Here is a 41,218-nt window from a genome sequence, read left to right as displayed (position 1 = left end):
GAGGCCCGGCGTGGCATCGTTGACGAACAGGGTTTCGCCCGGGGCGCAGGGGAACGCCGCGCGCGGATCCTGAGCGCTGGTGTTGATGGTGTCGTAACCGGCCAACTGGATCGGCCAGCGATAGTCGTAGTACTGCCCCGGAAAGAAAAACGCATTGGAAAAGCCGTCGCTTTCGGCCGGGGAGTGGCCGTTGTGTTCGTGGGTGCTGAGGGTGTGCAGGCCGAAACCCATGTTGGCCGACGGATCGATCGGCAGGGCGTTGTAGTGCCGCATCAGCACGGGTTGGCCGTACCGCACCATCAGCAGTTTTGGCGGAAAGGTGCCGTCGAAGGTCCAGAGCGCCTTGTGGTTCTGAATCGGCATGTTGGGGTGAAAACGGGTGTCGATGCCTTTGGTGGTGCCCGTTATGACCGGGGTGTCCGAAGTCTGGTTGTAGAGCCCGCCAGGCCCGAACTCGCCGACGGCATAGTTGTGCAACTGGCGGCGGTCGCGCATGCCGCCATTGAGCTTGGCGCCCGCTTGAGCGGTCTTGAAGGCGACCTGCGGGTAGAACTCGTTCCAGCGCTGGTGCGACCAGCCTTTTCCTGGCGGACGACCTTCGGCCGGCGAGCCGACCGGATGGCGGTTGAGGAAGGCTTCGATCTGCGCTTTCCATGGGTTGCGGTCCAGTACATTGGAATACTGCGACGGAAACGGGTACAGCCCCGGTTGACGCATGAAAGCTTCCAGCGCCGTGGCCGAAGGGCCGCTGCGGGCGATGTTGTTCGGGTCCTGGGTGGGTGCCGGGCCGACGATCGGAACCGGGAAGGTCAGGGTGGGCGGCGGCAGTGTCGGGTCGAGTTTTTCCGTGCCGAATTCTTCGAACAGCAGCAACTGCTGAGTGTACGGTTGGGCCCCGAACAATGGGCTGGGCTTGCCATTGGTGGGGATCTTGAAGGATGTCTGCAGGGCTGGCGGCAGCACGTTGTCGGTCGTTGGCGTGGTGCGGGTGCCAAACACGCCATTGGGCAAGGCGATGGCGCCCTGATTGGCGGGCGGCATGGCCTTTATGACATCCAGCGCGGCCTTGAAGTCGGTCGGCGGGTTGCTATACGCCGAAGGATCTGTTGGCGGCGGCGGGCTGACATCGTCAAGCGGCGCAGCGTTGACGGTACCGAGGCTGAAGTTGATCAGCATCACAGCGGCGATGCCCGGTTTCCGGAAAAAGCCGAGCGACTTGAGGTCAGGCATTTTATTCATGTTGTTCCCCTCGGGGCGCGCCGGTGTTGGCTGACGTTGGCCATTGGCCTGCTGCAAGAGGTGCGCCAATCGCGGGGGGATCCGGGGAGAGAAAAAAACCTGATTGATATCAAAAGGCTGGCGGTTTGGGTTTTAGTTCTGGTGGCGCAGTGGGTGGGAATCCTCAAAGTTGGGGCCTTGACCCACCCATTCTTCCCCACTCACACCCCTATCCGGTGTGGTGGACGCTTTCGCGAGCAGACGAGCTCCCACAGAAGATCGAGGAGTGGGCAAAACCGCAGTCCCCTGCGGGGGCGGGCCTGATCGCGAAGTGGCCAGTTTATCCAGCACAATGTGTGCCGGACTCACTGGCGTCAGGCTCGAAAGCGCAGCCAGGCGTTCGCCGGCGATGCGCATGGCCCATCAATGGGGGATGTCTGTCCATCACCCTTCGGACCACCAGTGTCAGGCGCGCTATGATAGGCGGCCCTCGACCCCGGAGCCTGTCACCGCAATGCCCCTTATCAGCCACTTCAAGAGCCCGTGCCCCGAGCACATCAATAGCCAGATCCTGCAGATGGTGGTCGACAACCTGACTGACATCAGCATGGTCGCGATCCCGCCCAGCAACCTGCTGTACAACCTCTATCAATACGCGATCGGCTATGAGGTGCACCTGTACCTGGAGGCGCTGAACGGTGAAAAAGGCATTGCCGTGGAGTTGATCGTCGCCACGGACGAAGACGACCCGCAAAAGGTGACTGGCTTTGTGCTGTACCTGCCGGTACAGGACGACCCCGAGGCCTGCGGCGTGGCGTACATGGCGGTGCAGGCCGAGTATCGGCGCCAGGGCGTGGCCCGGCGGATGCTGCGGGAAATGGTCGGCCGCTATCCCCATGCCGAGTTGACCTGCGCGGTGGCCAAGGTGCCGTATTTCGAGGCGATGGGCTTTGAGGTGGTGGGCGTACGTGCGACCCAGGTGTTGATGAATACCCGCGACCACGCCACCGATGGCTTGATGGCGCTGCTGGATGTGGCGTCGATCTACAGCTCGCTCGAAGTGCGGCAGATTCATACCTACCTGCTGCAAAAGCATGGCAAGCGAGCCATGACCGACGCGGAAAAACAGCGCGACCGGCATCTGGACCAGTTGACGCACAAGGCCCAGGCGTTTGTGCGGGGGCGGTTGGGTGACGATGCGGTGCCGGCTGCCGGCCCTCGATTGCGCCTGGTCTGACCACAAATCACCCTGTGGGAGCGAGCCTGCTCGCGAAGGCGTAGTGTCAGTCGCCATAAATGTTGGCTGAAACACCGCTATCGCGAGCAGGCTCGCTCCCACCTTTAACTGCGGTCAGTCTTCAAGCCAGCTTCACATTCATGGTGATCCGCGCCGTGAACACCTTCTTGCCCTCGACATCGTGAATGTCCACCGGCACGATCTTGTCGCCTTCGGTGGTCCAGTCCACCGCATCCCCCTCGGCCACCGCCGTCACATCGCTCTTGGCCTTGGCCAGGTATTCCACGGTCATGCCTTTGGGGATCCAGCGTGCGCCGGCAGGAATGGAAACGTCGGTCATCATCCCGGCGGCCAACTCGGCGGCGTTGCACATCGCAATCGCATGCACCGTACCCAAATGATTGGTGATCTCCCGGGCAAATGGCACGTGCACGGTGGCGCTGCCTTTGCGCAAATCCTTGACCAACGGGTTGATGGTGGAGAAGTAGGGCGCCACCTGGCAGGCCATTTTGCTGAACGCTTGCGGGCCTGCGCTGCTGAACATGCTGAGGAACTGACTCATTTTGATGCCTCTTGTGGATGACATTTCACGGAATATTATTCCGATACAGAATATTGTTCTGTAACGGAACAGTATTCTGTCGAAGGGAAATCTGTCAACCTAGCGCCACTTGTTCGCTGGCAACGCCAGCCTCCACCGATGACTTTTCTGGACTGTCTTTGCGCATGGAAACCGCCGATCTGCTCGAACGCTGCTACCCAGGACGACGCGCCGAACTCAAGCGCGACATCTTCAGAAAGGCCCTCGCCCTGTTCAACGAACAGGGGATCGAGGCCACCACCATCGAAATGATCCGCGCCGAATGCGATACCAGTGTCGGTGCGATCTATCACCATTTCGGCAACAAGGAAGGCCTGGTGGCGGCGCTGTTTTTTACCGCCCTCGATGATCAGGCCCGCTTGCGTGACAGTTACCTGGCCGGCGCCAAAACCACTCAGGCAGGGGTGCATGCGCTGGTGCACAGCTATGTGGACTGGGTCGATAGCCAGCCGGAATGGGCGCGGTTCCAGTACCACGCGCGGTTTGCCGTCACCAAGGGGCCGTTCAAGGACGAACTCGCTACCCGCAACAAGACGCGCAACAGGCAGTTGCTGGAATGGCTGGGGGCGCAGGGTAATGAACTGGGGAGTCTTCCGGCGGAGTTGATCCCGTCGCTGATCGTCGGCCAGGCAGACAGTTACTGCCGCGCCTGGTTGTCGGGCCGGGTCAAGGGCAGCCCGAAGGCCTATCGGGACGTGCTGGCGGAGGCGGCATGGCGGTCGTTGTGCACCACCGAAACACAATGACTTTCCCCTGTGGGAGTGAGCGTGCTCGCGAAGACGGTGTCACATCCAACATCAATGCTGCCTGACACACCGCTTTCGCGAGCAGGCTCGCTCCTGCAATGAGATGTGTTGGTTTTCGGAGGTTAAAAAAGAGCCTCAAAGCTCTTGATGGGGAGGAAGTGGAGCCGAGAGGCTCAAGATGCGCGTGAAGCAGGCGGTGAGCTTGGTAGGGGTTCAGTGCACTCACCACCTACGCAGCGGCTTGCGCTAGCAAGCGACTGCGTAAGTTCATCCTAAAAAGACCGAGTGTTTCACTCAAGTACCGCTAGTCGCGTCCCCCGGCCAGCCGGCGCGGCGCAACGCCTTGAGCAGGGTCTCGGCATCCAGCCCCTGCACCCCGTGCCCGTTGCCTTCGGCCGTTTCGGCGGCGAGCAGGGCATTGATGATGGCTTCTTCCACGGCTTCGGTGGCGGCCAGGAACAGCTCGCTGATGTGGTCGTTGTTGACCATGCTCAGGTTGTGGGTGGTCGGTGCTTTCTTGCTCTCGTAGGCGGCCGGCGGCACGTGATCGTTACCGGTGGCGAAGGCGATGAAGATGTCGCCGCTGTGGTCTTCATTGCCACCGCCGGTGCGGGCCAGGCCGAGGCTGGCGCGCTGGGCCAGGCGGGTGCACTGGTGTGGCAGCAGCGGCGCATCGGTGGCCAGGCAGACCACGATCGAACCCATGCCCGGATGGGGCAGCGAGGCCTTGAGGAACGGCGAATCGACCTGTTCCATGTAGCGTCCGACCGGGTAGCCATCGACGCGCAATTCATTGCGAATGCCGTGGTTGGCCTGGACGATCGCCCCCACCGTCCAGCCGCCCTGGGCGCTGTTCAAACGGCGCGACGCAGTGCCGATGCCGCCCTTGAACTCGTGGCAGATCATGCCGCTGCCACCGCCGACATTGCCTTCGGCCACCGGGCCGCCCGCCGCCGAATGCAGGGCTTGAGCCACGTGTTCAGGTTTCACGTGAAAGCCGTTGATGTCGTTGAGCAGGCCGTCGAAGGTTTCCAGCACCACCGGCATGTTCCAGTACAGGCGCCCGTCATCCGGCTGCTGCTCACGGTCGAGCACGATCAGCGCATCGCGTACCACGCCCAGGCTGTGGGTGTTGGTGAAGGCAATGGGGCTGGTCAGCAAGCCTGCTTCGCGAATCCACTCCAGCCCCGTGGCATCGCCGTTGCCGTTGAGCACATGCACACCGGCAAAGCACGGTTGCTGGCTGGTGGAACCGGCACGGGGTTCGATGACGGTGACGCCGGTGAGGATGTCGCGGCCATTGGCAGTGCGGCCTCGTACATTGCTGTGGCCGACCCGTACGCCGGGGACGTCAGTGATGGCATTGAGCGGGCCGGGTTGCAGTTGGCCGATTGGAATGTTCAGGTCACGGGCGCGTGGTTTCATGGTTTTCTCATCTTCGAATCGTGGCAGAAAAAAGAATATTTGTTGGGCACCACAGGGGCATGTGGTGTTCTTATTGACCGTTTTTGACCTTGCTCCAGATCCGCGTGCGCACGCGCTCGGTAGCCGGCGGCAAAGGCTGAAGGGTGAACAAGGTGGCCATGGCTTCGGCGGGCGGATAAACGGCCGGGTTACTGCGGGTCGCTTCGGCCACCAGCGTGGTGGCGCTGCGGTTGCCGTTGGGGTAGTTGAGGTGGTCACTGACCGGGGCGATGACCTCGGGGCGCATCAGGTAGTCGATGAAGGCCATGCCTTGTTCCGGGTGCGGGGCGTCCTTGAGCAGCACCAGGGTGTCGAACCACACCGGCGCGCCTTCCTTGGGCAAGCTGTAGGCGATCTTCACGCCGTTGCCGGCCTGCTCGGCGGTGTTCCTGGCTTCGAGCATCGCGCCGGACCAGCCGACCGCCACGCAGATGTTGCCGTTGGACAGATCGCTGATGAACTTCGACGAGTTGAAGTAGGCAATGTGCGGACGCAACTTGAGCAGCAGTGCTTCGGCCTTCTTGTAGTCCTCGGGGTTGGTGCTGTTGGGCGGCAGACCGAGGTAGTGCAGGGCGACCGGCAGCATCTCCGACGGCGAGTCGAGCATGGCCACGCCGCATTCGCCGAGTTTGGCCAGGTTCTCTTCCTTGAACACCAGGTCCCAGGAATCCACCGGCGCCTTGTCACCCAGCGCAGCGCGCACTTTGTCGACGTTGTAGCCGATGCCGTTGGTGCCCCACAGGTAGGGCACGGCGTACTGGTTGCCCGGATCGTTGTTGGCCAGTTTCGCCAACAGTTCGGTGTCCATGTTCTTGAAGTCCGGCATCTGCGCGCGGGGCAGGGGGGCGAGGGCGCCGGCCTTGATCAGCGTGGGCAGACTGAAGTTGCTGGCCACCACCACGTCGTAGCCGCTGCGGCTGGTGAGCAACTTGCCTTCCAGCACTTCGGCGCTGTCGAAGGTGTCGTAGACCGGCACAATCCCGGTGTCACGCTTGAAGTCCTGCAAGGTGGTGGGGCCGATGTAGTCGTACCAGTTGTACACGTGCACCGTCGGGGCTTCGACTGCAAAAGCCGACAGCGAAACCGCCAGACAGGCGCCAAACCCCAGATTGAAATACAAGCGGTGACGACTCATGATGCGGCACTCCTGGCCTGTGGCGGCCGGTGGTAATCAGGAGTTTGCAGCGTATCGACCGGGGTGGCCTTCACCCATTCCCATCATGGGTTACTCAAAAGGGGTAGTGCGTGGACGCGTTGTTGAAAGAGTTACCGGTGCACCAGGGGCTGGCTCGGGTCTTCACGGCGGTGGGGCAGGACGGTTTCTGGCGTGCGCTGGTCGATACCCTGCGCTTGCTGGTGCCGCTGGATAACGCGCTGGTGGCGCTGATGCGCCCGGGCCATGTGCCGCGCCTGCTGATTGATTTCGATGCCATGGACAGCACCGAAGACCATGAAGAACTGGCCGATTACAGTGCCGGCATGTACCTGCTCGATCCGTTCTATCAAGCGGCCTGCGCGGGCATCGTCGACGGCTTGCATAGCCTTGATTCGGTGGCCCCCGACCAGTTCCAGCACAGCGAGTACTACCTGAGTTACTTCAGAAGGGTGGTCGGTGGCGACGAATTACAGTTCATGGTCAACGTCGACGGCGCCGTGCTCGGCTTGTCCCTGGGGCGTGCGACACGCTTCAGCCTCGAGGAACAGGGCCGCTTGCTGTGCGTGCGTGACTGGGTGCTGGCGGCGATGCGTCGACACCTGGATTTACTGCCGCCGGAAGGGTCGGTCGCCGAACCACCGGCCGGGGACCTGGCGACCTTGCTCGATCGCTTCGACGCACGCCTGACCCTGCGGGAAATCGAAACCGCACGCCTGATTCTCCAGGGCTTCTCAAGCAAGGCCATCGCCCAGCAAATGGGCATTTCCCCGGAGACGGTGAAAGTGCACCGGCGCAATCTCTATTACAAGCTCAATGTGAACGGGCATGGCGAGTTGTTTGCGTTGGTGTTGCGGCCGCGATAAGTCCGTTGACTCTGGTGACCATACCGACGTCTTCGCGAGCAGGCTCGCTCCCACAGGTGTTGTGAATGCCGCCAATCCAATGTGGGAGCAGGCTTGCTCGCGAAGGGCGCGACTCGGTGTTACTGCCGAAACACCAAGGCCTTCAACCCACACTCGGCATCCGCATCCGGAAACTCCGGCGGGTTCTCCAGCCGCTGTTCGAACCGCAGGCTCGGGGCTTCGCGGGTCACGCCATCGATCAGGAAATCGGCGCCAAAGGCCGGGTCGTTCATGCACGCCAGTACGGTACCTTGAGGGCTGAGCAATTCCGGTAGACGGCGCAGTACGCGCTGGTAGTCCTTGGTCAGCAGGAAGCTGCCTTTCTGGAACGACGGCGGGTCGATGATCACCAGGTCGTACGGCCCCTTGCCGATCACCTTGCCCCAGGATTTGAACAGGTCGTGGCCGAGGAAACTGACCTTGCTCATGTCGTGGCCGTTGAGCCGGTGGTTGTCACGGCCACGGTTCAAGGCCGGGCTCGACATGTCGAGGTTGACCACGTGGTTCGCGCCGCCTTCGATGGCCGCCACCGAGAAACCGCAGGTGTAGGCGAACAGATTCAGCACCCGCTTGCCCTCGGCATTGGCGCGGACCCAATCGCGGCCGTAGCGCATGTCGAGGAACAGCCCGGTGTTCTGTTTGCGGCCCAGATCGACCCGATACTTCAGGCCACCCTCGGTGATGGTCATTTCCTCGATGACGTCCCCCAGCAGCCACTCGGTGGTGCTTTGCAGCAGGTAGCGATGTTGCAGCAACAGGGTATGGGCAGCGGATTTTGCCCACTGCTCAGACTGGGTGATCGCCATCAGCAACTGCTTCAAGTCTTCCAGTTGCGCCGCTTCTGGCTCCTTGAACAGCGCCACCAGCACCACGCCCTGTAACCAGTCCACGGTCACTTGCTCCAGCCCCGGCCAGCAGCGCCCGCGCCCGTGGAACAGGCGGCGGGTTTCGGCGGGGGCGGTTGCCAGGGCGGTCAGCAGGTGCTGGTTGAGGATGGCGAGGGCTTCAGGGTTCATTGGATCGGGTCGATGGCGTGGAAAGGGGCGGCATTTAACCATAAATGCCCATCTTGCGGTCTACACAAAACCTTGTAGGAGCGAGCCTGCTCGCGATGGTGTAACAGGCACCGTTGTGTCGTCTGACACACCATCGCGAGCAGGCTCGCTCCTACAGGTTTTGCGGTGGCCTTGAGGGCCAGTTATCACGTTTAATTTAACTTTACGTGAGGATTTGGCGATCTTCCGGCTCCCATACTCGGCTCCAACGAACAACAACGAACGGGAGCCGGACATGTCGCAGAGCACTGCTTCACCCAAGTCCAGTCATCCACGCTGGCTACGCTTGACCCATTGGCTCAACGCCCTGGCGGTGCTGGTGATGGTCACCAGTGGCTGGCGCATCTACAACGCCTCGCCGATCTACGAATTCAGTTTTCCCAAGTCGATCACCCTCGGCGGCTGGCTGGGTGGCGCGCTGCAATGGCATTTCGCAGCGATGTGGTTCCTGGCGATCAACGGCCTGATCTACCTGGCCTTCAACCTGTTCAGCGGGCGCCTGAAGCGACGTTTCTTCCCGGTTTCGCCCAAAGGCGTGCTGCACGATCTGTGGGCCGCCTTGCGCGGAAAACTCGGGCACACCGATCTCAGTCATTACAACCAGGTGCAGCGATTTGCATACCTGTTCGTGATGGTCGACATCCTCCTGCTGGTGCTCTCCGGGCTGGTGCTGTGGAAGTCGGTGCAGTTCCCGCTGTTGCGTGAATTGCTGTTCGGCTACGAGGGCGCACGCCGCGTGCACTTCTTCACCATGGCGCTGTTGGTGGCCTTTGTGGCGGTGCATCTGGTGATGGTTGCGCTGGTTCCGAAAACGCTGTTGGCCATGATTGTCGGCCGCAAGGAGCAGGTATGAAAAAGCGCATCCGGATCCCCGGGCTGGACGAGACTTCGATCCTCACCGATGCCCGCAAGATCCTCGCCCCGCAGATCGAAGACCGCTCGCGCCGCACGTTCCTGCTGCGTGGTCTGACCCTCGGCGGCGTGGCGATGTTGTCCGGCTGCAACATCACCGACAACGAAAGCGTCGAGACCGCGCTGTCGTCCATGTCGCGCTTCAACGATCGGGTGCAGGGCTGGTTGTTCAACCCCAACGCGATGGCGCCGACCTATCCCGAATCGATGATCACCCGGCCGTTTCCCTTCAATGCCTTTTACGGCATCGACGAAGCGCCGACGGTGGAGGAGGAGGGCTATCGCCTGGAAGTCACCGGCCTGGTCGCCGACAAACGCAGCTGGCGCCTCGAAGAACTGCGGGCCATGGCCCAGACCGAGCAGATCACCCGGCACATTTGCGTCGAAGGCTGGAGCGCGATCGGGCGTTGGGGCGGTGTGCGCTTCAGCGACTTCCTCAAGCGCATCGGCGCCGACACCGATGCCAAATACGTCGGCTTCAAATGCGCCGACGACTACTACACCAGCATTGACATGGCCACCGCACTGCATGCGCAAACCCTGTTGACGCTGACTTATGACGGCGCGGTGCTGCCGCGCGAATACGGCTTCCCGATGAAGCTGCGCATGCCCACCAAGCTTGGCTACAAGAACCCCAAACACATTCAGGCGATTTTCGTCAGCAACACCTACAGCGGCGGCTACTGGGAAGACCAGGGCTACAACTGGTTCGGTGGCAGCTGATGAACGTCCCAAACATTCACCGTCCGTAAACCCACGCTCCAAGGAGTTTCATCATGAAAAAACTGACCACTGTTGTTCTGTCCATGTGCCTGGCCGTTGGTGCTGCCTCTGTGTTCGCTGCTGACACGATGAGTAATGACAGCATGAGCAAGGATTCAATGTCCAAGGACGCCATGTCCAAGGATGCGATGAAGAAGACCGATTCGATGTCAAAGGACGCGATGTCCAAAGACAGCATGTCCAAGGATGCAATGTCCAAGGACGCGATGAAAAAAGACGCCATGTCCAAGGATGCGATGAAAAAAAGCGAAATGTCGCAGTAAGCCCGGCCACCGCGGTCCATGTGGGAGCGAGCCTGCTCGCGAAGACGTAGTGTCAGTCGCTATCGATGTTGGCTGAACTACCGCATTCGCGAGCAGGCTCGCTCCCACAGGTTTTTTCCGCAGGGCTCAGGGATAGCGTGCCGCCTGATGGGCAAAATTGATCAGTACGCTTGTTACCGGTCACCTGGCTGCAACAAAAATGAATTTCCGCCGAGTCCGCTGCTCATACCTTTTAAGTGGCGGGTCAGAATCCGCGAAATCATTGTGGCAATCAGAGAGCGGCACGGTCATGAGTCGAGTACCGACGGCGGGCGGGGATCTTCCCGGCGGGTTGATTCTGGTGGTTGAGGACGACCCGCTGATCCTGGAGTTTCTCTGTGAGATTCTTCAGGAGGAAGGCTTTGTCGTCGAGCCGAAAATCAGTGCGGACGCGGCAGCGATCTATCTGGAACAGCATGCTCCGGATGTCGGTATGCTGCTGACAGATATCACCATGCCCGGCACGCTCAACGGCGCGGACCTGGCCAACCAGTTCGGCGATCGCTGGCCGGACAAGCCGATCATGATCATGTCCGGTTTCGAAACCCCTGAAAGCGCAGGCGTGCGGCACGCGGTCTCGTTCATCAAGAAACCCTGGATGATTGGCGGGCTGCTCGATTGCGTGGGCCAGACCTTCAAGTCCAAACGACTCAACTGACCTGCGTGCAGATGCTACATTGCCGGGCAAATCCGTCCGGCACCCGCGAGGTTCTTTTCCTTGTCCGATCACTCTGTTTTCAACTCGACCTACCGTGCTTTCCTGTTCGACATGGACGGCACCGTCCTGACCTCCATTGCCGCCGCCGAGCGGGTCTGGACCACCTGGGCGGTGCGCCATGGTGTCGATGTCGACAGCTTCCTGCCGACCATTCACGGCGCCCGCGCCATCGACACCATCAGGCGCCTGGGCTTGCCCGGGGTGGATGCCGAGGCCGAAGCCGCGTGGATTACCGAAGCGGAAATCGTCGACGTCGACGGGGTATTGGAAGTGGCTGGCGCGGGGAAATTCCTGCGGTCCTTGCCAGCCAGCCAGTGGGCCATCGTCACTTCCGCCCCGCGGGAACTGGCGTTGCGGCGGTTGGCGGCGGCGGGGATTCCCGAGCCTGCTGTCATGATCACCGCCGAGGATGTGACTGCTGGCAAACCGGATCCCGCCGGTTACCGCCTCGCGGCCCGTCGCCTGGGTGTCGAGGCCGGGCAGTGCCTGGTTTTTGAAGATGCCACGGTGGGGATTCTGGCGGCCGAGGCGGCGGGGGCGAACTTGATGATTGTCACGGCGACCCATGAGCAGCCGATCGAGACGTTGCATGGGACGTTGGCCAGTTATGATTCGGTTCGGGTTCTGGTGGATGCCGCAGGTCTGCGTCTGCAAGCGGTCTAATGTGTGCGAGCCTGCTCGCTCCCACAGGGGATCATTGTTCCAGTCAGTAAACCCCGGGGATCAGCCGCCAGCTGCGTGCGCAATAGGCCTCGTATTCACTGCCGAACTGCGCCCTGAGCAAGGCCTCTTCCGAGTGAATGCGCGCGATCAGCGGGACCAGCGTCAGCGCCACCAATATCAGCCCGACACCAGAGCGAAAGGCCAGTGCCCAACCGGTGCCGATGACCATCATCCCCAGGTAACTGGGGTTGCGCAGGTTGCGGTAAATCCCCTCGGTGACCAGTCGATGCCCCGGTTGAATGGCCACCAGCCCGCTGAAGCGCTTGCCCAGCACAAACACCGGCCACAACCGCAGCGCGCCACCCAGGATAAACAACAGCGCGCCGAGCCAGCGCACGCCTTCACCGCCAAAAGTCCAGAAATCGATGCGGTCGGTATAGGCCGGCAGAAAGCCGCTCAGCAAACCGATCACGCCGAAGGCCGGAATGACCCAGCGGTTGGCCCGGTCTTCGCGTTCCCCCGAACTCAGGTTGACCTCGGTGAACAAAGAAGCGACAGCCATGATCAGGGTGGCCAGGGCAACGACGACCAGTGAACCGTGGCTGAAGTAAGTCGCGAAACCACCCAGCCCCCAGATCGCCAGGGTGAGGTAGGCGAGGGTGCTGACGACGGCGAAAAACGCCAATTTGGCGGAGATTTTCATGGTGCCTCCACGAACAGGCTTAATTTTAAGTGTAGATACCGTCTTGTCCCCTCGCATTGCGCAGCCCGGCGCCGGACCGCTGAGACGGTCGCCCCGAGGCCGGGTGAACTAAACTTGCATCAGAGGACCGTTCACCGCTGGCTCGTTGACCTGTTCGGCGAGCCGGTGGCGTGTAACAGGAACCGACATGCTGCACATCCGCACGCCTTTGATCCTGCACCCTGGCCTGTCGACCCCGACCCGCCGTATCTGGCTGAAACTGGAAAACCTGCAACCTGGCGGCTCGTTCAAAATACGCGGCATTGGCTTGCTGTGCAGCCGGGCGGCGCAGCAGGGCAAGCGCAAGGTGGTCTGTCCCTCCGGCGGTAACGCGGGACTCGCCACGGCCATGGCCGCTGCATGCCTGGGGCTCAAGGCATGCATCGTGGTGCCGCACACCACCCCGCAAAGCACCCGGGCGCGGATCAGCAATACCGGCGCCGAGGTGATCGTGCACGGCAAGGTCTGGGACGACGCCAATCAACGGGCACGGGAACTCGCCCAGGATCCACGCTGTGAATTTGTGCCGGCCTTTGACCATCCGGTGTTGTGGGAAGGGCACAGCACCATGGTCGATGAAATCCTTGAAGACTGCCCGCCAGTGGATGTGCTGGTGACATCGGTGGGCGGCGGAGGTTTACTGGCGGGGCTGCTCACCGGACTGATTCGTCATCGGCACACCGATTGCCGCATCGTAGCCTGCGAAACCGAAGGCGCGGCGTCGTTCGCCGCGGCGGTGGCGGCCGGGTACCCGGTCAAATTGCCGAAAATCGACACGGTCGCCACCTCCCTGGGCGCCGCGCAAGTGGCCGCCTGGCCGGTCAAGCACATCGGCGATTTCTCCCATGAGTGCGTGGTGCTCAGTGATGATGAGGCGATCATGGGCGTGGTGCGTTACGCCAATGATTTGCGTCAGCTGGTCGAACCGGCGTGCGGGGTTTCATTGGCGATTGCCTACCTGGATCACCCGGCGATTGCCGACGCCAATGACGTGGTAATCGTGGTGTGCGGCGGGGTGAGTATCAACGCGCAGCTCGTGGCCGGGTGGGCACGCTTGTCCACTGGCACGCACGCCAGGTAGGGCCGGAAACGCTATCCCGGTGTCACAAGCCCCACCGCTGGCGATGACGATCTTCAGTGATCGGTGGCAACGCCTTCCTGGACGAGAATGGCGCGGGCCAGGTCCTCGTCGCTTGCGTTGTTGAGGGCGGGATTGTCCTGGCGGACCTTTTTCAACAGCGCCTCCAGGTAAGCACCACGAATTGCACCGCCGCTGGCGACGAAGCTGGAAGCGTCATCCCGGGCGGGAATCATGAGTTTGTCGTCTTTGAACGTCGAGTACAGCGACGCGGAAACCCCGGCGGAAGTGGCGACGTCACCCGCATCCACTTTGGCCAGAGCCGAACCGAAGGGTAAACAAAGTACCAGGGAAGAAAGGATAAACATGCGGCGCATGACGGTGTCCTCCGACAGCATAAGGGAAGTACCACATAGTTTAGGATGCGTGGCGGTCGCCGAGAGTTCCCTGGCATTGGCGAGGAACGGGGTGAGAGGGAGGCTGGGTCGTTGAACATCGATATTCAAAGCGTGGTGATCGGGGCCGGCGTGGTCGGGCTGGCGGTGGCCAGGGCCCTGGCCATGAGCGGGCGCGACGTGCTGGTGGTCGAGGCGGGTGAGGGCATCGGCACGGGCATCAGCTCGCGTAACTCTGAAGTGATTCATGCCGGCATCTATTACCCTGGCGGCAGTCTCAAGGCGCGGTTGTGCGTGGAGGGCAAGCAGCGTCTCTACGCCTATTGCGACGAACACGGTGTCGATTACCGGCGCGTGGGCAAGTTGATCGTGGCCACCGATGAGCAGCAGCGCGCAGCTTTGCAGCGTCTGTTGCAGCAGGGGGGTGCCAATGGTGTCGATGACCTGCAATGGCTGGATGGCCCGCAGGCCCGGGTGCTTGAACCGGCGTTGTCCTGCGTCGCGGCGTTGTGGTCGCCGTCAACCGGCATTGTCGACTCCCACGGGCTGATGTTGGCGCTTCAGGGCGATGCCCAGAGGTTTGGCGCGACGCTGGCCTTGCACACGCCGTTGCTGTCAGCCCATTGCATCGATCAGGGTTTTGAGTTGCACATGGGCGGCAGTCAACCCATGACGCTGTGCAGCCGCGAATTGATCAACTGCGCGGGGCTGTCCGCGCCCGAGGTGGCGAGCAGCATCGTCGGTCTGCCTGGACCATTCATTCCCCGGGCGCATCTGTGCAAGGGCAGTTATTTCAGTCTCAATGGCCGGGTGCCGTTTCGCCACTTGGTGTATCCGGCCCCGGAGAGCGCGGGACTGGGTGTGCACATGACGCTGGACCTGGGCGGGCAGGCGCGCTTCGGGCCGGATGTCGAATGGGTCGAGCACATTGATTACCGCGTCGAGTCCCGCCGGGCCGAGGGGTTCTATCAGGCGATCCGGCGCTATTGGCCGGGTTTGCCGGACAACAGCCTGCAACCGGCCTACAGCGGCATTCGCCCGAAAATCAGCGGGCCGACCGAGCCGGCCGCCGACTTTCTCATCAGTGGTCGGGCCGAACATGGGGTGGCGGGGCTGGTCAATCTGTTTGGCATCGAATCACCGGGGTTGACCAGTTGCCTGGCACTCGCCGAACTCGTGGTGAAACGCCTGGACGACCGATGATCAGGGCTGGCACTGCTCGGCGCCCATCGGGTCTATGCTGGAAGGTGCGCTTACCGCCATCGGAGAACTCTGATGATCACCGTACGCACGGCCTGCCTGCTGGCCGATTACAAACGCTGGGCCAATCAGCGCCTTTTTGACAGCCTCGCGGCGCTCCCTCCGGGCGAAGTCAAGAAAGAACGGGTGTCGGTGTTCAAAAACATGATCGGCACCCTCAATCACGTGTACGTGGTCGATTGCATCTGGCAGGCGCACCTCGAAGGCCGGGGGCATGGCTTCAAGACCTCGCACGACCTGTTGCATGCCGATCTGTCCGAACTGCGCATGGCGCAAAAAACCATCGATCGCTGGTACTGCGACTGGAGCGCCCGGCAAACCGATGCCTCCCTGGACAAACTCCTGGAATTCACCTTTGTCTCGGGCGAAAGCGGCACCATGAGCGCCGGCGCGATGCTGATGCACGTGGTCAACCACGCCAGCTATCACCGTGGCTGGGTGGTGCAGATGTACTTCGAGATTCCGGCCATGCCACCAGTGACCGACATGCCGGTGTACCTGCGCGAGTCTGAACCGATGTTTCTGCAGTCGATCAATGCCCCGATAGTGGCGCTGCCATGTGCTGTGCAATTTTCGAGCGCAACCAGCGTTCTGCCGGATCGTTATCGTTGACCCCGTTCCAGACCATCGACAGTTCGGACAGGTTGATATCAAAGGGCGCATCGTCCGCCCGTAACTGGCTGCTGCCTTCGATCAACGCACTGGCCGCGTAATCCGGCACGGTGGCGAGCAGGTCAGTACCCGCCAGCAAGGCCCGCAACCCCGCGAACTGAGGCACCGCCAGCACCACCCGGCGCGAACGGCCGATCCGGGCCAGATCGTTGTCGATGGCACCGCTCAGGTCCCCGGAAAACGACACCAGTGCGTGAGGGCGTTCGCAGAACTCGTCCAGGGTCAACGGGCCGGGGCGGTCATCGCCGCGCAGGATTTTCACGCTCAAGTCGCGCAATTTCTTGCGCTTGGCGTTGGCCGGCAATTCTGTGGTGTAGCTGATGCCGACGGAAATCTCGCCACTGGCCAGCATCGATGGCATCAGCAGGAAATTCACCCGGCGCACCACCACCACAACGTTCTGCGCCTCTTCACGAATCTGCTTGAGTAGCGGCGGAAACAGCCCGAACTCGGCGTCGTCCGACAGACCGATACGAAACACGTCGCGGCTGGTGGAGGGATCGAAATCCTTGGCCCGGCTGACCGCACCGGAAATGGTGTCCATCGCCGGCTGCAATTCCTTGAGTATCTGCAACGCCCGCAGGGTCGGCTCCAGGGTGCGTCCGTTGCGCACCAGCAACGGGTCGTCGAACAGATCGCGCAATTTGGCCAGCGACGCGCTGACGGCAGGCTGGCCGAGGAACAGCTTTTCCCCGGCCCGGGTCAGGTTCTTCTCGAACATCAGAGTTTCGAAAATCACCAGCAGGTTCATGTCCACGCGGCGCAGATCGTTGCGGTTCATGCCGGGGTTCTCGGTGGGTTTATGAGGGTTTTTTCAGTAAAGCACCAAACCCTGCGGAATCTAGCGTTCGCTGAATACCTGTGGGAGCGAGTCTTGCTCGCGATAGCGGTCTATCGGGCAAAAAGGATGTCGCCTGACCCAACGTCATCGCGAGCAGGCTCGCTCCCACACTGGATTTTCAGCGAGCACAAATGCTGCCGCTACACTCTTCTCGACCATGATCGTGCCTTGCAGCGTCTGATGGACGCTGCCCTGGCGCAGAACGTCGAAATCGTGGTCGGTGGCCCATACAGCTCGGGCATCCTCGCCGGTGGTGCGCACTTCGAATACCAGAAGGCCAGCCCGGCGATCATCAACAAGGTCGAGCAGATCAAACGCATTGCGGCGGCCTATGGTGTCGACATCAAAGCGGCGGCGTTGCGGTTCTCGTTGGCCAACCCGGCAGTGGCCGCTGCATTCTGGCAGGCAATGCGTGAGGCGAAGCTGGTTTCCGAGCGCGCACCCTTGCCCTTCATTGGAGATTTGGCATGAAAATCGATTTGAGCGGAAAGCTCGCAATTGTCAGCGGCAGCACCGCCGGCATTGGCCTGGGCATCAGCCAGGCACTGGCCGAGGCGGGCGCCATGGTGGTGGTGATCGGCCGCGACGCGGCCAAGGTCGAGCAGGCAATGGCGAACATTCGCCAGCGTGTTCCTGCTGCGCAATTGCGCGGCGTGACCGCCGACCTCGGCACCGCCGAAGGCGCCGCAACATTGTTCGCCGCCGAACCTCGGGCGGACATCCTGGTGAACAACCTCGGGATCTTCAACACCGTGGATTTCTTCGACGCCCCGGACAGTGAGTGGACACGCTTCTACGAGGTCAACGTGATCTCCGGCGTGCGCCTGTCCCGGCATTACACGCCGGACATGGTCAAGCAGGGCTGGGGGCGGGTGATCTTCCTGTCTTCGGAGTCCGGCGTGGCGACCCCGGCGGACATGATCAACTATGGCGTGACCAAAAGCGCCAACCTGGCCGTGTCCCATGGCCTGGCCAAACGCCTGGCCGGCACCGGCGTGACGGTCAATGCGATCCTGCCCGGCCCGACCTTTACCGATGGCCTGGAAGACATGCTCAAGGACGCCACGGCCGAATCCGGACGCAGCGCCCGGGACGAAGCCGATGCGTTCGTGCGCAAGGCCCGGCCGACGTCGATCATCCAGCGCGTGGCGGACGTCGAGGAGGTCGCCAATCTGGTGGCCTACGTCGCTTCGCCGCTATCTTCGGCCACTACCGGGGCTGCCTTGCGGGTCGACGGCGGTGTCGTCGACAGCCTGGCCATTTGAACCTTTTAGATTAGAGAGAACATTTCATGGCAACTGCATCGGCCTTCATCGATATCCCGGCTTCGGCCGAACAGGTCTGGCAATTGATTGGCGGTTTCAACTCGCTGCCGGACTGGCTGCCGTTCATTCCCAAGAGCGAGCTGAGCGAAGGCGGGCGCGTGCGTAGCCTGCAAACGGCTGACGGCGCCGTGGTGATCGAACGCCTGCAAGCGTTCGACAACGCGAGCCAAACCTACAGCTACTCGATTTTGCAGGCACCTTTTCCGGCGACTGATTATCTGGCGACGATCAAGGTTCAAGCGCAAGGCGAGGGCGCGCGGGTGACCTGGTCCGGGCGGTTCGAGCCGGTGGGTGTGAGCAACGAGGAGGTGGAGGCGTTGTTTACAGACATCTATCAGGGCGGGCTTGAAGCGCTGCGGGCCAATTACCCGGCTTGATAAACACCAGCAATCCCTTGTAGGAGCGAGCCTGCTCGCGATGGACGCAAGGTCGACGCGTCGAATCAGACTGCACGCGTTATCGTTGACGTCCATCGCGAGCAGGCTCGCTCCTACAGGGGATCAATTTCAGGCCGGCGGTATCAAACTCTCCCGACAATCAAGCACCAGTCGCGCGCCACCCAGTTCGCTGTTACCCACTTCCAGGGTAAATCCGTGCAGGCTGACAATCGCCGCGACGATGGACAGCCCCAGCCCGAAGCCGCTTTTATGATTGCCCGCCTCGGCGCGATAGAAGCGCTGGAACACCGCTTCACGCTCCGCCTCGGGAATGCCCGGACCGGAGTCGAGCACTTCGATTCGCGTGTGCCCGCCATCATTGACCCCGCGCAGGATCACCGCGCCGCCGGGCGGAGTGAATTTGATCGAGTTGCTGAGCAGGTTCGCCACCGCTTCGAACATCAGCGCCCGGTCGCCATTGAGAGGCGGCAATGACGCGGGCAGGTGCAACTGGAACACCAGGCCGTCGTCTTCCGCCAGGGGCAGGTAGAACTCATGCAGTTCTTGCAACAACGCCACCGGGTCCAGTTGCACGAAACCGGAGCGACGCTGGCGGTCTTCCAGTTCGGAGATCCGCAGCAAGCCACGGAAACGCGCCATCAGCGTATCGGCCTCGGCCAGCACCAGGTCCAGTTGCATGGCCTGCGGCGAGCCTTCGCCGGCTTGCTGTTGCATGCGGTAAAGCTGCGCACGCAGACGGGTCAGGGGCGTGCGCAGGTCATGGGCGATGTTGTCGCACACGCCCTTGACCTCGTTCATCAAGCGCTCGATGCGTTCGAGCATGGCGTTGACGATGGCGGCGAGCATGTCCAGTTCGTCACGCCGATTGGACAGTGGCAAGCGCCGGCTCAGGTCGCCGGCAACGATCGCTTCGGCACTGGCCTGAATCCCGCGAATGCGCCGCAATGGGCGTCGGCGCAGCAAATACCAGCCGACAATGCCCGGCACGATGGTCAGGGTCATACCCCAGAACAAGGCGTGAAGGATGATCCGGGTCACGGCGAACAGCGAGCCATTGTCGCGCACCAGCACCAGCCAGCGGCCGTCCAGGGTGCGGGTCGCCACGGCGTCGCAGCTGTCGGCGGGCAGCATCTGCTCGTCGCTGTCGTCGGAGGCATCGCAATCGCGCAGCATGTGGATCTTGCCATCGAGCGGCAAGCCGTTCGGGATGTAGCGCAGGGCGCCGCTGAGGTAACGGTGTTGGGCATCGAACAGGCCGTAGGCGTCGATGCCGCGGATGTCGAAGGTCATGCTGACGGCGAGGGCGTCCACCAGTTGCTCGTCGGAGAAACGCGAAAACAGATGCTGGCGTTGCATCAGCGAATGCTTGGCCAGGTTGTCCAGGTAAGCGGAAACCTCGTAGTACATGACCCCCATGAGGATCCCGCTCCAGATCACGAACAGCGAACTGTAGAGCGCCAGCAGACGGCTGCTGGAAGAGCGCCAGCCTTTAGACGGGTTCGGCAATGACATAACCCGAGCCTCGCACGGTCCGAATCAGTGGGGCATTGCCAGGCGGGTCGATCTTCTTGCGCAGTCGGCCGATGTGTACGTCGATCAGGTTGGTGCCGGGGTCGAAGTGGTAACCCCAGACTTCCTCGAAAATCATCATCCGAGAGAGTATTTGTCCGGTATTGCGCATCAGGAATTCCAGCAGTTTGTATTCGGTGGGCAATAGCGTCAGCAGTTGACCGTCGCGGCTGGCTTCGTGGCTGATCAGGTTCAGCTCCAGATCCGCCACCCGTAGCGTCGTGGCCTCGGCGGTCACGGTATTCTGCCGACGCAGCAGGACTTCGACCCGGGCGGCCATTTCATCGGTGGCGAAGGGTTTGGTCAGGTAGTCGTCGCCACCGGCGCGCAGGCCGCGCACGCGCTCATCGACGTCGGACAGGGCGCTGATCATCAGGATCGGCGTGGCCACGCCCATGGTCCGCAGAGTGGTGACGATCGCCAGGCCATCGAGTTCGGGCAGCATGCGGTCGAGGGTGATCAGGTCGTAGTTGCCGCTGACTGCACGCTCCAGCCCTTCGCGGCCATTGTCGACCCAGTCGACCTCGAGGCCGTGGCTACTCAGTTCGGCGACAATCTCCCGGGCGGTCACGGCGTCGTCTTCGATGGTCAAGATGCGGGTCATAGGGCTGGCCTGATAAGCAGTTCATTACGAAGTTACGAGCATTTTGCCAAGAATTGCCCGCGACTTAATAAATTAACTTTCATCTAGCTCCCACAATGGATTGATGGCGAACACAAACTCCGCGTACGACGCAGATTACTGTGGGAGCGAGCCTGCTCGCGATGACGGCTGTTCAGGCGAAATGAATCTGTCAGTCAATCGGCGTACTGACAAACACTTCAAGCCCTTCGGCATACTTCGTGAACGCTGCGATCCGCGGAAACTGCGCCGCACTCACCTGGTCCGGCACCACCAGGTTGGTGAAGCTCCAGGCCACGGCCAGCGTGATGCCATCCTGCGCAATCGAACCGTCAGTCTCAAGCGGCTGCTTTTCCAGCTCTCGCTCCAGCGCCGAATAGGCTGCCTTCAATTGTCCTTCGACCCGCTGCACCCAGGGCTCGAATTGAATCTCCTCGGGCCGCAGGTTGCGCTCGTAGTAAAGCTGCACGGATTTTTCGCTGGCGGCCAGGGCCAGGCCGATCAGGCGCAACGCGCGCAGGCGCTGACCCGGCTCGACGGGCATCAGGCTGTTGCCGGCCAGGATTTCCAGATAGTCGATGATCAGTGTCGAGTCCATCAGCACCTCACCGTCATCCAGCACCAGGGTGGGCGCCTTGACCACCGGGTTGATCTGCTGGAATTGTTCGAAGTGGCGGAATACCGAGACCGATCGATGTTCCAGGGCGATTCCCAGGCGTTTGGCAGAAATGGCGGCGCGCCTGACATAGGGCGAATCCAGCATACCGATCAGCTTCATGGTCCTTTCCTTTATATGGCCATTTCGGGAGGGACAACCTTAGCTGAGGTTCACGGCCCTGCAAATGACCGTGAATAATGTCCGGTGCCAGCCGTTTGTCTTCTATATACAGCCGCTCGATTGAATTTCTTGCTATAAACGCACTCCGATTACCGCCTCAAAGCCTGCCTTAGAGCATTTTCAGGGCTTTGTCGGACAAATTCGCAGTCTTTTCAGTTGCTGAGGCCTCAAGTCGGCCGTAGACTGCCGCCCCTCGTAAATTGAGTGCCGGGTGGCGCTTGGAACAAACGGCGCAGTTCCGATAACCTGCCCAGGTCTGCCGGAACGCTCCCTTATTCGCCTTAATGCACGTTTTTTTATAGAGATATCAATGACAAAGGACAAGTTGCTGGCCATGCCGGCGGATGACTACATGAATGCCGAGCAACATGCTTTTTTCTCCGAGCTGTTGCAGAACATGAAAGTCGAAACCCATGAGCGCATCGAACAGAACCGCATCGCCATCGAAAGCCTGGACACCCCGGCCGATCCGGCAGACGCGGCTTCGGTCGAAGAAGAGCGCACCTGGCTGGTGAACGCGATCGATCGCGACCAGCGCATGCTGCCTCAGTTGGAACAAGCCCTTGAGCGCATCAAGGAAGACAGCTTCGGCTGGTGCGACGACAGCGGCGAGGCGATTGGCCTCAAGCGCCTGCTGATCAGCCCGACCACCAAGTACTGCATCGAAGCTCAGGAACGTCACGAGCAAATCGACAAGCACCAGCGTCAGGCATGATTCCGTGAGGCAGTCCATCAAAATGGACTGCCTTTGAAAAGATCGCAGCCTGCGGTAGCGCCTACGCAACTGAAGTAGGGTGCTGCCGCAGGCTGCGATCTTTGTTTTCTGCCGTCTTCGATTTCCCGGTTCTTCTATTGATCTGCTGCAACGTTCGCGACTAAAGGCTCATGGATAATGGCTTTATGGTGGCGTTTAATGCGAAGACAACAATTAGAAGCTTTACGGGGTGACGATGATGACGAGAGACGGATCTCGGGTTGCGGCAGTGCCCGCACCCGTGCTGTTGCCGAAAAACCGCGGGCTGACGCCAACGCTGCAAAGCATCGCCCTGATGCTGTTGTTAAGCGGGATGACGCTGGGCGGATGGTCGCTTTACCTTGGCCTGCCCCTGGCCATATTGATTGTCTGGCTGCCTCGCCTGCGTTCGCGCGCGACCCCGCAGGCGGCTTGCCCCGCCAGCCCCGATGCCATCGGCGAGTTGACTCGCGATCTTTCCCACACCACCAGCCATAACGCACTGTCGGCCGCCGGTGTGGCGTTTTCGGTTCGGCAACTGGCGGACAAGCTGCAATCGCAGCTTACGGCGGCGGCACAGATCGTCAGCAATGCCGAGGTCATGATCACCACCGAACAGGCCACCTCGACGCTCAGTCGCCAGGCGCTCAGTGCCGCCAGCGAAGCTCATCAAAGCGGAGTGGTCGGGCGTACGGAATTGATCGAGTCCATTACACGCATGCATCAGCTCAGCCAGCGCGCGAGCAACAGCCGTGAACTGATCGAAGCCTTGAGCCTGCGCAGCGATGATATCCAGCGGGTGACCCTGGTGATTCAGTCCATCGCCAGCCAGACCAACCTGCTGGCGTTGAACGCCGCGATAGAAGCGGCGCGGGCGGGGGAGCACGGTCGCGGGTTTGCAGTGGTGGCCGACGAAGTTCGCGGGCTTGCCGCACGTACGGCGACCGCCACGGGGGAAGTGGGCGAAATGGTGGCCGACATCCAGCAACGCACGGCACAAGTGGTGGAGCAGATCCGGCAATTGTCCAGCGACCTTGACTCCGGCGTCGAGCAGGTAGAGCGGACAGGGCAGCACCTGGAAAGCATTGCCCGTCTGGCGGCCAGTGTCGAGTCCCAGGTCGGGGAGATCGCCCAAGGGGCAGACACCAACCGCGTACAACTCGACAGCCTGTTTCACGCCATCGAACAGATGCGCAGCGATCTGGTGGTCAGCGACCAGCAGACTCAGCGTTTGGCCCAGGCGGCGGTGCAAATGGAAGGGCAGGCCGAAACCATCAGCGAGCGTCTTGCCGAAGTGGGGCTGGATGACTATCACCAGCGAATCTATGACCTGGCACGGGACGCCGCGAGCCAGATTGCCGCGCGTTTCGAAGCGGATATCGATGCCGGTCGAATCAGTCTCGACGATCTGTTCGACCGCAATTACCAGGTCATCCCCGATACCAGCCCGGCCAAGTACCAGACGCGTTTCGACCGTTACACCGATCAGGTTTTGCCAGCGATTCAAGAACCGTTGTTACCGCGTCACGAAGGATTGGTGTTCGCCATCGCCTGCACCCAACAGGGTTATGTGCCGACCCATAACAAGGTGTTCAGCCAGCCGTTGACGGGAGATGCGCAGGTCGATGCCTTGCAGAACCGGACCAAACGCAAGTTCGCTGACCGTACCGGGATCCGCTGCGGCAGCCATCAGAAGGCCGTGCTGCTGCAAACCTATACCCGTGATACCGGCGAGCTGATGCACGATCTTTCGGTGCCGATCATGCTCAAGGGTCGGCATTGGGGTGGCTTACGCCTGGGTTACAAACCGGAAAAACCGCGCTAGAAACTCCGTGCTTTCGGATGGGCGTTCTCCAGCCGCGACGAAGCGCAGGAGTGCAAGGCTGCCTGGCTGGCGCAATTGAGCGCTTAAAGTCCTGGCAGCCTGCATTGAGGTAGTCAGTGGGTCTGGTGCATGCGCAGATTCAGGTCGTCGACCACCCGCGCCCAGTCAGCGTCTTCGCGCAGTTGTTCCTTGAGGAAGCCGGCCTGTTGCGGTGACCAGAACTCGGCGTCGATAAGCTTCTTGTCGTCAGGCAGGAAGTGGCCGGCAATGAAGTCGTCGATCGCTTTCTGGCTGGAGTCCAGGCCGAGCTGGTCGAACAGGCCTTTCAAGTCGTGGGTCGGTGATTCCATCTTCATCTCCTTGCAGGTCATCGGTCGGGTCGGGAAGCAAAGCGCGGTGTCCTGATTTCGAGGGCGCCGCACGGGCAGGGTTCGATCACGATGTTCAAACGCAACAATGAGCATAGACCGCCAACCCGGTAATCAGGCGTTCAATGCACCCGCATCGACCGCGGCCTTCAGTTCCCTGGCCGATTCCTGTGCCGCGATGGCGGCGACATCCGGGGTTTTGAACCAGCGATCCTTTTCGACCTGATGATAGGTCACGGTCTTGAGCGGTGGTTTGGCGCGCATGACAATCACGGCCTGGAATTCACCCTCGACTTCTCTGGCTTCACCCCGGATAAAAAACTCGCCGATATCAAATTCCGTCACGTTGCAGACTTCCCTTGGAAATACATTGTTGTTGTCAACGCAACCCGATTTTTGCGGATCCGTTTTATTGGGCGGGCAGTATGGCAGTAGTTGCCCGTCGACGGATGAGATAAGTCGGCGGGCAGACGAAACGTCGATAGAAGCGAGCGCGGTGGGATGTCAACCGTGTGATTCAAGAAACCGGGCGAGGGCACAGGCTTCGTTATGATTGGCTCGGAAACCTCTTACACTGCCTGTAGAAATATCCTTGATGTGAAAGAAGGCAATGCCTGCCATTACCACCCGAAATCGCGGGCGGGTCGGGGCATCGGGAGCTGGTTCATGGAGGCCGGGCCGTGTCGGGTGCGGGGTCGGCGCTGTTTCCGAGTCAGGTACGAGGGGATAGGCAAAGTGTGTCAGCGTGCACATATGAAGTCCTTTTCATTGTTTTACCGACGTATGTACGTCGTTTTGGCTAGTCGCCAAGAGCATCGCTGCTCTAGAATCACCCTCACTGGTGGGTGAATGATGTTTATCTAAAGCAATTTTTTGCGGACGATATGTAGGAAAAGTTTTTTTCTTGATGAGATTTTTCCCCGAAGTTGATAGTCCATAATTTTCTGGCAGCACGAAGGGTGTTTTCCTTCAACCTGTGACGAACACCAGTCAGGACGACGCGAGTGACGTTCCAGTAGTCTTCTCAAGCTTCGTGATGAATGAGTGCACTGCTCATTCAGGACTTCAACCCGGGTTCTTTGGCTACACCTTCGGCATTGCCGCTTTTTTGGCTGTGCGTTCATTTTTCGCGCACGGCACCATTATTCAGATGTGGGGATGTTTCCTTGGCAGTAAGTAATCTCGATATGCATGCTTTGTTCGTGCTGGGTGATTTGCGCGCAAAGCTGGTCAAGCAGTTTCAGTCACGTTTCGTTTACATCACCGAACAGAACGCTGAAGGCATTTACATTGCCGAAATCGACACCGAATCAGCCCTGGTGGTGGACGACAAGCCCGGACTCAAGCTCAAGGTCGGCGACCATTTCAGCGCGTCAGTGCTGCCCAGTCGCGAAGGCGGCAAGCTGGACATCAGGTTCCGCGACATCAAGCTGACGGTTTACGGAATTGGCGACTACGCCTTCGTGACCACGGCCGACGGTCAGGGGATCGTGTTCAAGGAAGGACACAGCGTGGTGATGGTGTTCGCCGCCCATCAACAGTTGCAGGAGGGCCTGACCAAGACCCTCAAGGCCGTGACCGCCAAGGCGGCCAAGTGGCGCAAGGGCGAGCTGGTGACCTTCAAGGCCAGCGAGTGATGAACCAGACCCGCGCCGACTTCCACGAACAGAACCTGGCCAGCGCTCAAGACGAAGCGCGGCGGTTGTTCGGGCAGAAGACCATTCTGCAAGGAGCCTGGCTGAACTGGGTGGCGTCACAGCTTTACCAACTGCAACCGGCGGAGTACGCCAGCATGGTCAGGCGAGCACTGATGCGTTTGCAGGAAACTGGCGAAAACTGACCCACGCACCTCGAAAGCAGGAACCTCTACTACAGTCATTGGACTGAGTATTCAGAGGCTTCGCGGTCTACCGCCAGGCCACCCTGCTATTGCTGTGAACAGCACGAGGTGCAAAAGCATGAACGGATTTCGACGGTTGCTGGCTGCGGTCGTGGCCACTTTCGGTTTGTTGGCGACACCCGTCCCGGTGTCTGCCGCCCAGGCGCCGATCCACTTCGCCGACCTGAACTGGGAAAGCGGCAGCCTGATTACCGATGTCCTGCGCATCATTGTCGAGAAGGGCTACGGCCTGCCGACCGACACCTTGCCGGGCACCACCATCACCCTGGAAACCGCGCTGGCCAATAATGACATCCAGGTCATCGGCGAAGAGTGGGCCGGTCGCAGCCCGGTGTGGGTCAAGGCGGAGGCCGAAGGCAAGGTCGTCAGCCTCGGCGACACGGTCAAGGGCGCTACCGAAGGCTGGTGGGTGCCGGAATATGTGATCAAGGGCGACCCGGCCAAGGGCATCAAGCCGCTGGCGCCGGACCTGCGCAGTGTCAGCGACCTGCCGCGTTACAAAGACGTGTTCAGGGACCCGGAGGCCCCGACCAAGGGACGTTTTCTCAACAGCCCCATCGGCTGGACCTCGGAAGTGGTCAACAAACAGAAGCTCAAGGCGTATGGGCTGGATGACAGCTACGTGAACTTCCGCAGCGGTTCGGGCGCGGCCCTGGATGCCGAGATCAGTTCGTCAATTCATCGTGGCAAGCCGGTGCTGTTTTACTACTGGTCGCCCACGCCGTTACTTGGCCGTTTCAAGCTGATTCAACTCGAAGAGCCACCGTTCGACGCGCAAGCCTGGAAGACCCTGACCGACGCCGACAACCCCAATCCACAGCCGACCCGTTCCCTGGCCTCCAAGCTGTCGATCGGTGTGTCCACCCCCTTCCAGAAGCAATATCCGCACATTGCCGAGTTCTTTACCAAAGTCGACTTTCCGATCGAACCGCTGAACAAAGCGCTGGCCGAGATGAGCGAGAAACATACTCCGCCGCGCCAGGCGGCAGAGGCATTCATGAAGGCCCATCCGGACGTCTGGCGGGCCTGGCTGCCCAAGGACGTGGCGGATAAAGTCTCCGCCGCCCTATAGGCGCTGCCGCAGGTCGGGATCTTTTGATCTTTGTCATAAAAAAGCAAAATCAAAACATCGCAGCCTGCGGTAGCTCCTACAATGTTCGGTTCATATCCCTTTCAAGGATTTCTGAACCATGACCCTGTTGTTGGCTCAGTCGCTGGTGACGATCTTCGCCACGATCAGTCTGGTGCATGTGTATTGGGCGTTGGGTGGCGAGTGGGCGGCGGTGGCGGTGGTCCCGCAAGTACCGCAGGAGGGCAGTGCGCAGCTGAGGCCGGCGTTCAAGCCGCGAGGCTGGATCACGCTGGTAGTGGCCGGGCTGTTGCTGTCGATTGCCGTGCTGGTGTGCTTGCGGGTGGGTTGGTGCCTGCCACCCTTGCATCACCGGTCGTTGCAGTGGGTGATCAGCACGATCGCGATTTTGCTGTTTGCCCGGGCCATTGGCGATTCAGAACTGGTGGGCTTTTTCAAAGAGGTCAAAGGCTCGAAATTTGCCCGGCTCGACACCTGGGTTTACTCGCCGTTGTGTGTGGTGCTGGGAGCAGGGTTGTTGGCGGTGGCCTGGATTTGATTTGCCTGCCCAATGGCTTTCGCGAGCAGGCTCGCTCCCACAGGGGATTTTCGGCGAGTAAAGGATTTGTGTACGACAGCGATCAAATGTGGGAGCGAGCCTGCTCGCGAAGAGGCCGGTCCAGGCACTAAAAATCTTTGATCTAACTACCACTCTCCGTCCGCCGGCTGCTCACCTCGGCCGGCACATCATCCCCGGCCATGCGTTTGCGAAACAGCGCCGCCCGGGCCAGCAGCAGGGTCGTCACCGGCACGGTAATCGCCAGCAGGATCGGGATCAGCCAGGCGTGCAATACCGGCGCGGACTTGAGCGCCGAAAAATAGATGATCGACGCCAATGCCACGCACCAGGTCCCGAGCGTCGAGGCCAGGGCGGGTGGGTGCATGCGCTGGAAGTAGTCCTTCATGCGCAGCAGGCCGGTGGCACCGATCAAGGCAAACAGACTGCCGAGCACCAGCAGGATCGCCACCGGGATCTCCACCCACAACGACAATGGCGTGTTCATTCGATCACCTCGCCACGCAGCAGGAACTTCGCCAGGGCGAACGAGCCGACGAAACCGAACAGTGCGATCAGCAGCGCCGCCTCGAAGTAGGTGTCACTGGCATAGCGAATGCCCAGCGCCAGCATCATCAGCATCGCGACGATGTACAGATAGTCCAGCGCCAGAACCCGGTCCTGGGCCGACGGCCCCTTGAACAGACGGATCAGGGTCAGGATCATCGCCAGGGAAAAGAAGAACAGGCTCAGCAGGATCGCGTTCGACAGCAAGGGACTCATTCGAAGATCTCCATCAACGGACGCTCGTAGGTCGCCTTGAAGTGCTGGATGAACAGCGCCTCGTCGTCCAGGTCGAAGACGTGCAACAGCAAAATGCTGCGGTCCAGTGCCAGCTCCGACCAGACCGTACCGGGCACCACCGTGGTGATCATCGACAGCGCGGCCAGGCCGTTGGCGTCACGCAGGTCCAGCGGCACCTTGATGAATTGCGAGCGGGGCGGGCGGCGACCGGCATTGAGCACGCTCCAGGCCACGGCGAGGTTGGACACCAACACATCGCGCCCGACCAGCAGGACCAGGCGCAGGATCACCCAGGGGCGACGGATGCGCACCGGCAGCGGACGCAGCCTGCGCATCATCAATGGCGCACAGAACCCCAGCGCGGCACCCAGCAGCAGGTTGCCGGGGCTGATCGACAGGTTCAGCAGCAACCACAGCAGCCACAGGGCCAGCGACAGCAAAGGTGCCGGAAACAGGCGCTTCATGGCTGCACCTCCTGCGGGGCCGCTGCGGCCGACGGGTTCGGTACGACGCGCGTGTCGAGCACTGCCATCACATATTGCTGCGGGTTGTATAAGGCATCGGCGGCGGCCTGGGTGTAGCGCAGCAGCGGATCGGCCTTGAAGGTCAGCGCAATGCTCAAGCCCAGCAGGGCGAAGATCGGTATGCATTCAAGGCGTCGCAACAGGGGCGATGGCCGTTCCGCTGGCGTCCAGAAACGCTGGATGCCCAGGCGCGAGAACGCGATCAGAGACGCCAGCCCGGACACAATCAACAACACCAGCAAGCCCCACGCGGCGTTGGAAACCGGTGTGTCGCCGCTGTTGCCCAGGCCGAGCGGATTGAGCAGGGCGCCGATCAACCCGAGTTTGCCGATAAACCCGGAGAGCGGCGGCATGCCGATGATCAGCAAGGCGCAGGCGATGAAACTCAAGCCGAGAAAGGCCATGGTCCAGGGAATCACCTGGCCGACCACGGCTTTCTGGTCGTCGTCGAGGTTGGTGCCTTTGGGCGGATGCAGGGACTCCAGAGGACGGGGCAGCAGTTCGGTTTCATCTTCGAGCAGGATTTCGTTGGCCGAGCGCGAGCGCTCGATCAGTTCGGCCAGCAGGAACAGTGCGCTCAACGCCAGGGTCGAGCTGAACAGATAGAACAGCGCCGCGCCGATCAGGTTCGGCTGGGCGAAACCGATGGTCGACAACAGGATGCCCGCCGACACCAGGATGCTCAGGCTGGCCATGCGCTCCAGGCGTTGTGCGGCGAGGATCGCCATGGCGGCGCAGACGATGGTCGCCATGCCGCCATAGACCAGCCAGTCACCGCCAAAGAACGCCGAAGCCCCGGCCTGGGCGGAGAACAGCAGCGTCCACAGGCGCAGCAAGGTGTAGACGCCGACCTTGGTCATGATCGCGAACATCGCCGCCACCGGCGCACTGGCCGAGGAATAGGCCGGCACCAGCCAGAAGTTCAGCGGCCACATGCCGGCCTTGGCCAGAAACGCGACGGCCAGAATCCCCGCGCCAGCGTGTAGCAAGCCGCGATCGGCTTCGGACACCAGTGGGATTTTTACCGCCAGGTCGGCCATGTTCAGCGTGCCGGTGACCCCATAGATCAGCGCTGCGCCAATCAGGAACAGCGACGAGGCCAGCAGATTGATCGAGATGTAATGCAGCCCCGACGACACCCGCGCCCGGCCCGAGCCGTGGAGCATCAACCCGTAGGACGCCGCCAGCAACACTTCGAAGAACACGAACAGATTGAACAGGTCGGCGGTGAGGAACGCGCCGTAAAGGCCCATCAACTGGATCTGGAACAGCGCGTGAAAACTCGAACCTGCGCTGTCCCAGCGTGCCATGGCGAACAGCAGGGCACTGACGCCGATGATGCCGGTCAGCACCAGCATCAGCGCCGACAGGCGATCGACCACCAGCACCAGGCCGAACGGCACTTGCCAGTTGCTCGGCAGATAGACACCGATGGAACCGGGCACGCCGGTGGTTTGTGTCCATTGCAGCAATGCCACGGCAATGCCCAGCCCGAGCAGGCTGGAGAACAGATTGATCTTCGCCTTGAGCGGGCGGTGCTTCTCGCCGAGCATCAGCATGATCGCGGCAGTCAGCAGCGGCAGCAGAATGGGCGCGACGATCAGGTGAGACATTGCCATCATTCCCTGGGCTCCCGGCCATCCACATGGTCAGTGCCGGTCAGGCCCCGGGAGGCCAGCAGCACCACCAGGAACAACGCGGTCATGGCAAAGCTGATGACTATCGCTGTCAGCACCAGTGCTTGCGGCAGCGGGTCGGTGTAGTGCAACAGGTCCTGCGGCACACCGTCCTTGATGATCGGTTCCTTGCCGATGAACAGGCTGCCCATGCTGAAGATGAACAGATTGACGCCGTAGGACAGCAGGCACAGGCCCATGACCACCTGGAACGTCCGCGGGCGCAGGATCAGCCAGACGCCGGACGCGGCCAGTACGCCGATGGCGATTGCGATGACTTCTTCCATCAGACGGCTCCTTTGGCGGCAACGGATCTGGGCTGGGCGGCGGTTTTGTGGCCGCGCACCGATTGGTGGGCGAGGGCTGTAAGAATCAACAGGGTCGAGCCGACCACCACGCCGTACACCCCGATGTCGAAGAACAGCGCGCTGGCCAGGTGAATGTCACCCAGCAGCGGCAACGAGAAATGCCAGGTATGGGTGGTCAGGAACGGATAGCCGACCAGTATCGCACCCAGCCCCGTGGCGGTGGCAATCATCAGTCCGGTGCCCATCCAGCGCAGTGGCCGCAGGCTCATTTGCGCCTCGACCCACTGCGTGCCGGCGACCATGTATTGCAGGATGAACGCCACCGACATCACCAGCCCGGCGACAAAGCCGCCGCCCGGTTGATTGTGCCCGCGCATGAACAGGTAGAACGACACCACCAGCGCCACCGGCAACAGCAGGCGCACCAGCACCGCCGGCACCATCATGAAACCGAGCGCGGTGTCGCTGGCGTGACGCGGGTTGACCAGGTCGGTGACCACATCCGGTGCGAGCAAGCGTTGCTGGGCCGGCAGTTGCAGGCTTTCTTTCGGCGGACGGAAGCGGCGTAGCAGGGCGTACACGGTCAGGGCCACGGCCACCAGCACGGTGATTTCCCCGAGGGTGTCGAAACCACGGAAGTCCACCAGCATCACGTTGACCACGTTGCTGCCGCCGCCTTCGGGCAAGGCGCGGCTGAGGTAGAACGAGGAAATATCGTTGGGTGTCTGGCGCGTCAGCATGGCGTAGGCCAGCAATGCCATGCCGACACCGACCGAGGTCGACAGCAACAAGTCGCGGATACGCCGAACTCGCGCCCGGCGCAGGCTGCCCGGCAACGGCGAGACCTCCTCGATCCGACGTGGCAGCCAGCGCAGGCCCAGCAGGATCAGGACCGTGGTCACCACTTCGACCGCCAGTTGGGTCAGGGCCAGGTCCGGCGCGGAAAACCAGACGAAGGTGACGCAGGTCATCAGGCCGCAGACGCTGACCATGGTCAGGGCCGCGAGCCGGTGGTACTTCGCCTGATAGGCCGCGCCAAGGGCGCAGGCGATGGCCAGCAACCACAAGGTGACGAAGACGATCGACCCCGGGATTTTCGGCCGGTCACCCCAGTGAAGACTGCTGTGCAGCATAGGAATCAGCCCGGCCAGCACGGCGGCGAGCACCACCAGGAATAACTGCATTTGCAGGCGTTTGGTGCCAATCCGCGGTTCCAGGCGGCGGGCCAGGCGCATGAAGGCGACCAGCGCGTATTCGAACAAGTGCTTGCCGTCCAGGCGCCCGATGACGGGCGGACGGTCGAAGCGCCCGCGCTTGAGCTGATTGCGCAGCAGCAGATAAAGCACGGAGCCGCAGGACAAGGCGATCAGGCTCATGATCATCGGCGCGTTCAGGCCATGCCAGATGGCCAGGCTGTACTCGGGCAGCGTGCCGCCGACCACCGGTTGCGCCGCCGCTGCGAGCAGCGGGCCGACTATCTGGGTCGGGAAGATCCCCACCAGCAGGCAGGCGAACACCAGCAACTCGACCGGCGCGCGCATCCAGCGCGGCGGTTCGTGGGGTGTGTGGGGCAAATCGGTCGCGGGCGGACCGAAGAACACATCCACGGTGAAACGCAGGGAGTAAGCCACGCTGAAGGTACCGGCAATGGTTGCCACGATCGGCAAGCTCAGTTCGACCCAGCGGGTGGCATTGATGAACACGGTTTCAGCGAAGAACATTTCCTTGGACAGGAAGCCGTTGAGCAACGGCACGCCGGCCATCGAGGCGCTGGCGACCATGGCCAGGGTGGCGGTAAACGGCATCAGTTTGTACAGGCCGCTGAGTTTGCGGATGTCGCGGGTGCCGCTTTCGTGGTCGATGATGCCGGCGGCCATGAACAACGAGGCCTTGAACGTTGCGTGGTTGAGAATGTGGAACACCGCGGCGACGGCGGCCAGCGGGCTGTTCAAGCCGAGCAACAGGGTGATCAGGCCCAGGTGGCTGATGGTCGAGTAGGCCAGCAATCCCTTGAGGTCGTTCTGGAACATCGCGCAGTACGCCCCGAGCAACAGGGTGCAGGCACCGGCGCCGCTGACGATGTAGAACCATTCTTCACTGCCCGACAGCGAGGGCCATAGCCGCGCAAGCAGGAAGACCCCGGCCTTGACCATGGTCGCCGAATGCAAATACGCCGACACGGGCGTCGGCGCGGCCATGGCGTGGGGCAGCCAGAAGTGAAAGGGGAATTGCGCACTTTTGCTCAAAGCGCCGATCAGGATCAGGGGTAATAGAATCGGGTAGAGGGCATGGGCGCGAATCAGGTCGCCGGCGGCCAGGACCTTGTCCAGGTCATAGCTGCCGACCACATGGCCGAGCAGCATGACCCCCGCCAGCAGGCACAAGCCGCCCGCGCCGGTCACCATCAGCGCCATGTAGGCGCCGCGCCGGGCGTCGGCGCGATGGTGCCAGTAGCCAATCAACAGGAACGAGAAGAGGCTGGTCAGCTCCCAGAAAAACACGATCTGGATCAGGTTGCCGGAGATCACCAGGCCCAGCATGGCGCCCATGAAGGCCAGGAAAAACGCGAAGAATCGCGGTACCGGATCGTTCGGCGACATGTAGTAGCGGGCGTACAGCGAAACCAGGGTGCCGATGCCCAGCACCAGCATGGAGAACAGCCAGGCGAAACCGTCCATGCGCAGGACGAAGTTCAGGCCCAGGCTCGGTAGCCATGAAATCTCTTCACGAATGACGCCGCCATCGGCGATCTGTGGGAACAGGAAGGCGACCTGAACGGTGCCGATCAGGGCGATCAGGCCAGCCAGCAGGGATTCGGCGTTACGGGCATTGTGCGGCAACACGGCCGCCAAACAGCTGCCTATGAAAGGCAGAAGCAGTAGAACTATCAGGGACATAGGCTTCTAATCTGCGGAAGTTTGTGAAGCATCATACGTGCCAGCTCCCGGATCACCAAACGCCAAGCTGTCGCAGAATCCTACACGGTAGACGGAAAAGCCCTGATTCACATTGTTTCCGGAAGAGGGGTTTTGCCTGTGCCGGCGCCTTCGCGAGCAGGCTGTCTAACCGGCGGCACAGAATCCGCAGTTTATCGCTGAGTTTCCTGCTCCTGCTCCAGCTCTTCTTCAGCCGCCGCCTTACCCTTGGTCTTCAACTCACTGACGATCACCGCCGCTACAATCAACCCGGCCCCGACCAGGGCAATGGCCGGCAAGCGTTCCCCGGCGATGCGCCCGACAATCCCGGCCCATACCGGCTCGCCGGCATAGATCAGCGTGGCGCGGGTCGGTGACACGCTTTTCTGCGCCCAGTTCATCGCCACCTGAATCGCCGCGCTCGCCGCCCCAAGCCCCAGCGCGCTGCACAGCAACAACCAGGAGAAGTCCGGAATCGCCTCGTTGGTCGGCACTACCATCAGGAACGACAGCGCCGAAGTGACCGCCAGTTGTACCACCGTCACCCGGCGCACATCGACCTGGCCGGCATAGGTGCTGATCAGGATGATCTCCGCCGCAATGGCCACGGCGCTGATCAAGGTGGCGATTTCACCGGGGCTGAAGTTGAACGACGCACCGGACGGCCCGGACAGCAGCATCAACCCGGTAAAGGCCAGCATGATGCCGATGCTCGGCATCAACCCCGGACGCCGCCCCAGCACCAGCCATTGCAACAACGGCACAAACGGGACGTACAGCGCGGTAATGAATGCCGATTGGCTGCTGGGAATGCTCTGCAACCCGACCGTCTGCAAGCCGTAGCCGAGCATGATCGCCACGCCGATAAACGACCCGGCCTTGAGTTCGAACAAGGTCAGGTCACGCAGGTGACGCCAGGAAAACAGGGCAACGATGCTTGCGGCGGCGGCAAAGCGCAGGCCGACGAAAAACATTGGGCCACTGACGGTCATCGCATGCTGTACCAGCAGGAAGGTACCGCCCCAGACCATCGTGATCAGCACCAGCACGCATTCGGCCTTGCTGAACCTTGTAAAACGGGAGGAAGCCTTTGGGGAGTTCACCGACGTCATGACCTTGCACGCTACTGGAGGGGGACGCACAATGCGTCGAATGTTGCGCAGTATACTGCCCAACCCCACTCAGTGAGCAATATAGTGCACAAAGATTCTACCCAACGGGCATCGGTCCTCCAGCACGTCAGTCAAAATGTCCGCCGTTTGCGTCATGCCGCCGACTTGAGCCAGACGGCACTGGCGGAAAAGTCCGGTGTCAGCCGTCGCATGCTGGTGGCGATCGAGGCAGGGGAAAAGAACGTCAGCCTGACCACCCTCGACCGCGTCGCCGAAGCCCTCGACGTCGCCTTCAGTGATTTGATCCAGGCGCCCGACGCCCGGGATCCCAGCCGTATCAACGAGCTGGCCTGGACCGGCACGATTCCCGGCAGCCGGGCGGTGTTGCTCTCCAAGGCCCAGGCCAGCCGCGAAGTCGAGCAGTGGGAATGGTGCCTGCAACCGGGTGAGGTGTATCCGTCGGAGCCGGACGCCGATGGCTGGAGCGAACAGATTTATGTCTTCGAAGGTTGCCTGACCGTTATGCTGGGCGACCAGCCGCAGAATATCGCGGCGGGTGAATTCTTCATGTTCGCCAGCAACCAGCCGCACTGTTATCGCAACGACGGGGCTGTGGCGGCAAAGTTTGTGCGTAATGTGGTGATCTGAACAGGGAGTACACGATGGGCCATAGCTTGACCAATGATGCCGACATCCTGATTGTCGGTGGTGGCCTCAGTGGCGCCATGCTGGCGGCGCAGTTGATGCGCCGGCCGGGCCGGTGCCGGGTGCTGGTGATCGAGCCTCGGGCCGAGTTGGGGCGGGGCGTTGCCTACAGCGCGGTGGAACTGGGCCATACGCTCAACGGCAACGCGGCGCGGGTGAGTGTCGACCCGGACAACGCCGACGACTTTACCCAATGGCTGACCGAGTACATCAAAGCGGGCGGCTGGCCGGAATCGGATCAGCAGCAGGTGCCGGTCGGCGAGCTGTTTCCGCCACGGGGAATTTTCGGCCTGTACGCCCGCCAGCGCCTGGCAGACGCGCAGGCGCTGGGCGCATTGAACGGTTCGACGGTCGAGCATGTGCAGGCCGAAGTGGTCGATTTGCAAGCCGATGCAGACGCCGTGCGGTTGACCTTGAGTGATGGCCGAAGCTTGCAGGGCGCTTTTGCGGTCTTGGCCACCGGGATGTTTCCCGCCGCGTGCACGCCACAAACCCGATCCTGCGGCTTGAACGCTGCAGCCCTTGATCCGTGGGACGTGGCGGCCATGCAGCGACTCGACCCGCAATCGACGGTCATGATCATCGGCTCGGGCCTGACCATGATCGACGCCGTGGTGTCCCTGGATCAGGCCGGGCATCGTGGGCCCATCGAAGTGTTTTCCCGCCATGGCCTGCGACCCCATGTGCGTCGCCAGCCACCGGCCTGGGTGGATTTTCTCGCGCAGGATCAGCACATCCGCACACCTCGCCAGTTGATGCGCGAACTGCGTCGGCACTGTCGGGACGCCATTGCCCAAGGCATCGACTGGCAGGCGCCACTGAACACGGTGCGGCCACATATCGGTCGCTTGTGGCACCAGGCGACGGACGAGCAGCGTCGGCAGTTCGTGCGACATGTGCGGCCGTGGTGGGAAAGCCATCACCACCGCTCGTCACCCCTGAGTGCCGAACTGGTGGAGCGTTTGTATGAAGAAGGGCGGTTACGAATTCACGCCGCTTCGTTCGAGGGGCTTGAGCGCTCGACGGGCGACGGCGTCAGTATCCGCCTTCGGCGGCGCGGCGAGGCACACACCTGTGTCGTCAGCGCTGGCGCCCTGATCAACTCCAGCGGCATCGAATATGACTGGCGCCGGGTCGCGCGGCCGTTGCCCCGGCAACTGCTCGCCCGTGGCCTGGTCCGACCGGGGCCGTTGGCCCTGGGGATTGCCGCGGAGGTCGATGGCGCGGTCCTGAGCGCCGAGGGTCAGCCCGCCAGTCGGCTGTTTGCCATGGGCCCGCCGTTGCGCGGCATGTGGTGGGAAAGTACGGCCGTTTCTGACGTGGTGAGCCAGGCCAAGGCGCTGGCCGGACGACTGGTGCGCTAGTCGTCCATTGCCAACGGGCCCCACCGGCTGTACTGGCCGGTGGGGCGAGCGTTTACCGCACGATGACGGTGACGCTGCGCACCGAGCCTCGGGCTGACCGGATGGTTGCCGTCGGGCTTACCGATGGGCGGATCGCGCTGTTGTTGACCGTCAACGTCCACCGCCCGTTATTCGCCACATTGGTGGTGCCCAGGGTGACCAGGCCGGCCGGCGTGGTCACCTGAACAGTGACCGAGTTGCCCAGGATCGCCGAAGAGGTTCCGGCGAAGTTCCAGGTAAAGCGGTTGCCGGAACGGGCAGTGACCGTGGCTGTCGTTACGTTGAAGGTCTCAAGCACCAGTGGCGGCGAGACCTGCACCGTGACCGTGGCCGGTGCCGACAGGGCGCCGAAGCTGTCCCGGGCGACGTAGGTGAAGGTCGTGGTGAATGGCGTCAGGATCACGGCCGGTGGGGTGTAGGTCACTGCCGTGCCGTTGATTGCCACCGTGCCCTGGCCTGTTGCCGGTGGAGTGATGCTGTCGACGGCCAGCGGCACGTTACCTTCCGGATCTGTGTCGTTGGCCAGCACGTTGATCGTGACCGGCACGCCCTGGGTGGCAATGCTGTCGGCGACCGCCACCGGAGGCCGGTTAGGCGCCACCGTGATGGTCACGGTGGCCGGATTGGCCGAGGCCAGGCCTTTGGCGTCTTGAGCCTTGTAGGTAAAGGTCGTGGTCAACGGTGCAGTGACGACCGGCGGCGGGGTATAGACCACGTTGTTGGCGGCCAATGCCACGGTGCCCTGGCCTGCAGCGGGTGGGGTCAACGCCGTGATGCTCAGTGGCGTATTGCCGTCCGGGTCGCTGTCGTTGGCCAGCACATTAAGGGTGAGCGGCACACCGAAGCTGGTGCTGCCAGCGTCGGCAACCGCCAGCGGCCGCTGATTCTGGCCGCTGTCCGGCGCCGTGCCGACCACGACAACGGGCTCGGTGTCACTGCCGCCGGCGGCGGATTTGACCGTCACGGTTGCAGGCGGCTGGGTCAGGTCAGCCACCGTGAGGTGTTGCAGGGTTCCGGTTTTCGACAGCCGTCCGTAACCCTGGGCGACCATGTCCGGTACCACCACTTCGTCCGTGGAGGTGGCCTCGATCAGCAGGCTGTGGTTGCTCCAGCTGTAATGGGCGGTCTGGATTTTCACCACGTCGGAGAGCTTGCTCGACACCGCGGTCGGGCGGGTGGTCCCGGCGGGGTTGGTGGCGGTGACCACCACGACCGGCGGCACCGTCCCGTTGGCCAGCAGATGCTGGGCGAAGAACACGCCATTGTTGTCGCCCACCATATTGGTCTGGCAAGGCGACACAGGCGGGCCGGGGACCAGGGCGATGCTTTCGCGAAAGCACAGGGTCGAGCCGATGGCGGCTTTGGCAAACACTTCGACCCGGGTGTTGTTGCCGCCGGTGCCGGCAATGCGGCGGTAGGTGGCACGGGTCATGTCCACCGCGGTTTGCGCGCGGTTGTCGAGCACCTTGCCGGACAGGGTGAAGAGGTTGGTCTGGAGGGTCCCGGCCGGACCCTGGATGCGCACGAAGTTGGTGTTGTTGGGGCTGCCGGTGACGGCTTCGGTGAGGTTGGGGTCGCCGACGAAGGTTTCGACGGCGCCGGTGTCCGGGTTCACCTCGGTGTAGGGGCCATTGACGCTGCGCAGGAACGGCCCGATCGCACCGTTGACCGCACCGCTGAAAACCCCCGGCGCACCGATGCCGACGTCTCTGGTGATGTTGATCGCACGACGGCCGGGGGTGGTGACGTTGACCGTTTCCACGCCATAGGGGTGGGTAATGGTGTAGGTCCCGGCAACGGGAATGTTCACCCGCATACGAATCCGCGCGAAGCTGATCTGGTCGCCATCGAGCGGGTTGCCACCGGCAAATGCGGCCTCGATCCCGGCGACATAGGCGTCCATGCCATACCCGGCGATGTTGTTGGGGATGCTGGTCTCGGCCAGGAACCAGAAGGCTTCGTCCGGCCAGTTATCCGGGAACACCATCGGCAGGGTGTCGTCGAAAATGCCCGGTGTCGGCAGCAGGGTGCACATGTAGGCCGGTGGCACGCTGGCTGCTACCCGCGAGCTGGCGGCGCGTGACTGGCACAGCTCCATCGACAGCAAATTGTTGTCCTGATACCAGATCGGGAATTTCCCGGTGGCAAAGGTGTAAGGGCCGGGATCGACGGCGGCGAGTTGCGCCAAAGCACCGCCGGTCAGCGATAGAGTCAGTCCCAGGGCGTTGAGCGCCAGGCGTGGCCATTTGTTCATGATGCCTCCTGATGAGGATCCGGGCATGTGGGCGTTCATTGCACGATGACCACTTCTTCGGTATCGCTGCCGCCGTTGGAGGACGACACACGAACCTGGGCTGGCGGAATCGGCGAGATGCCGGTGGCCAGGCTTTTCACGGCGCCGTCACCACTCAGGGCGCCGATGGCGATGCCGGTGCCGGAGGTAGCGGTGAGCACCGGTGGCGATGTTTCATCGCTGGTCGAGGCCACGATGGTGATTTGCCCGGTGCTCAGGCTGTACTCGGCGCGTGAGATCGTCACCAGGTCGGTCAGCGGCATGGGCAAGGTGGTCGGCGTGCTGCTGGCGATGGCCAGGTGGTTGTCGGCGGTCACCTGCAAGGTGCTCGGCAGCGTCGGATTGTTCGGCGACTGCGCATACCAGTGGCCGGTGGTGTTCGCCTCGGTGAAGCTCAGCACCGGGTTGTTGCTGTCCAGGATCACGGTGGCCGGTGGCGGCGGGGCCAGCACGAACACGTCCTGCTGGGCCACCGGGGCGCTGGTGCCGGCCTGTCGCGAGTAGGTGCTGCGCTCGGCGATCACGGGGGTCGGCCGGGCCACATTCGACAACTTGCCGGATACGGCGAAGAGGTTGGTGCGCAAGTCCAGGCCATTGGGGCCTTCGATGCGCACATAGTTGGTGTTGAACGGGCTGCCGGTGACGGCTTCGGTGAGGTTCGGATCACCGACGAATTGTTCGGCCTGGCCAGTGCCCGGGTTGGTCTCGGTGTAGGGGCCATTGACGCTGCGCAGGAACGGCCCGACGTCGCCCTTGAGCGCGCCGTCGTAGGTTTTCGGCGCACCGATGCCGATGTCCCGGGTCATGTTGATCGCCCGCCGGCCGGGAGTGTCGACGTTGAACACTTCGACGCCGTAAGGGTGAGTGATGACATAGGTTCCGGCGGTGGGCACGTCGATGCGAACACGGATGCGGGCGAAGCTGATCTGGTCGCCCTCCAGCGGATCACCGCCACTGAAGGCGGCTTCGAGCGCCGAGACATAGGTCAAATCGATGCCTCGGGCGGCATCGACGATGGAGGTTTCGCCTGTGGCCCAGAACGCTTCGTCGGGGAAATTGGTCGGGAAGACCAACGGTTGGGTGTCATCGAAAATGCCGGGATTAGGGATCAGCGAGCACATGTAAGTCGGGGCGCCCGGCGCGCTGGCAACCCTGGAACTGACAGCCTTCGATAAACACAGGTCAAGGGTTCGGCCGTGGCTGTCTTGATACCAGGCGGCGAAATTGCCATTGACCGGCAGGTAGGGGCCAGGGTCTACGGCAAACAGCGCTGCCTGGGCAATGCCTTGGGCTAGAGCGGTCACTGCCAGGGCGGTCGCGGTTTTGCACAGTAACGGGTGCATGGGTATTCCCTCTGTCGAAGTACTGCCCCTTGGGGATGGGCAGTTGGCAGGGAGTTCGGCAACTTCCATACCAATCGGCGAAAACGCCCGTGAGAAGCCCGCAGTAAAGGCGTTGGCGCTGTTGCTGGCGGCAGATCGGGAAGTTATGACGGGGGCGGCTGTACCCTCCAGACCAACCTCTTCACCC

44 protein-coding genes and 2 pseudogenes are annotated in these 41,218 nt (G+C 61.9%); 22 read left to right on the top strand and 24 right to left on the bottom strand.

Features of this window, described 5'->3' with window-relative positions; genetic code table 11:
• Positions 1-1,239 (bottom strand): annotated as a pseudogene (locus BSF44_RS25575) (copper oxidase); the annotation flags it as partial.
• Positions 1,240-1,732: 493 nt separating this feature from the next.
• Between BSF44_RS25575 and BSF44_RS25570 the strand changes: the two are divergent.
• A complete protein-coding gene (locus tag BSF44_RS25570; RefSeq protein ID WP_095945874.1) occupies positions 1,733-2,455 on the top strand; it encodes a GNAT family N-acetyltransferase in 723 nt (240 codons plus the stop codon).
• A 121-nt stretch (positions 2,456-2,576) separates the two neighbouring features.
• On the opposite strand, the gene BSF44_RS25565 is transcribed toward BSF44_RS25570, so the two are convergent.
• Positions 2,577-3,017 (bottom strand): hotdog fold domain-containing protein, encoded by a 441-nt coding sequence (locus BSF44_RS25565; RefSeq protein ID WP_095945873.1) that lies wholly within the window; start codon positions 3,015-3,017, stop codon positions 2,577-2,579.
• A gap of 164 nt (positions 3,018-3,181) precedes the next feature.
• Between BSF44_RS25565 and BSF44_RS25560 the strand changes: the two genes are divergently transcribed.
• Positions 3,182-3,802, top strand: coding sequence for a TetR/AcrR family transcriptional regulator (locus BSF44_RS25560; RefSeq protein ID WP_095945872.1), 621 nt, complete (start codon positions 3,182-3,184; stop codon positions 3,800-3,802).
• Positions 3,803-4,096: 294 nt separating this feature from the next.
• Here BSF44_RS25560 and BSF44_RS25555 read toward each other — a convergent pair whose 3' ends face one another.
• Together BSF44_RS25555 and BSF44_RS25550 are read right to left on the bottom strand one after the other, a co-directional pair.
• Positions 4,097-5,227 (bottom strand): P1 family peptidase, encoded by a 1,131-nt coding sequence (locus BSF44_RS25555; RefSeq protein WP_095945871.1) that lies wholly within the window; start codon positions 5,225-5,227, stop codon positions 4,097-4,099.
• Between the two features lie 70 nt (positions 5,228-5,297).
• On the bottom strand, positions 5,298-6,401 hold the full coding sequence (locus BSF44_RS25550; protein ID WP_095945870.1) for an extracellular solute-binding protein: 1,104 nt from the start codon (positions 6,399-6,401) through the stop codon (positions 5,298-5,300).
• Between the two features lie 110 nt (positions 6,402-6,511).
• On the opposite strand from BSF44_RS25550, the gene BSF44_RS25545 reads away from it, so the two are divergent.
• On the top strand, positions 6,512-7,285 hold the full coding sequence (locus BSF44_RS25545; protein ID WP_095945869.1) for a helix-turn-helix transcriptional regulator: 774 nt from the start codon (positions 6,512-6,514) through the stop codon (positions 7,283-7,285).
• Between the two features lie 119 nt (positions 7,286-7,404).
• Here the strand turns inward: BSF44_RS25545 and BSF44_RS25540 are convergent, their stop codons facing one another.
• Positions 7,405-8,340 carry a class I SAM-dependent methyltransferase gene (locus BSF44_RS25540; protein ID WP_095945868.1) on the bottom strand — a complete coding sequence of 312 codons (936 nt, stop codon included), beginning with the start codon at positions 8,338-8,340 and terminating at the stop codon, positions 7,405-7,407.
• A 274-nt stretch (positions 8,341-8,614) separates the two neighbouring features.
• Here BSF44_RS25540 and BSF44_RS25535 point away from each other — a divergent pair, with 274 nt between their 5' ends.
• The 5 genes from BSF44_RS25535 to BSF44_RS25515 all read left to right on the top strand — a co-directional run bounded on the left by BSF44_RS25535 (position 8,615) and on the right by BSF44_RS25515 (position 11,757).
• A complete protein-coding gene (locus tag BSF44_RS25535) occupies positions 8,615-9,232 on the top strand; it encodes a cytochrome b/b6 domain-containing protein (RefSeq protein ID WP_095945867.1) in 618 nt (205 codons plus the stop codon).
• Entirely contained in the window at positions 9,229-10,014 is a 786-nt protein-coding gene (locus BSF44_RS25530; RefSeq protein ID WP_095945866.1) for a molybdopterin-dependent oxidoreductase, read from the top strand. Before BSF44_RS25535 ends, BSF44_RS25530 begins: the two co-directional genes overlap by 4 nt.
• A gap of 53 nt (positions 10,015-10,067) precedes the next feature.
• A complete protein-coding gene (locus BSF44_RS25525; protein WP_085729164.1) occupies positions 10,068-10,337 on the top strand; it encodes a pentapeptide MXKDX repeat protein in 270 nt (89 codons plus the stop codon).
• Between the two features lie 289 nt (positions 10,338-10,626).
• Complete coding sequence (locus BSF44_RS25520; protein WP_095945865.1) at positions 10,627-11,034, top strand: response regulator; 408 nt, start codon at positions 10,627-10,629, stop codon at positions 11,032-11,034.
• A gap of 60 nt (positions 11,035-11,094) precedes the next feature.
• Complete coding sequence (locus BSF44_RS25515) at positions 11,095-11,757, top strand: HAD-IA family hydrolase (protein WP_095945864.1); 663 nt, start codon at positions 11,095-11,097, stop codon at positions 11,755-11,757.
• A gap of 43 nt (positions 11,758-11,800) precedes the next feature.
• Here BSF44_RS25515 and BSF44_RS25510 read toward each other — a convergent pair whose 3' ends face one another.
• On the bottom strand, positions 11,801-12,460 hold the full coding sequence (locus BSF44_RS25510) for an isoprenylcysteine carboxylmethyltransferase family protein (protein WP_095945863.1): 660 nt from the start codon (positions 12,458-12,460) through the stop codon (positions 11,801-11,803).
• 187 nt (positions 12,461-12,647) lie between these two features.
• Here BSF44_RS25510 and BSF44_RS25505 point away from each other — a divergent pair, with 187 nt between their 5' ends.
• Positions 12,648-13,580, top strand: coding sequence for a pyridoxal-phosphate dependent enzyme (locus BSF44_RS25505; protein WP_095945862.1), 933 nt, complete (start codon positions 12,648-12,650; stop codon positions 13,578-13,580).
• Positions 13,581-13,633: 53 nt separating this feature from the next.
• Here the strand turns inward: BSF44_RS25505 and BSF44_RS25500 are convergent, their stop codons facing one another.
• A complete protein-coding gene (locus BSF44_RS25500) occupies positions 13,634-13,954 on the bottom strand; it encodes a DUF2388 domain-containing protein (RefSeq protein ID WP_095945876.1) in 321 nt (106 codons plus the stop codon).
• A 111-nt stretch (positions 13,955-14,065) separates the two neighbouring features.
• On the opposite strand from BSF44_RS25500, the gene BSF44_RS25495 reads away from it, so the two are divergent.
• Positions 14,066-15,175: an NAD(P)/FAD-dependent oxidoreductase gene (locus BSF44_RS25495; protein WP_095945861.1), complete on the top strand. Its 1,110-nt coding sequence runs from the start codon at positions 14,066-14,068 to the stop codon at positions 15,173-15,175.
• Between the two features lie 72 nt (positions 15,176-15,247).
• On the top strand, positions 15,248-15,844 hold the full coding sequence (locus BSF44_RS25490; RefSeq protein ID WP_095945860.1) for a DinB family protein: 597 nt from the start codon (positions 15,248-15,250) through the stop codon (positions 15,842-15,844).
• Here the strand turns inward: BSF44_RS25490 and BSF44_RS25485 are convergent.
• A complete protein-coding gene (locus tag BSF44_RS25485) occupies positions 15,765-16,685 on the bottom strand; it encodes a LysR substrate-binding domain-containing protein (protein ID WP_095945859.1) in 921 nt (306 codons plus the stop codon). The genes BSF44_RS25490 and BSF44_RS25485 overlap by 80 nt on opposite strands.
• A 198-nt stretch (positions 16,686-16,883) precedes the next feature.
• Here BSF44_RS25485 and BSF44_RS25480 point away from each other — a divergent pair.
• From BSF44_RS25480 to BSF44_RS25470, 3 genes and pseudogenes are all read left to right on the top strand, one after another.
• Positions 16,884-17,216: pseudogene (locus BSF44_RS25480) on the top strand (aldo/keto reductase); the annotation flags it as partial.
• Positions 17,213-18,010, top strand: a complete 798-nt coding sequence (locus BSF44_RS25475; RefSeq protein ID WP_095945858.1) for an SDR family NAD(P)-dependent oxidoreductase — start codon at positions 17,213-17,215, stop codon at positions 18,008-18,010. The pseudogene BSF44_RS25480 and the gene BSF44_RS25475, both read left to right, overlap by 4 nt.
• Positions 18,011-18,036: 26 nt before the next feature.
• Positions 18,037-18,447: an SRPBCC family protein gene (locus BSF44_RS25470; RefSeq protein WP_095945857.1), complete on the top strand. Its 411-nt coding sequence runs from the start codon at positions 18,037-18,039 to the stop codon at positions 18,445-18,447.
• Positions 18,448-18,576: 129 nt separating this feature from the next.
• Here BSF44_RS25470 and BSF44_RS25465 read toward each other — a convergent pair whose 3' ends face one another.
• From BSF44_RS25465 to BSF44_RS25455, 3 genes are all read right to left on the bottom strand, one after another.
• Positions 18,577-19,980: a HAMP domain-containing sensor histidine kinase gene (locus tag BSF44_RS25465; RefSeq protein WP_095945856.1), complete on the bottom strand. Its 1,404-nt coding sequence runs from the start codon at positions 19,978-19,980 to the stop codon at positions 18,577-18,579.
• On the bottom strand, positions 19,958-20,641 hold the full coding sequence (locus BSF44_RS25460; protein WP_008052577.1) for a response regulator transcription factor: 684 nt from the start codon (positions 20,639-20,641) through the stop codon (positions 19,958-19,960). The genes BSF44_RS25465 and BSF44_RS25460 overlap by 23 nt, the downstream gene beginning before the upstream one ends.
• Positions 20,642-20,831: 190 nt before the next feature.
• Positions 20,832-21,437 carry a glutathione S-transferase gene (locus tag BSF44_RS25455; RefSeq protein ID WP_095945855.1) on the bottom strand — a complete coding sequence of 202 codons (606 nt, stop codon included), beginning with the start codon at positions 21,435-21,437 and terminating at the stop codon, positions 20,832-20,834.
• Between the two features lie 370 nt (positions 21,438-21,807).
• On the opposite strand from BSF44_RS25455, the gene BSF44_RS25450 reads away from it, so the two are divergent.
• On the top strand, positions 21,808-22,212 hold the full coding sequence (locus BSF44_RS25450; protein ID WP_007907888.1) for a TraR/DksA family transcriptional regulator: 405 nt from the start codon (positions 21,808-21,810) through the stop codon (positions 22,210-22,212).
• Between the two features lie 235 nt (positions 22,213-22,447).
• Positions 22,448-24,055 (top strand): methyl-accepting chemotaxis protein, encoded by a 1,608-nt coding sequence (locus BSF44_RS25445; protein WP_371918297.1) that lies wholly within the window; start codon positions 22,448-22,450, stop codon positions 24,053-24,055.
• Positions 24,056-24,168: 113 nt separating this feature from the next.
• Here the strand turns inward: BSF44_RS25445 and BSF44_RS25440 are convergent, their stop codons facing one another.
• The 4 genes from BSF44_RS25440 to BSF44_RS30105 form a co-directional block, all read right to left on the bottom strand.
• Positions 24,169-24,405, bottom strand: a complete 237-nt coding sequence (locus BSF44_RS25440; protein ID WP_015094504.1) for a DUF2789 domain-containing protein — start codon at positions 24,403-24,405, stop codon at positions 24,169-24,171.
• Between the two features lie 132 nt (positions 24,406-24,537).
• Positions 24,538-24,768: a hypothetical protein gene (locus tag BSF44_RS25435; protein WP_008052572.1), complete on the bottom strand. Its 231-nt coding sequence runs from the start codon at positions 24,766-24,768 to the stop codon at positions 24,538-24,540.
• 159 nt (positions 24,769-24,927) lie between these two features.
• The gene (locus tag BSF44_RS30855) at positions 24,928-25,176 is read right to left on the bottom strand and encodes a hypothetical protein (RefSeq protein WP_095945854.1); all 249 of its coding nucleotides are present in this window, start codon (positions 25,174-25,176) and stop codon (positions 24,928-24,930) included.
• 12 nt (positions 25,177-25,188) lie between these two features.
• Positions 25,189-25,377 carry a hypothetical protein gene (locus BSF44_RS30105; RefSeq protein WP_141250094.1) on the bottom strand — a complete coding sequence of 63 codons (189 nt, stop codon included), beginning with the start codon at positions 25,375-25,377 and terminating at the stop codon, positions 25,189-25,191.
• 233 nt (positions 25,378-25,610) lie between these two features.
• Here BSF44_RS30105 and BSF44_RS25425 point away from each other — a divergent pair, with 233 nt between their 5' ends.
• The 4 genes from BSF44_RS25425 (at position 25,611) to BSF44_RS25410 (ending at position 27,951) form a co-directional block, all read left to right on the top strand.
• Positions 25,611-26,060 (top strand): hypothetical protein, encoded by a 450-nt coding sequence (locus BSF44_RS25425; protein ID WP_172435400.1) that lies wholly within the window; start codon positions 25,611-25,613, stop codon positions 26,058-26,060.
• Positions 26,060-26,263 (top strand): hypothetical protein, encoded by a 204-nt coding sequence (locus tag BSF44_RS25420; protein ID WP_095945853.1) that lies wholly within the window; start codon positions 26,060-26,062, stop codon positions 26,261-26,263. Before BSF44_RS25425 ends, BSF44_RS25420 begins: the two co-directional genes overlap by 1 nt.
• 118 nt (positions 26,264-26,381) lie before the next feature.
• A complete protein-coding gene (locus BSF44_RS25415) occupies positions 26,382-27,395 on the top strand; it encodes an ABC transporter substrate-binding protein (protein WP_095945852.1) in 1,014 nt (337 codons plus the stop codon).
• Positions 27,396-27,513: 118 nt separating this feature from the next.
• Positions 27,514-27,951, top strand: coding sequence for a DUF3995 domain-containing protein (locus BSF44_RS25410; protein ID WP_095945851.1), 438 nt, complete (start codon positions 27,514-27,516; stop codon positions 27,949-27,951).
• A 142-nt stretch (positions 27,952-28,093) separates the two neighbouring features.
• Here the strand turns inward: BSF44_RS25410 and BSF44_RS25405 are convergent, their stop codons facing one another.
• The 7 genes from BSF44_RS25405 to BSF44_RS25375 all read right to left on the bottom strand — a co-directional run bounded on the left by BSF44_RS25405 (position 28,094) and on the right by BSF44_RS25375 (position 35,356).
• The gene (locus BSF44_RS25405) at positions 28,094-28,456 is read right to left on the bottom strand and encodes a Na+/H+ antiporter subunit G (protein WP_090456437.1); all 363 of its coding nucleotides are present in this window, start codon (positions 28,454-28,456) and stop codon (positions 28,094-28,096) included.
• Positions 28,453-28,731, bottom strand: a complete 279-nt coding sequence (locus tag BSF44_RS25400; RefSeq protein WP_007986253.1) for a K+/H+ antiporter subunit F — start codon at positions 28,729-28,731, stop codon at positions 28,453-28,455. The genes BSF44_RS25405 and BSF44_RS25400 overlap by 4 nt, the downstream gene beginning before the upstream one ends.
• On the bottom strand, positions 28,728-29,216 hold the full coding sequence (locus BSF44_RS25395) for a Na+/H+ antiporter subunit E (protein WP_095945850.1): 489 nt from the start codon (positions 29,214-29,216) through the stop codon (positions 28,728-28,730). Before BSF44_RS25395 ends, BSF44_RS25400 begins: the two co-directional genes overlap by 4 nt.
• Entirely contained in the window at positions 29,213-30,898 is a 1,686-nt protein-coding gene (locus BSF44_RS25390) for a monovalent cation/H+ antiporter subunit D (RefSeq protein WP_095945849.1), read from the bottom strand. The genes BSF44_RS25395 and BSF44_RS25390 overlap by 4 nt, the downstream gene beginning before the upstream one ends.
• Complete coding sequence (locus BSF44_RS25385; protein WP_007973781.1) at positions 30,895-31,239, bottom strand: Na+/H+ antiporter subunit C; 345 nt, start codon at positions 31,237-31,239, stop codon at positions 30,895-30,897. Before BSF44_RS25385 ends, BSF44_RS25390 begins: the two co-directional genes overlap by 4 nt.
• Positions 31,239-34,157 carry a monovalent cation/H+ antiporter subunit A gene (locus BSF44_RS25380; protein WP_095945848.1) on the bottom strand — a complete coding sequence of 973 codons (2,919 nt, stop codon included), beginning with the start codon at positions 34,155-34,157 and terminating at the stop codon, positions 31,239-31,241. The genes BSF44_RS25385 and BSF44_RS25380 overlap by 1 nt, the downstream gene beginning before the upstream one ends.
• 191 nt (positions 34,158-34,348) lie before the next feature.
• Positions 34,349-35,356, bottom strand: a complete 1,008-nt coding sequence (locus tag BSF44_RS25375; RefSeq protein WP_095945847.1) for a DMT family transporter — start codon at positions 35,354-35,356, stop codon at positions 34,349-34,351.
• 15 nt (positions 35,357-35,371) lie between these two features.
• On the opposite strand from BSF44_RS25375, the gene BSF44_RS25370 reads away from it, so the two are divergent.
• A complete protein-coding gene (locus BSF44_RS25370; protein ID WP_095945846.1) occupies positions 35,372-35,935 on the top strand; it encodes a helix-turn-helix domain-containing protein in 564 nt (187 codons plus the stop codon).
• Between the two features lie 14 nt (positions 35,936-35,949).
• On the top strand, positions 35,950-37,356 hold the full coding sequence (locus BSF44_RS25365) for an FAD/NAD(P)-binding protein (RefSeq protein ID WP_095945845.1): 1,407 nt from the start codon (positions 35,950-35,952) through the stop codon (positions 37,354-37,356).
• Positions 37,357-37,408: 52 nt separating this feature from the next.
• On the opposite strand, the gene BSF44_RS25360 is transcribed toward BSF44_RS25365, so the two are convergent.
• Both BSF44_RS25360 and BSF44_RS25355 read right to left on the bottom strand, forming a co-directional pair.
• Positions 37,409-39,649 (bottom strand): Ig-like domain-containing protein, encoded by a 2,241-nt coding sequence (locus BSF44_RS25360; RefSeq protein WP_095945844.1) that lies wholly within the window; start codon positions 39,647-39,649, stop codon positions 37,409-37,411.
• Between the two features lie 35 nt (positions 39,650-39,684).
• Complete coding sequence (locus BSF44_RS25355; RefSeq protein ID WP_095945843.1) at positions 39,685-41,031, bottom strand: hypothetical protein; 1,347 nt, start codon at positions 41,029-41,031, stop codon at positions 39,685-39,687.
• Positions 41,032-41,218: the final 187 nt, after the last annotated feature.

Origin of the sequence: Pseudomonas sp. ACN8 (assembly GCF_002303925.1) — a bacterium.
Taxonomy (GTDB): domain Bacteria; phylum Pseudomonadota; class Gammaproteobacteria; order Pseudomonadales; family Pseudomonadaceae; genus Aquipseudomonas.
The sequence above is the reverse complement of the archived record's forward strand: the minus strand, read 5'-3'. Positions and strand labels throughout refer to the sequence as shown.

Bases quoted from the DNA above. Each gene is read 5' to 3' on its own strand.
- BSF44_RS25355 (WP_095945843.1), bottom strand. From the start codon at position 41,031: ATGCACCCGTTACTGTGCAAAACCGCGACCGCCCTGGCAGTGACCGCT.
- BSF44_RS30855 (WP_095945854.1), bottom strand. From the start codon at position 25,176: ATGTGCACGCTGACACACTTTGCCTATCCCCTCGTACCTGACTCGGAA.
- BSF44_RS25390 (WP_095945849.1), bottom strand. From the start codon at position 30,898: ATGATGGCAATGTCTCACCTGATCGTCGCGCCCATTCTGCTGCCGCTG.
- BSF44_RS25425 (WP_172435400.1), top strand. From the start codon at position 25,611: ATGCATGCTTTGTTCGTGCTGGGTGATTTGCGCGCAAAGCTGGTCAAG.
- BSF44_RS25465 (WP_095945856.1), bottom strand. From the start codon at position 19,980: ATGTCATTGCCGAACCCGTCTAAAGGCTGGCGCTCTTCCAGCAGCCGT.
- BSF44_RS25410 (WP_095945851.1), top strand. From the start codon at position 27,514: ATGACCCTGTTGTTGGCTCAGTCGCTGGTGACGATCTTCGCCACGATC.
- BSF44_RS25505 (WP_095945862.1), top strand. From the start codon at position 12,648: ATGCTGCACATCCGCACGCCTTTGATCCTGCACCCTGGCCTGTCGACC.
- BSF44_RS25395 (WP_095945850.1), bottom strand. From the start codon at position 29,216: ATGAAGCGCCTGTTTCCGGCACCTTTGCTGTCGCTGGCCCTGTGGCTG.
- BSF44_RS25470 (WP_095945857.1), top strand. From the start codon at position 18,037: ATGGCAACTGCATCGGCCTTCATCGATATCCCGGCTTCGGCCGAACAG.
- BSF44_RS25485 (WP_095945859.1), bottom strand. From the start codon at position 16,685: ATGAACCGCAACGATCTGCGCCGCGTGGACATGAACCTGCTGGTGATT.
- BSF44_RS25385 (WP_007973781.1), bottom strand. From the start codon at position 31,239: ATGGAAGAAGTCATCGCAATCGCCATCGGCGTACTGGCCGCGTCCGGC.
- BSF44_RS25400 (WP_007986253.1), bottom strand. From the start codon at position 28,731: ATGAGTCCCTTGCTGTCGAACGCGATCCTGCTGAGCCTGTTCTTCTTT.
- BSF44_RS25520 (WP_095945865.1), top strand. From the start codon at position 10,627: ATGAGTCGAGTACCGACGGCGGGCGGGGATCTTCCCGGCGGGTTGATT.
- BSF44_RS25570 (WP_095945874.1), top strand. From the start codon at position 1,733: ATGCCCCTTATCAGCCACTTCAAGAGCCCGTGCCCCGAGCACATCAAT.
- BSF44_RS25445 (WP_371918297.1), top strand. From the start codon at position 22,448: ATGATGACGAGAGACGGATCTCGGGTTGCGGCAGTGCCCGCACCCGTG.
- BSF44_RS25365 (WP_095945845.1), top strand. From the start codon at position 35,950: ATGGGCCATAGCTTGACCAATGATGCCGACATCCTGATTGTCGGTGGT.
- BSF44_RS25510 (WP_095945863.1), bottom strand. From the start codon at position 12,460: ATGAAAATCTCCGCCAAATTGGCGTTTTTCGCCGTCGTCAGCACCCTC.
- BSF44_RS25455 (WP_095945855.1), bottom strand. From the start codon at position 21,437: ATGAAGCTGATCGGTATGCTGGATTCGCCCTATGTCAGGCGCGCCGCC.
- BSF44_RS25475 (WP_095945858.1), top strand. From the start codon at position 17,213: ATGAAAATCGATTTGAGCGGAAAGCTCGCAATTGTCAGCGGCAGCACC.
- BSF44_RS25490 (WP_095945860.1), top strand. From the start codon at position 15,248: ATGATCACCGTACGCACGGCCTGCCTGCTGGCCGATTACAAACGCTGG.
- BSF44_RS25460 (WP_008052577.1), bottom strand. From the start codon at position 20,641: ATGACCCGCATCTTGACCATCGAAGACGACGCCGTGACCGCCCGGGAG.
- BSF44_RS25525 (WP_085729164.1), top strand. From the start codon at position 10,068: ATGAAAAAACTGACCACTGTTGTTCTGTCCATGTGCCTGGCCGTTGGT.
- BSF44_RS25380 (WP_095945848.1), bottom strand. From the start codon at position 34,157: ATGTCCCTGATAGTTCTACTGCTTCTGCCTTTCATAGGCAGCTGTTTG.
- BSF44_RS25420 (WP_095945853.1), top strand. From the start codon at position 26,060: ATGAACCAGACCCGCGCCGACTTCCACGAACAGAACCTGGCCAGCGCT.
- BSF44_RS25415 (WP_095945852.1), top strand. From the start codon at position 26,382: ATGAACGGATTTCGACGGTTGCTGGCTGCGGTCGTGGCCACTTTCGGT.
- BSF44_RS25550 (WP_095945870.1), bottom strand. From the start codon at position 6,401: ATGAGTCGTCACCGCTTGTATTTCAATCTGGGGTTTGGCGCCTGTCTG.
- BSF44_RS25450 (WP_007907888.1), top strand. From the start codon at position 21,808: ATGACAAAGGACAAGTTGCTGGCCATGCCGGCGGATGACTACATGAAT.
- BSF44_RS25530 (WP_095945866.1), top strand. From the start codon at position 9,229: ATGAAAAAGCGCATCCGGATCCCCGGGCTGGACGAGACTTCGATCCTC.
- BSF44_RS25360 (WP_095945844.1), bottom strand. From the start codon at position 39,649: ATGAACAAATGGCCACGCCTGGCGCTCAACGCCCTGGGACTGACTCTA.
- BSF44_RS25535 (WP_095945867.1), top strand. From the start codon at position 8,615: ATGTCGCAGAGCACTGCTTCACCCAAGTCCAGTCATCCACGCTGGCTA.
- BSF44_RS25500 (WP_095945876.1), bottom strand. From the start codon at position 13,954: ATGCGCCGCATGTTTATCCTTTCTTCCCTGGTACTTTGTTTACCCTTC.
- BSF44_RS25440 (WP_015094504.1), bottom strand. From the start codon at position 24,405: ATGGAATCACCGACCCACGACTTGAAAGGCCTGTTCGACCAGCTCGGC.
- BSF44_RS25565 (WP_095945873.1), bottom strand. From the start codon at position 3,017: ATGAGTCAGTTCCTCAGCATGTTCAGCAGCGCAGGCCCGCAAGCGTTC.
- BSF44_RS25555 (WP_095945871.1), bottom strand. From the start codon at position 5,227: ATGAAACCACGCGCCCGTGACCTGAACATTCCAATCGGCCAACTGCAA.
- BSF44_RS25560 (WP_095945872.1), top strand. From the start codon at position 3,182: ATGGAAACCGCCGATCTGCTCGAACGCTGCTACCCAGGACGACGCGCC.
- BSF44_RS25540 (WP_095945868.1), bottom strand. From the start codon at position 8,340: ATGAACCCTGAAGCCCTCGCCATCCTCAACCAGCACCTGCTGACCGCC.
- BSF44_RS25405 (WP_090456437.1), bottom strand. From the start codon at position 28,456: ATGAACACGCCATTGTCGTTGTGGGTGGAGATCCCGGTGGCGATCCTG.